57 protein-coding genes, 2 tRNA genes and 1 pseudogene (2 of these 60 only partly in view) are annotated in these 54,781 nt (G+C 68.0%); 26 read left to right on the top strand and 34 right to left on the bottom strand.

Annotated features, from left to right (window positions below):
* A protein-coding gene (locus tag C469_RS15165; RefSeq protein ID WP_008008170.1) for a PAS domain-containing sensor histidine kinase crosses the window boundary here: on the top strand, positions 1–673 show its 3' portion. 374 nt of this gene lie to the left of the window's left edge; 673 of the gene's 1,047 nt are visible here — the last part of the coding sequence; its start codon lies beyond the left edge, outside the window; its stop codon occupies positions 671–673.
* 30 nt (positions 674–703) lie between these two features.
* Positions 704–787: transfer RNA gene (locus C469_RS15160), tRNA-Leu, on the top strand.
* 962 nt (positions 788–1,749) lie between these two features.
* Here the strand turns inward: C469_RS15160 and C469_RS15155 are convergent.
* Positions 1,750–2,181, bottom strand: a complete 432-nt coding sequence (locus C469_RS15155) for a hypothetical protein (RefSeq protein ID WP_008008169.1) — start codon at positions 2,179–2,181, stop codon at positions 1,750–1,752.
* Between the two features lie 182 nt (positions 2,182–2,363).
* Here C469_RS15155 and C469_RS15150 point away from each other — a divergent pair, with 182 nt between their 5' ends.
* From C469_RS15150 to C469_RS15140, 3 genes are read left to right on the top strand one after another with little or no spacing between them, the layout of a single operon-like run.
* Entirely contained in the window at positions 2,364–4,019 is a 1,656-nt protein-coding gene (locus tag C469_RS15150) for a CTP synthase (RefSeq protein ID WP_008008168.1), read from the top strand.
* Entirely contained in the window at positions 4,020–4,937 is a 918-nt protein-coding gene (gene guaA / locus C469_RS15145; protein WP_008008167.1) for a glutamine-hydrolyzing GMP synthase, read from the top strand.
* A complete protein-coding gene (locus C469_RS15140) occupies positions 4,937–5,290 on the top strand; it encodes a DUF7126 family protein (RefSeq protein WP_008008166.1) in 354 nt (117 codons plus the stop codon). The genes guaA and C469_RS15140 overlap by 1 nt, the downstream gene beginning before the upstream one ends.
* Before the next feature lie 86 nt (positions 5,291–5,376).
* Here C469_RS15140 and htpX read toward each other — a convergent pair whose 3' ends face one another.
* Positions 5,377–6,246: a zinc metalloprotease HtpX gene (htpX, locus tag C469_RS15135; protein WP_008008165.1), complete on the bottom strand. Its 870-nt coding sequence runs from the start codon at positions 6,244–6,246 to the stop codon at positions 5,377–5,379.
* 95 nt (positions 6,247–6,341) lie between these two features.
* On the opposite strand from htpX, the gene C469_RS15130 reads away from it, so the two are divergent.
* Positions 6,342–7,280, top strand: a complete 939-nt coding sequence (locus tag C469_RS15130; protein WP_008008163.1) for an NAD-dependent epimerase/dehydratase family protein — start codon at positions 6,342–6,344, stop codon at positions 7,278–7,280.
* A gap of 254 nt (positions 7,281–7,534) precedes the next feature.
* On the top strand, positions 7,535–8,182 hold the full coding sequence (locus C469_RS17790) for an HU family DNA-binding protein (RefSeq protein WP_275039729.1): 648 nt from the start codon (positions 7,535–7,537) through the stop codon (positions 8,180–8,182).
* On the opposite strand, the gene flaJ is transcribed toward C469_RS17790, so the two are convergent.
* The 10 genes from flaJ to C469_RS15075 form a co-directional block, all read right to left on the bottom strand.
* Positions 8,179–9,915 (bottom strand): archaellar assembly protein FlaJ, encoded by a 1,737-nt coding sequence (gene flaJ / locus C469_RS15120; protein WP_008008160.1) that lies wholly within the window; start codon positions 9,913–9,915, stop codon positions 8,179–8,181. The two genes, C469_RS17790 and flaJ, sit on opposite strands and share 4 nt — an antisense overlap.
* A 2-nt stretch (positions 9,916–9,917) precedes the next feature.
* The gene (locus tag C469_RS15115) at positions 9,918–11,591 is read right to left on the bottom strand and encodes a type II/IV secretion system ATPase subunit (protein WP_008008158.1); all 1,674 of its coding nucleotides are present in this window, start codon (positions 11,589–11,591) and stop codon (positions 9,918–9,920) included.
* 76 nt (positions 11,592–11,667) lie between these two features.
* Positions 11,668–12,417 (bottom strand): ATPase domain-containing protein, encoded by a 750-nt coding sequence (locus C469_RS15110; RefSeq protein WP_008008156.1) that lies wholly within the window; start codon positions 12,415–12,417, stop codon positions 11,668–11,670.
* Between the two features lies 1 nt (position 12,418).
* The gene (locus tag C469_RS15105; protein WP_008008154.1) at positions 12,419–12,919 is read right to left on the bottom strand and encodes a flagellin; all 501 of its coding nucleotides are present in this window, start codon (positions 12,917–12,919) and stop codon (positions 12,419–12,421) included.
* Complete coding sequence (locus C469_RS15100; RefSeq protein WP_008008152.1) at positions 12,920–13,393, bottom strand: flagellin; 474 nt, start codon at positions 13,391–13,393, stop codon at positions 12,920–12,922.
* Positions 13,383–15,116, bottom strand: coding sequence for a FlaD/FlaE family flagellar protein (locus tag C469_RS15095; RefSeq protein WP_008008150.1), 1,734 nt, complete (start codon positions 15,114–15,116; stop codon positions 13,383–13,385). Before C469_RS15095 ends, C469_RS15100 begins: the two co-directional genes overlap by 11 nt.
* Before the next feature lie 116 nt (positions 15,117–15,232).
* On the bottom strand, positions 15,233–15,751 hold the full coding sequence (locus tag C469_RS15090) for a chemotaxis protein CheD (RefSeq protein WP_008008148.1): 519 nt from the start codon (positions 15,749–15,751) through the stop codon (positions 15,233–15,235).
* Positions 15,748–16,947, bottom strand: a complete 1,200-nt coding sequence (locus C469_RS15085; RefSeq protein ID WP_008008146.1) for a chemotaxis protein CheC — start codon at positions 16,945–16,947, stop codon at positions 15,748–15,750. The genes C469_RS15090 and C469_RS15085 overlap by 4 nt, the downstream gene beginning before the upstream one ends.
* A complete protein-coding gene (gene cheY / locus C469_RS15080; protein ID WP_008008138.1) occupies positions 16,947–17,303 on the bottom strand; it encodes a chemotaxis protein CheY in 357 nt (118 codons plus the stop codon). The genes C469_RS15085 and cheY overlap by 1 nt, the downstream gene beginning before the upstream one ends.
* Positions 17,304–17,406: 103 nt before the next feature.
* Complete coding sequence (locus C469_RS15075) at positions 17,407–19,923, bottom strand: BGTF surface domain-containing protein (protein ID WP_147587328.1); 2,517 nt, start codon at positions 19,921–19,923, stop codon at positions 17,407–17,409.
* Between the two features lie 229 nt (positions 19,924–20,152).
* Here C469_RS15075 and C469_RS15070 point away from each other — a divergent pair, with 229 nt between their 5' ends.
* Positions 20,153–20,608 carry a zinc ribbon domain-containing protein gene (locus C469_RS15070; RefSeq protein WP_008008134.1) on the top strand — a complete coding sequence of 152 codons (456 nt, stop codon included), beginning with the start codon at positions 20,153–20,155 and terminating at the stop codon, positions 20,606–20,608.
* Between the two features lie 348 nt (positions 20,609–20,956).
* On the opposite strand, the gene C469_RS15065 is transcribed toward C469_RS15070, so the two are convergent.
* The 4 genes from C469_RS15065 to C469_RS15050 all read right to left on the bottom strand — a co-directional run bounded on the left by C469_RS15065 (position 20,957) and on the right by C469_RS15050 (position 23,667).
* A complete protein-coding gene (locus tag C469_RS15065; RefSeq protein WP_008008133.1) occupies positions 20,957–21,631 on the bottom strand; it encodes a DUF7500 family protein in 675 nt (224 codons plus the stop codon).
* Positions 21,632–21,717: 86 nt separating this feature from the next.
* Entirely contained in the window at positions 21,718–22,425 is a 708-nt protein-coding gene (locus tag C469_RS15060; protein WP_008008132.1) for an archaellin/type IV pilin N-terminal domain-containing protein, read from the bottom strand.
* Between the two features lie 2 nt (positions 22,426–22,427).
* Positions 22,428–23,003 carry an archaellin/type IV pilin N-terminal domain-containing protein gene (locus tag C469_RS15055; RefSeq protein WP_008008131.1) on the bottom strand — a complete coding sequence of 192 codons (576 nt, stop codon included), beginning with the start codon at positions 23,001–23,003 and terminating at the stop codon, positions 22,428–22,430.
* Positions 23,004–23,328: 325 nt separating this feature from the next.
* Positions 23,329–23,667, bottom strand: coding sequence for a hypothetical protein (locus C469_RS15050; RefSeq protein ID WP_008008130.1), 339 nt, complete (start codon positions 23,665–23,667; stop codon positions 23,329–23,331).
* Between the two features lie 183 nt (positions 23,668–23,850).
* Between C469_RS15050 and C469_RS15045 the strand changes: the two genes are divergently transcribed.
* Entirely contained in the window at positions 23,851–24,189 is a 339-nt protein-coding gene (locus C469_RS15045; protein ID WP_008008129.1) for a helix-turn-helix domain-containing protein, read from the top strand.
* 51 nt (positions 24,190–24,240) lie between these two features.
* Here C469_RS15045 and C469_RS15040 read toward each other — a convergent pair whose 3' ends face one another.
* On the bottom strand, positions 24,241–24,969 hold the full coding sequence (locus tag C469_RS15040) for an RAD55 family ATPase (RefSeq protein ID WP_008008127.1): 729 nt from the start codon (positions 24,967–24,969) through the stop codon (positions 24,241–24,243).
* A gap of 144 nt (positions 24,970–25,113) precedes the next feature.
* Between C469_RS15040 and C469_RS15035 the strand changes: the two genes are divergently transcribed.
* Positions 25,114–25,677 carry a response regulator transcription factor gene (locus C469_RS15035; RefSeq protein ID WP_008008125.1) on the top strand — a complete coding sequence of 188 codons (564 nt, stop codon included), beginning with the start codon at positions 25,114–25,116 and terminating at the stop codon, positions 25,675–25,677.
* A gap of 42 nt (positions 25,678–25,719) precedes the next feature.
* Here the strand turns inward: C469_RS15035 and C469_RS15030 are convergent, their stop codons facing one another.
* Entirely contained in the window at positions 25,720–27,141 is a 1,422-nt protein-coding gene (locus tag C469_RS15030) for a single-stranded-DNA-specific exonuclease RecJ (RefSeq protein ID WP_008008123.1), read from the bottom strand.
* 157 nt (positions 27,142–27,298) lie between these two features.
* Here C469_RS15030 and C469_RS15025 point away from each other — a divergent pair, with 157 nt between their 5' ends.
* The 3 genes from C469_RS15025 to C469_RS15015 all read left to right on the top strand — a co-directional run bounded on the left by C469_RS15025 (position 27,299) and on the right by C469_RS15015 (position 32,128).
* Positions 27,299–28,621: an O-acetylhomoserine aminocarboxypropyltransferase/cysteine synthase family protein gene (locus tag C469_RS15025; protein ID WP_008008121.1), complete on the top strand. Its 1,323-nt coding sequence runs from the start codon at positions 27,299–27,301 to the stop codon at positions 28,619–28,621.
* A 4-nt stretch (positions 28,622–28,625) separates the two neighbouring features.
* Positions 28,626–29,924, top strand: a complete 1,299-nt coding sequence (gene metX / locus C469_RS15020; RefSeq protein ID WP_008008120.1) for a homoserine O-acetyltransferase MetX — start codon at positions 28,626–28,628, stop codon at positions 29,922–29,924.
* A 551-nt stretch (positions 29,925–30,475) separates the two neighbouring features.
* A complete protein-coding gene (locus C469_RS15015; protein ID WP_008008114.1) occupies positions 30,476–32,128 on the top strand; it encodes a long-chain fatty acid--CoA ligase in 1,653 nt (550 codons plus the stop codon).
* Between the two features lie 22 nt (positions 32,129–32,150).
* On the opposite strand, the gene C469_RS15010 is transcribed toward C469_RS15015, so the two are convergent.
* Positions 32,151–32,606, bottom strand: coding sequence for a DUF5807 family protein (locus tag C469_RS15010; RefSeq protein ID WP_008008107.1), 456 nt, complete (start codon positions 32,604–32,606; stop codon positions 32,151–32,153).
* A 324-nt stretch (positions 32,607–32,930) separates the two neighbouring features.
* Between C469_RS15010 and C469_RS15005 the strand changes: the two genes are divergently transcribed.
* Together C469_RS15005 and C469_RS15000 are read left to right on the top strand one after the other, a co-directional pair.
* Positions 32,931–35,414 carry a DEAD/DEAH box helicase gene (locus C469_RS15005; protein ID WP_008008104.1) on the top strand — a complete coding sequence of 828 codons (2,484 nt, stop codon included), beginning with the start codon at positions 32,931–32,933 and terminating at the stop codon, positions 35,412–35,414.
* 46 nt (positions 35,415–35,460) lie between these two features.
* Complete coding sequence (locus C469_RS15000; protein ID WP_008008103.1) at positions 35,461–35,685, top strand: antitoxin VapB family protein; 225 nt, start codon at positions 35,461–35,463, stop codon at positions 35,683–35,685.
* 8 nt (positions 35,686–35,693) lie between these two features.
* Here C469_RS15000 and C469_RS14995 read toward each other — a convergent pair whose 3' ends face one another.
* Entirely contained in the window at positions 35,694–36,797 is a 1,104-nt protein-coding gene (locus C469_RS14995) for a molybdopterin-dependent oxidoreductase (RefSeq protein ID WP_008008102.1), read from the bottom strand.
* Between the two features lie 40 nt (positions 36,798–36,837).
* Positions 36,838–37,665: an MBL fold metallo-hydrolase gene (locus C469_RS14990; protein ID WP_008008101.1), complete on the bottom strand. Its 828-nt coding sequence runs from the start codon at positions 37,663–37,665 to the stop codon at positions 36,838–36,840.
* 183 nt (positions 37,666–37,848) lie between these two features.
* On the opposite strand from C469_RS14990, the gene C469_RS14985 reads away from it, so the two are divergent.
* The gene (locus tag C469_RS14985; RefSeq protein ID WP_008008100.1) at positions 37,849–38,874 is read left to right on the top strand and encodes a succinylglutamate desuccinylase/aspartoacylase family protein; all 1,026 of its coding nucleotides are present in this window, start codon (positions 37,849–37,851) and stop codon (positions 38,872–38,874) included.
* 32 nt (positions 38,875–38,906) lie between these two features.
* Here C469_RS14985 and C469_RS14980 read toward each other — a convergent pair whose 3' ends face one another.
* The 5 genes from C469_RS14980 to C469_RS14965 form a co-directional block, all read right to left on the bottom strand.
* Entirely contained in the window at positions 38,907–39,410 is a 504-nt protein-coding gene (locus C469_RS14980) for a Tfx family DNA-binding protein (protein WP_008008099.1), read from the bottom strand.
* 223 nt (positions 39,411–39,633) lie between these two features.
* Complete coding sequence (locus C469_RS16940; protein WP_147587327.1) at positions 39,634–40,587, bottom strand: hypothetical protein; 954 nt, start codon at positions 40,585–40,587, stop codon at positions 39,634–39,636.
* A 378-nt stretch (positions 40,588–40,965) separates the two neighbouring features.
* Entirely contained in the window at positions 40,966–41,340 is a 375-nt protein-coding gene (locus C469_RS14975; RefSeq protein ID WP_147587326.1) for a hypothetical protein, read from the bottom strand.
* A 42-nt stretch (positions 41,341–41,382) separates the two neighbouring features.
* Positions 41,383–41,859: a TRAM domain-containing protein gene (locus C469_RS14970; protein ID WP_008008097.1), complete on the bottom strand. Its 477-nt coding sequence runs from the start codon at positions 41,857–41,859 to the stop codon at positions 41,383–41,385.
* A 125-nt stretch (positions 41,860–41,984) separates the two neighbouring features.
* Entirely contained in the window at positions 41,985–42,332 is a 348-nt protein-coding gene (locus tag C469_RS14965; RefSeq protein WP_008008095.1) for a hypothetical protein, read from the bottom strand.
* 100 nt (positions 42,333–42,432) lie between these two features.
* Here C469_RS14965 and C469_RS14960 point away from each other — a divergent pair, with 100 nt between their 5' ends.
* A complete protein-coding gene (locus C469_RS14960) occupies positions 42,433–42,723 on the top strand; it encodes a hypothetical protein (protein ID WP_008008092.1) in 291 nt (96 codons plus the stop codon).
* Positions 42,720–42,863 (top strand): annotated as a pseudogene (locus tag C469_RS17785) (3-keto-5-aminohexanoate cleavage protein); the annotation flags it as partial. The gene C469_RS14960 and the pseudogene C469_RS17785, both read left to right, overlap by 4 nt.
* Positions 42,864–43,143: 280 nt before the next feature.
* On the opposite strand, the gene C469_RS14955 reads toward C469_RS17785, so the two are convergent.
* Positions 43,144–45,012 (bottom strand): acetyl-CoA carboxylase biotin carboxylase subunit, encoded by a 1,869-nt coding sequence (locus C469_RS14955; protein ID WP_008008091.1) that lies wholly within the window; start codon positions 45,010–45,012, stop codon positions 43,144–43,146.
* Between the two features lie 141 nt (positions 45,013–45,153).
* Between C469_RS14955 and C469_RS14950 the strand changes: the two genes are divergently transcribed.
* The gene (locus C469_RS14950) at positions 45,154–45,408 is read left to right on the top strand and encodes a hypothetical protein (protein WP_008008088.1); all 255 of its coding nucleotides are present in this window, start codon (positions 45,154–45,156) and stop codon (positions 45,406–45,408) included.
* A 169-nt stretch (positions 45,409–45,577) separates the two neighbouring features.
* Here C469_RS14950 and C469_RS14945 read toward each other — a convergent pair whose 3' ends face one another.
* Positions 45,578–45,916 carry a hypothetical protein gene (locus C469_RS14945; protein ID WP_008008086.1) on the bottom strand — a complete coding sequence of 113 codons (339 nt, stop codon included), beginning with the start codon at positions 45,914–45,916 and terminating at the stop codon, positions 45,578–45,580.
* On the bottom strand, positions 45,916–47,460 hold the full coding sequence (locus C469_RS14940; protein ID WP_008008085.1) for an acyl-CoA carboxylase subunit beta: 1,545 nt from the start codon (positions 47,458–47,460) through the stop codon (positions 45,916–45,918). The genes C469_RS14945 and C469_RS14940 overlap by 1 nt, the downstream gene beginning before the upstream one ends.
* Before the next feature lie 270 nt (positions 47,461–47,730).
* Between C469_RS14940 and C469_RS14935 the strand changes: the two genes are divergently transcribed.
* From C469_RS14935 to C469_RS14920, 4 genes are all read left to right on the top strand, one after another.
* On the top strand, positions 47,731–48,369 hold the full coding sequence (locus C469_RS14935; RefSeq protein ID WP_008008083.1) for a 50S ribosomal protein L1: 639 nt from the start codon (positions 47,731–47,733) through the stop codon (positions 48,367–48,369).
* Positions 48,366–49,406 carry a 50S ribosomal protein L10 gene (locus C469_RS14930; RefSeq protein WP_008008082.1) on the top strand — a complete coding sequence of 347 codons (1,041 nt, stop codon included), beginning with the start codon at positions 48,366–48,368 and terminating at the stop codon, positions 49,404–49,406. Before C469_RS14935 ends, C469_RS14930 begins: the two co-directional genes overlap by 4 nt.
* Positions 49,407–49,424: 18 nt before the next feature.
* The gene (gene rpl12p / locus C469_RS14925; protein WP_008008080.1) at positions 49,425–49,763 is read left to right on the top strand and encodes a 50S ribosomal protein P1; all 339 of its coding nucleotides are present in this window, start codon (positions 49,425–49,427) and stop codon (positions 49,761–49,763) included.
* 127 nt (positions 49,764–49,890) lie between these two features.
* Positions 49,891–50,082 (top strand): hypothetical protein, encoded by a 192-nt coding sequence (locus tag C469_RS14920; RefSeq protein WP_008008078.1) that lies wholly within the window; start codon positions 49,891–49,893, stop codon positions 50,080–50,082.
* Here C469_RS14920 and C469_RS14915 read toward each other — a convergent pair.
* Positions 50,063–50,731, bottom strand: coding sequence for an SWIM zinc finger family protein (locus C469_RS14915; protein ID WP_008008076.1), 669 nt, complete (start codon positions 50,729–50,731; stop codon positions 50,063–50,065). The two genes, C469_RS14920 and C469_RS14915, sit on opposite strands and share 20 nt — an antisense overlap.
* A 180-nt stretch (positions 50,732–50,911) precedes the next feature.
* Between C469_RS14915 and C469_RS14910 the strand changes: the two genes are divergently transcribed.
* Positions 50,912–51,127 carry a DUF7472 family protein gene (locus C469_RS14910; protein ID WP_008008075.1) on the top strand — a complete coding sequence of 72 codons (216 nt, stop codon included), beginning with the start codon at positions 50,912–50,914 and terminating at the stop codon, positions 51,125–51,127.
* Between the two features lie 10 nt (positions 51,128–51,137).
* On the opposite strand, the gene C469_RS14905 is transcribed toward C469_RS14910, so the two are convergent.
* The 4 genes from C469_RS14905 to C469_RS14890 all read right to left on the bottom strand — a co-directional run bounded on the left by C469_RS14905 (position 51,138) and on the right by C469_RS14890 (position 53,816).
* Positions 51,138–52,367 carry a DNA primase large subunit gene (locus C469_RS14905; protein WP_008008074.1) on the bottom strand — a complete coding sequence of 410 codons (1,230 nt, stop codon included), beginning with the start codon at positions 52,365–52,367 and terminating at the stop codon, positions 51,138–51,140.
* A 78-nt stretch (positions 52,368–52,445) separates the two neighbouring features.
* Positions 52,446–52,868, bottom strand: coding sequence for a DUF5518 domain-containing protein (locus C469_RS14900; protein ID WP_008008073.1), 423 nt, complete (start codon positions 52,866–52,868; stop codon positions 52,446–52,448).
* Positions 52,869–52,875: 7 nt separating this feature from the next.
* Entirely contained in the window at positions 52,876–53,544 is a 669-nt protein-coding gene (locus C469_RS14895) for an HVO_2922 family protein (protein ID WP_008008072.1), read from the bottom strand.
* Between the two features lie 198 nt (positions 53,545–53,742).
* A tRNA-Val gene (locus tag C469_RS14890) sits at positions 53,743–53,816 on the bottom strand.
* A 61-nt stretch (positions 53,817–53,877) separates the two neighbouring features.
* On the opposite strand from C469_RS14890, the gene C469_RS14885 reads away from it, so the two are divergent.
* The gene (locus tag C469_RS14885) at positions 53,878–54,369 is read left to right on the top strand and encodes a DUF192 domain-containing protein (RefSeq protein ID WP_008008071.1); all 492 of its coding nucleotides are present in this window, start codon (positions 53,878–53,880) and stop codon (positions 54,367–54,369) included.
* A gap of 51 nt (positions 54,370–54,420) precedes the next feature.
* Positions 54,421–54,781, top strand: the 5' portion of a protein-coding gene (locus tag C469_RS14880; protein ID WP_008008070.1) for an SHOCT domain-containing protein. The gene runs 59 nt beyond the window's last position; only the first 361 of its 420 coding nucleotides appear in the window; its start codon is at positions 54,421–54,423; the stop codon falls past the right edge of the window.

Below are 54,781 nucleotides of genomic sequence, written 5' to 3'. Positions count from 1 at the left end.
CGACATCACCGATCGGGTCGAGCGCGAGCGCGAACTGGAGCGCCTCAACGAGCGGCTCGAACGACTCGCGGGGTTCCTCTCGCACGACCTCAAGAACCCGCTCTCCGTCGCGCGCGGGTACCTGACGCTGGCCCGCGACACGGGGGACCTCGACCGGCTCGACCCCGCGGAGGACGCGCTCGACCGGATCGAGACGCTGATCGACGAGGCGCTCGTGATGGCCAGAGACCCCGAGACGATCGAGGTCGATCGCGGACCGGTCGACCTCGGGGCGCTCGCGACCGACTGCTGGGAGTCGGGCGACTTCGGCGACCCGCCGGCGGGCGCGACGCTCACTGTCGAGGAGGCCGGGTCGGTCGCGGCCGACCGCGACCTGCTCCGGCGGGCGCTCGGAAACCTGATCGGGAACGCGTTCGACCACGCCGGCGACGCGCCCGCGGTCCGGGTCGGCGTCGACGACCGCGGGGTCTACGTCGCCGACGACGGCTCGGGACTCGACGCCGACGAGCGCGACGCGGCGACCGAGTTCGGCGTCTCGAACGGCGGCGGCACGGGGATCGGACTCGCCATCGTCGAGCGTGTCGCGGCCGCGCACGGTTGGACGGTCGAAATCGGCGAGTCGGCCGACGGCGGGTTCGAGGCACGGCTCGTCGGCGCGGAACCGACGACGTAAAGGGGTGCGGTGTCGAACTCAGGGCCGCGTGCGAGGGTAGCCAAGCCCGGAAACGGCGGCGGACTCAAGATCCGCTCCTGTAGAGGTCCGTGGGTTCAAATCCCTCCCCTCGCATCGCCGGGGTCCACCCCCGTGATGCGGAAGACGCTCTCGGAGCGCTCTTCCCTCGCAANGGTTCAAATCCCTCCCCTCGCATCGCCGGGGTCCACCCCCGTGATGCGGAAGACGCTCTCGGAGCGCTCTTCCCTCGCAAAAATTCACAAACCAATTATCGGGAGTAGCAACACCGAGTACAGCTCCCCAAGCCCGGAAACGGCGGCGGACTCAAGATCCGCTCCTGTAGAGTTCTCGTGAGCGAGCACCGCGAGCGAACGAGAGCATGCGAGTCGCAGCCGGCGAGCAGAGCGAGCCGGAGCGTCTCGCGGTGGTCCGTGGGTTCAAATCCCTCCCCTCGCATGAGCGCGTCCACAACGCGCGAATGCACACCAGGGGGGAGAATTTGAATCAGGGAGCGCCTCTGGCGCGACCGTGGTTCAAATCCCTCCCCTCGCATCGCCGGGGTCCACCCCCGTGATGCGGAAGACGCTCTCGGAGCGCTCTTCCCTCGCAANGGTTCAAATCCCTCCCCTCGCATCGCCGGGGTCCACCCCCGTGATGCGGAAGACGCTCTCGGAGCGCTCTTCCCTCGCAACACTTCACTCGAACTCGCCCAGCGACGGTTATTTATAAATGCGATCGGGATCGGTTCCCTCGACCGCGAGGTCACGCCGCCGGATCCGGTGGCGCGCGCCTCCGAGTGGGCCACCGGCCCACGAGGAGCCCGTGCGAGGTCGCCGGCGCGGAGCGCCGGCTGCCAGAGGGACCTTCGGTCCCTCGCTGGACGCGGTGAGCGCTCGAAGAGCGCGAACCGCGAGGCTGGGGAGGCGTGAGGTGCGGTGCTGTGCGGTGCGGGGTGGGACTCAAAGAGGCAGTCGCGAGCCGTCGTGACTGGGGCTTTGGGGGTGCTCCCCATCGGTCCGTTGTTCGCCATTTATAAGCGACCAACGAGGCCGCTGAAGACGGTCACCACTCCGCAATCACCCATTTATACCCCATCGACCCAGCGCGAGTCCGGCGAACGCGACGACCGCCAGTTCGACGCCGACGCCGACCGCGGATCCGAGCGTGCCGGCGGCGACGACCCAATCCTGCTCGGGACCGGTCCACAGCAGCACCGCGGCGGACCCGACGAGGTACACGACCGCGCCGACGACGCCGGTGGCCAGCGTCGTCGCGCCCGCGTCGATCGTGTCGCCGCCGCGACGGCCCACCAGATATGCGGCGCCGAGGAGCAGTCCGTAGACGAGGGCGAACGAGACGGTACGCCCGCCGAGGGCGTACAGCGTGAGCGCGCCTGGCCCGGGGATGTCGATGGCCGACTCCAAGACGATTGGCGCGATGCGATGCGCGACGCTGATCGCGGCCGCGGCGACGGCCGCGACCGCGGGAGGGATCGGGGACCAGTTCATAGGACGGCCGGGACGTGCGTCCGGATCCCGTGAGTAGCTTTCGCTCCGGTGTCGTCCCCGCCGTCGCTCGCGCCTCCACCGAGCCCGCCGCCGATCCGCGCGTTCGCCCCCGGAACGTCACGAACGTCCACCCGAAACGCAGGGTCCGAAACGGTTTTGCCGGCCCCTGACGGACGGTCGATATGCCAACGGATCCCGACACCGGGTACGACCCCTCGCTGGGTCGGAAGTTCGTGTTCGTCACGGGCGGGGTGATGTCCGGGCTGGGCAAGGGCATCACCGCCGCCAGCACCGGGCGTCTCCTCGCGAACGCGGGCTTCGACGTCACCGCCGTAAAAGTCGATCCCTACCTCAACGTCGACGCCGGGACGATGAACCCCTACGAGCACGGCGAGGTGTACGTCCTCAAGGACGGCGGCGAGGTCGACCTCGACCTGGGCAACTACGAGCGCTTCCTCGGCACCGACATGACGTTCGACCACAACGTCACCACGGGGAAGACCTACCAGCACGTCATCGAGCGCGAACGCGCCGGCGACTACCTCGGCAAGACCGTCCAGATCATCCCGCACGTCACCGACGACATCAAGCGGCGCATCCGGGAGGCCGCCGAGGGCTCCGACGTCTGCCTGATCGAGATCGGCGGGACGGTCGGCGACATCGAGTCGATGCCCTTCCTGGAGGCGCTCCGCCAGTTCGCCCACGAGGAGGACGACGAGGACATCCTCTTCACCCACGTCACCCTGGTCCCCTACTCGAAGAACGGCGAGCAGAAGACGAAGCCGACCCAGCACTCGGTGAAGGAGCTGCGGTCGATCGGGCTCCAGCCCGACATCCTGGTCGGCCGCTCCGAGGACCGGCTGGACCCGGAGACGAAAGAGAAGATCGCCTTATTCTGCGACGTCCCCACGGACGCCGTCTTCTCGAACCCCGACGTGGAGGACATCTACCACGTCCCGCTGATGGTCGAAGACGAGGGGTTAGACGAGCACGTGATGGAGCGGCTCGGCCTCGCCGACGAGGCCCTCCCGAAGGCGGAGCGGTCGACGGAGTGGCGCGAGCTGGTCACCCGCGACCGAGAGGAGGAGATCGACGTGGCGCTCGTGGGCAAGTACGCCCTCGAAGACGCCTACATGTCGATCCACGAGGCGCTGAAACACGCCGGGATCCAGACCGAGACAGAGGTGAACGTGCTGTGGGTCGACGCCGACGAGACCACGGACCGCCACGAACAGCGGCTCGCCGAGGCGGACGCGGTGGTCGTCCCCGGCGGGTTCGGCTCCCGCGGCACGGACGGGAAGATCGAGGCGGTCCGCTACGCCCGAGAGAACGACGTGCCCTTCCTCGGGCTCTGTCTCGGCTTCCAGATGGCGGTCGTCGAGCACGCGCGCGACGTGCTCGGGCTCGAGGACGCCCACTCCGCCGAGATCGACCCCGACACCCCTCACCCCGTCATCGATCTGCTCCCCGACCAGTACGAGACCGAGGACATGGGCGGGACGATGCGGCTCGGCGCACACGAGACCGACATCGAGCCCGGCACGCTGGCGGCGCGGGTGTACGACGCCGACTCCTGTACGGAGCGCCACCGCCACCGCTACGAGGTGAACCCCGAGTACATCGACGAGCTGGAGGCCGACGGCCTCGTCTTCTCCGGGCGCGCCGACAACCGGATGGAGATCTTAGAGCGGCCGGACCACCCGTTCTTCTTCGGCACGCAGGCGCACCCCGAGTTCCGGTCGCGGCCGGACCGGGCGAGCCCGCCGTTCGTCGCCCTCGTCGAGGCGGCGCTGGGATCGACGGACACAACCGAGCGGAACGCGGACGTGAGGCTATAGATGGTCGAGACGGAGGCATTCATCGCGGAGGCGAAAGCGGAGATCCGGGAGGCGATCGGCGACGCGAACGCGGTGATCGCCTTGTCCGGCGGCGTCGACTCCTCGGTCGCGGCGACGCTCGCGTACGAGGCGGTCGGCGACCAGCTCACTCCCGTCTACGTCGACACGGGGCTGATGCGGAAGGGGGAGACCGCGGAGATCCGAGACACCTTCTCCTTCATGGAGTCGCTGCGGGTGATCGAGGCGCAGGAGCGCTTCTTCGACCGGCTCGCCGGCGTCACTGACCCCGAGGAGAAGCGCCACGTCATCGGCGAGGGGTTCATCGACGAGTTCGAGACGGTCGCGCGCGACGTGGGCGCCGACTACCTCGTGCAGGGGACGATCTACCCCGACCGCATCGAGTCGGAGGGGAACATCAAGTCGCACCACAACGTCGGCGGGCTCCCCGAGGTCGTCGACTTCGAGGGGATCGTCGAGCCCGTCCGCGACCTCTACAAGGACGAGGTGCGCGAGGTCGCCCGCGCGCTCGGGCTCGAGGAGGTCATCTCCGAGCGCATGCCGTTCCCCGGCCCCGGGCTCGCCGTCCGGATCGTCGGCGAGGTCACCCCCGACAAGGCCGCCGTCGCCCGCGAGGCGACGCACGTCGTCGAGGAGGAACTCGAGGAGTACGACCCGTGGCAGGCGTTCGCCGCCGTCCTCGGGAAGGCCACCGGGGTGAAAGGCGACAACCGCGTGCACGGCTGGGTCGTCGCCGTGCGCTCGGTCGAGAGTCGCGACGGGATGACCGCCCGGGCGCAGGAGCTCGACTGGAGCACGCTCCAGCGCATCCAGAGCCGGATCACGGGCGAGAACGAGGACGTGGCACGCGTCGTCTACGACGTGACTCACAAGCCGCCCGCGACGATCGAGTACGAGTGATGGCGGACCAGCCTATCGCCGTCGTCGCAGGCCCCGACGAGCACGGGCTCGGCGAGGAGCTCGAAGCGCTCGGCGTCGAGATCCGCCGGATCGAGGGGCTCGTCACCGCCGACGCGCTCTCCGAAGCCGGGATCGACGAGGCCGCCTACTTCGTCCTCACCGACGTGGAGGAGGCGACCGGCATCCCGATCGCCAAGGAGCTGAACCCGGACGTGCTCGCGGTGACGTACGCCGACCGGTCCCTCCCGCAGTTCGTCGCCGGCGTCGCTGACCTCGCGATCGACCCGGGCCTACTTGGTCCCGGGACTGTCGCCGAAGAGCTGGTCGACGACGCTGCCGAGAGGACGGCGTAGCGGTCGCGAAGTCGGCGGCAAAAAGCGGACTCAATCGCAGCGCCGCGGTGCGGTTCCGGGAGTCGGGTTCGTTTTCGTCTTCGTTCTCAGGCCGTCTCCATCTCGCGCTCCAGGTCGCGGAGCCGCTCGATCCGGTTCTCCGTCGACGGGTGCGTCGAGGCGATCCTGCCGACGAACCCCGCCTTGATCGGGATGATGAAGAACGCGTTCATCTCCGCCTCCTCGCGGAGGTCCTCCTTCGGCACGCGGTCCATCCGGCCGTCGATCGTCATCAGCGCGGACGCGAGCGCGCCGGGCTTCCCCGTGATCAGCGCGGCGCCGCGGTCGGCGGAGTACTCGCGGTACCGCGAGAGCGCGCGGATGAGCAGGAACGAGATCACCCACACGACGATGGAGACGAGGATCGCGACGATGACGGGCGCGCCCTGCCGGTTGTCGCCGCTGAACAGCCACCCCCACCGCACGATGAAGAAGGCGATAGTCGAGAGGAACGACGCGATGGTCATCACCATCACGTCGCGGTTCTTCACGTGTGCGAGCTCGTGAGCGAGCACGCCGTCGAGCTCGTCGTCGTCGAGCGCCCGGAGCAGTCCCGTGGTCACGGCGACGGTCGCGTTCTTCTTGTTCCGGCCGGTCGCGAACGCGTTCGGCACCTGCGTGTCGGCGACGGCGACCGTCGGCTTCGGGAGGTCGGCCTGCTGGCTCAGGCGCTCGACCCGGCGGTGGAGGTCGGGGTACTCCTCGGCGCTCACCTCGCGGGCGCCCATGCTCCGCAGGGCGAGCTTGTCGCTGAAGAAGTACTGGGCGATCGCGAACCCGCCGAGCATGATCAGCGGGAACAGGAAGTCGCCGAAATACACGGTCAGCGCGCCGACGAACACGACGTAGAGGGCGAAGAGGAGGAACATCGTGAACGCCATCCGTCCACGGAGTCCCCAGTCGGTCTTCCATTCCATACCCGTATTTTACCGCTCGCGCGATTAAAGGCTGCCGGGAGCGGGGGATCGCCCGACGACGGTGCGCTTTTGCCTCGTCGCGCCGACTCGCACGCATGGAGACCGTCCTCGTCACCGGCGGCCGCGGCGCCTCCGGGCGCTGGGTCGTCGACCGGCTCGCGGGCGACTACGAGGTCGTCGTCGCCGACTACGAACGCCCCGGTCCGGACGCCGACCCGGCGCCGCACGTCTCGTTCCGCGCGGCCGACCTCGCCGACCGCGGCGAGGCGCTCGACACGGTGGCCGCCGTCGACCCCGACGCCGTCGTCCACTGGGCCGCGATCCCCGTCGCCGGCACCCACCCCGACGGTCGGGTGTTCGAGACGAACGTTCACGCCGCGAAAAACGTCCTCGACGCCGCCGGCCGCGCCGACGCTCGGATCGTCCAGGCCTCCAGCGACGGCGCCTACGGCTTCTTTTTCGCCGATCCGACGCCGCTCCCCGACGAGCTCCCGATCACCGAGGACCACCCGCTCCGGCCGGAGGACCCGTACGGCCTCTCGAAGGTGACCGCGGAGGCGGCCGCGGGCGCGATCGCCCGCCGCGAGGGCGTATCGGCGGTCTCGATCCGCCCCTCGTGGATCCAGTACCCCGGCGCGTACGCCTGCCGGACCGACGGCTACGTCGACGATCTGGACGCGGGCGCCGGTAACTTCTGGTCGTACGTCGACGCCCGCGACGTCGCCGACCTCGTCGTCGACGCGCTCGCGGGAACGGCGGGGCCGGACCCGGCCGTAGCGCCCGGGACTCACGAGGCGGTCAACTGCGTCGCCGCCGACAACGCGCTCGGTCGCCCCCTGCTCGACCTCCTGCGCGAGTCGTACGGCGAGATCACCGACGACTGCGCTGTCGACGGGAGCGCGCTCGCCGAGGGCGACGACCGGACCGCCTACGCGATCGAGAAGGCCGAGCGGCTGTTCGGGTGGGGACCGAGCCGGTCGTGGCGCGACGCGGCCGACGAGGAGGTCCCCGAGCCGACGCTGTTCGAAGGGTAGGCACGGGGGATGCGCCGCAGCTCCGTTCCTATCCGCACCAAGAGACGCGTTCCAACCCCCTCGCGGTCGGGATCCGTTTTTAATCAAGACCATCTCACGAGAACATATATTGAAGGTGAAATTAACACTAAATTTATATATTAACCAATCGATATAGCACCGTGAGTAAAGATATCATGTCCCAACTCGAGCTCTCGCGGCGGACCGTACTGCGGAGGGGTGCTATCCTCTCGACGTCCCTCGGACTGGCCCTGTTGACGACGACCGGCCAGGCGGTGGCGATGAACAAAGCGGAACTGATCGAGTCGATGGCGAGCGAATCCGGACTGAGCAAGTCAGATGCGAAGCGGGCGCTCGAGGTGTTCACCGACGCGACGACGAACGCCTTGAAGAGGGGCGACAGCGCCGTACTGGTCGGATTCGGGTCGTTCAGTATCTCGAAGCGCTCCGCCCGGACGGGGCGAAATCCGAGGTCCCGAAACGGCCCTGTAGACGACTCACCGGTGACGTTCGGCGCCTGCCCGGAATTCGCGGCCGCCCTCGATCTCAACCCCGGAAAGGGTGACGAGGCCAGCGCCAAGTACCGGGACGCCGACGTGGTGATCGACGCGGAGTACATCGCGAGTGAAATGGGACGCGACTCGCACGAGGGGGTATCGGAGAACGACGTGAAGCGGGCGCTCGAGGCGTTCACCAACGCGACGACAAAGGCCCTGAAGAAGGGTGATCGGCTGTCGTTGGGTGGTACAGAGGACGAGAACGGGGGGTTCGGCACGTTCAGCATCTCGAAGCGGTCTGCCCGAACCGGACGAAACCCACAGACCGGAAAAGAGATCCAGATCGCGGCGAAGAACGTGGTCAAATTCAAAGCGGGCGCCGAACTCTCCAAGGCCGTCAACTAGATCGTCAGGATCGCGTTGACCAGCGTCCGCGTCGCGATCGCGGTCGCCGCACCGAGCCACGTCAACAGCACGAAGTGGATGTACCCGTTCGCGGGGTTGCCGCCGTCGATCCGGCGGATCATCTGCGAGGAGAGGGCCGCGTTAAAAAGGACGACCGTGAGCAGCAGGTACTCGATCAGCGGGATGTCGTACGCGCCGGGGTAGACGATCTGACCGATGTCCATCTGGTCGAGCTCGAAGTCGGCCGTCAGGTCCGCGAGGATCGCGACGATCTCTAACCCGATGAAAAAGGCGAACGTCGCCGCCGCCGTGATCCCGTACAGCAGGCCGATGAAGGTCATCGCCGCCTGCCGGCGCTGCTCGCGGAGCTGGTTCACGGCGTTCATGTTCTTCGAGATCAGCTCGCCGAGCATCTTCGGGTCGCCGCCCATCTGCCGGCCGACGAGGTACATCTCGGAGAACTTCTGGATGAGGTACGACCGGGTGTCGTAGGTGAACTGCTCCCACGCGCCCGTGGTGCTGATACGCATGTTGAGCCGGCGGTAGAGCCGCTCGATGGACGGCGAGAGGTCGCCGAAGTTCTTGTCGCGCAGCGTGGTCAACACGTCGGTGGTCGTCGACTGCTTCGCGCTCTCTGTCGCGCCGAGCGCCCGGATGAAGGAGGGAAACTCGCCGTCGCGGGCCGTGATCGCCTGCTCCTCGGTGCGGAGGACGACGCCGGTGATGAAGAGGGGCGATATCGGCACCGCGAGGTACAGCGGGAGCCGCACGTCGTCGAGGAACCAGAGGAGCCCCGGGAGTCCCGGGCCGTACCCGAACATTCCGGCGGCCGTGATCCCGATGATGAGAAAGGAGAGCCCGCCGCCGAGCCCGAGCGACGCCCACAGCTTCAGATCGCCGGGCGCGCGCTCGTCGGGGTGGAACCAGATCGGGTCGTACGGCGAGGTCGCGCGGATCATCGCGTAGAAGCCGAGCTGGACGAAGACGAAGAGGACGATGACCGCGGCCACCGTCGCGGTGGGGTCGTTCCCGGTCAAGATCGGGAGGACGATCGCGAAGACCAGCGCGAACGTCATCGAGAGGATCATCGACATGTACAGGTCCTTCATGACTTCCAGGTTCGACAGCGAGGACTCGTACAGCGTCTCGTACTTCGCGAGCATGACGTCCTGCTCGGAGACGAGGAACTCCTCTAACGACTGGCCCGCCCCCATCGTGTAGCCGAGCCGGTCGAAGAAGTCGGCCATCGCCTCCGAGGGGACCTCCTCGGCCCGCCGGCGACACGCGTCGTCGAGGCTCTGGTTCCACGTGTCGACGAGGTGGACGACGCGGCGGATCTCCTCGGCGGCGACGCCGTACTCCTCCTCGTTCGCTAGGGTTCGGAACACCTCCATGCGGTCGATGTTCGTCGTCGACAGCACGGTCATGTGCGTCATCACGAGGTGGAGCTGGTTGTCGATCTGGTTCTCCAGGCTGGAGAGGTAGATCTTCGGGTATATCACCGCCGCGACCAGCACGAGCCCGCCGAACATCGGGACCGGGACCCGCGCGGCGAACGGAAGCGGGAGGACGAACAGGCCGACGACGCTCGCGGCGAAGACGAGGAGCGCCGGGATCAACACGAGCCCGACGTACTTCCGCTTCGAGATGTCGAGCTTGTCGTACGACTCCATGACGGCCGAGGTCAGCTCCGCGGCGGTCGCGAGCCCGTCGCCGACCTCCTTCACCGCCATGGCTATCTGACGTTCCGGTGCATGTCGAAGGGGAGCCCCTCGACGCCGTCGCGCTGGAAGGAGTTGATCGCGTCGTTCACCTCGTGGTAGCCCAGAATTCCCTCCTGGATCATCCGCTCGATCAGCTCCGCGCGGAACTCCAGGTCGTCGTAGATGTCGCGGGTGTCGGCGTACCCCAGCAGCGTCGCGATCTGCTCTTCTAACACGTAGGAGTTGTTCATCCCCTGGAAGACGATCTCGTCTTCGACGGGGTCCCAGCTGAACACCTCGCGGGTGACGACCCCCTCCATCTCCTTGGAGTACCCCTCGATCTCCTGGACGCTCGTCACCCGGCGCAACACCTTATCGCCCTGTTTCACCCGGTTCTGGAACAACGCCACGTCCGCGTTGTCCATGAACGTCTCCGGGACGTTGATCGGCTCGGAGGTGAACCGCTGGATCATCGAGACGATGTCGGACGCGTGGAACGTCAGCATGACGGGGTGGCCCGTCTGGGCCGCCTGGAACGCCATGCGTCCCTCGGCGCCCCGCACCTCGCCCACGATGATGTAGTCGGGCCGCGACCGGAGCGCGGCGGCGACCAGGTCGAACATGTCCACGTCGGAGGAGCCCTCGCCGCCGCCCTCGCGGGTCAACAGCTGCTGCCAGGTGCTGTGCGGCGGGATGACCTCGGCGGTGTCCTCCGCGGTGTATATCTTCGAGTCGTCGGGGATGTACGAGAGGATGGCGTTCAGCGTCGTCGTCTTCCCGGACGCGGTCTCGCCGACGACGAACACCGTCTGCTCGTTCTCCAGACAGAGCCAGAGGTACGCCGCCAGCTGCGGCGAGAGCGTCCCCCAGTTGGTGATCTGGTTGATCGACAGCGGCACCTCCTCGCCCTGCCGGATCGTGAGCGAGGAGCCCTTCAGCGACACGTCGTCGGAGTAGATGATGTTGATACGCGAGCCGTCCGGGAGCGTGGAGTCGACGATGGGGTCGGAGTCGGAGAGGGGGTCGCCGATCCGCTCGCCCATGTTGCGCAGCCAGTTGTCGAACTCTTGCGGCGTCCCGAAGTCGACGGTCGTCTCCAACATGCCGAAGGTGCCGTGATCGACGTGACACTCCTTGGGACCGATGACGTGGATGTCCTCGTTGGCCGGGTCGCGCATCACTGGTTCGAGCGGTCCGAGCCCGACGATGTCGCGGTTGAGCCGGTAGCGGATGTTCTCGTAGGTCTCCTCGGTGACCGACAGCTTCCCCATGTTGAGCACCTTCGAGAGGCTGCCGCGGAACCCCTCGTTCCGCCCGTCGATGTGGGTGACCTCCTCTAACAGCTCCTCGATGAGGTCGTCGTACTCGGCCTCGCTGTCGGGGGCGCTGTGCTGGCCGCTCACCGTGAGGAGGCGGTTCTTTATCTCGTTGAGGACCTCGGCCTGCGGGCCGGAGACCTCCGGTTCGATGGCGTAGTACTTCGTGTCCTGCCCGAGGTCGCCGTAGATGTGGCTGTAGATCGGCCCGCCGACGGGGTAGATGACGTTGGGGCGGTTCGACTCGTACTCGTCTTTGGGCTCCTCGATGAACTGCGGGAACTCCCCGGTGATCTGCTTGAACTCCCGCAGGTGCTCGCGGAGGTGCGGCCGCCGCATGGCCGCCTTCCGGAGCTCGTCCGACGGTTTCGCTGTGCCGTGTTCGGTCATGGTCTACTCCGCGCCTCCTGCCGGATCGGTCGCGTCCCGGCGACCGGGACGGCTGTGCGTCGGTTCGCCCATCTGTTCAGGCGACGCTCCGGCTCTCGATGACGATCCCGGTGCCCGACCGGACCGAGAAGCCGATCGTGTCGCCGACCTGTTCGCCCATGCCCGCGAAGCGCTTCACGTTGATCTGTCGGCGGATGTCGTTGCCGACCTCGATCATCTCCAGCTGGAGGAACACGTCGGCGATCGACCGAAACGGCCCGATCGCGTCGTCGTCGACGGCCGAGGGGTCGACGGTGAGCACCACCACCTTCCCCTGCGAGATGATCTCGCGGAAGAAGGAGATGATCTCCAGGGCCGCCTGTCGCTCCTCGTTCTTCCGGACGAGCGCCTCGAACGTCGGGTCGTTCCGGAAGATGGCGTCGAAGGTGTCGAGGAAGACCACGTCGGAGTTCCACATCGCCTCCGCGTTCATCAGCCGCTTGAGCAGCTCCTTGCGCTCCCCGTCGTCGTCGGAGAACGCTCCGCCGGAGTCGAAGTCGGCGTGGAGGAAGAGCAGCTCCTCGTTCAACAGCGGCTTCACCATGTCGTACTCCAGCGAGTGCATCTGGTCGATGAACCCGCGCACGGTGAGCTCCGTCGACATCATCGTCACCGACGCGCCCTCCTCGACGAGCCCGTAGGCGAACCGCTGGGAGATGGCGCTCTTCCCGGCGCCGTAGTCGCCCTCCATGAGGACGATGCTGCCGCGGGGGATCCCCCCGCCGAGCTCCTTGTTCAGCCGGTCGCGCTCGCCGAGGCCCAGAGAGAGGAGGTTGTCGTGGGGCATCTCAGTTGCCTCCCTCCACGCGGAACTGGAACAGCTCCTCGTCGCCGTTGGCGGTGACGTACACCCGGTGATCGCCGTCGTCGAGGCCGTCGGTCCCGGTGTCGTCGAGCTGTTCCGCGTCGATCGTGAGCCGCAACACGTCGCCGCGACTCCACGCCGCGCCCGCGTCGGCGGAGACGAGTTCGCCGTCGATCGCGCTCGGCGGGACGTACTGACCGTCGAAGACGACGTCGAGCCCCGAGCCGTCGGGCGCGAGCCGATAGGTGCCGGTGTTCTTTATCAAAAGGGTCACGTTCTGGTCGCCGCTGGCGTTGTACACCCCCGCGTTCGCGTCGGAGATGATCGTCACGTCGGTCCGAAGCTGTTCGGTCGCGTCCAGCCCGGCGTCGTCGACCGCCGCGCTCACGCGGTCGACCCCCGTGGTGATCGTGCCGACCACGCCGGCCGCGATCACGAGGCTCGCGATGAACAGGATGAGGTGTGAGACGGGAACGCTCGCCATCTACGCGCTCACCTCCGTGACGGTCGCCGCGTCGCGAACGCCGGACTCGACGACGAGAACGACGCGGGTGCCGTCCCCGATGTCCGCGTCCGTGTCGGCCTGTGCGACCTCGACGGTCAGCGTCTCACCGCCGAGCCACAGCTCGGTGTCCCCGTCGCCGTCGACGCTCGTGTTCGCGTCGGCTCCGCCCACGTCGACGTACTCGTTGTCGACGAGCAGCGTCGCGTCGCCGGCGACGAGGCCGACGGAACCGTCGTTGGTGGCGGTGACTGTCAGCGTCTCGTCGGTCCCGTCGTAGGTCGCGTTCGAGACCGCAAACGCCGTGTTCTGGCGTTCGAGGGCGCGCTCGTTCATCCCGTGTTGCGCGTCGGTAACGCGGTCGAAGCCGTTGGCCGCGACGGGGTAGAACGTCGTGAACGCGAAGAACAGCCCCGCGACGATGATGGCCGTCGACGCGGAGACGCTAACGCCCATCTCCCCACCCTCCGTCGGCCGGGTCGGCGCGGTCGGAACGCGGGTTCGGGTCGTTCATGGGTCGCGGGGAGCCGCCGTTGCGCTCGCGTCCCTCGAGTCGCTCGTCGCGATCGGCGTGTCCGTTCGTTCGCCGACCGTCGTCGCCGCTCCGGTCGCCGCCGCGGTCCTCCCGCGGCGCGCGCCGACCGGTCTCGCGTCCCCTCCGCTCGCCACGCCCGCCCCGTCCGCCGGAACCGACCGGCGGCGGTCCGCCGCCGACCAGCGACCCCCCGGCGAGGTCGTCCCAGCGGTCGAGCAGCAGCAGGTGACCGCTCGTCCCGTTGAGCTGGGTCACGTATCGGAGGCTGCGGGTGTGGTGTTCCCGGACCAGCCCGTCGGTCCCCGGCCGGTCGACGAGGTTGCGGTCGATCGTGCCGAATCCGGAGAGGAAGTCGCGGAGCCGAGCGGCCGCCTCGGGGCCGACCCACTCGATGCGCTCGTAGTAGTTGATCGCCCGCACCGCGTCGGTCACGTCGCTCTCGGAGACGAGGAACTCCAGCCACTCCATCACGAGGAGGTCCCCGACGTAGTCGCCGGGGAGCTCCGTCAGGTACGGCTTGCCGCGGGTCCCCGAGAGGTCGTCCTTCTGGACGTACTCGAAGCCGCCGCCGTTCGCCTCGGCGGGGTCGCCGCCGGGCTGCTGCCCCCGCGGGCGGTCGGGTTCCGGCTCGGGCGCGTGGCCGTTCGTCGCCGGGCCGTCGTCGTCGAGGCCATCGTCGAACGAGTCCGCCCCCTCGTCGAAGGCGTCGACGCCCCCCTCGTCGAACGGGTCCGGCTCGTCGCCGAGGTCCTCCTCGAACGAGTCGTTCCCGTCGTCGAACGGGTCCTCGTCTCCGGGCCCGTCCGCCTCCGTTTCGGCGCCGTCCTCGTCGGCCCAGTCGGCCTCCCCGGCGTCGTACTCCTCTTTCAGCTCGCTGAAGCTCTTTCCATCGTCGTTCATGTCGTCACCGTCGTCCGCCGCCGCGGTCTCGGACGCGGCGTCGGCGGAGTCGCCGTCGTCCGTGTGCTCGTCGTCCGGTTCCTCGTCCAGCTCGGCGAACTCGTCGTCGTCCTCGAAGTCGTCGTCGAGCAGGTCGTCGTCGAAGAACCCGTCGGCGTCCGCGTTCGCGACGTCTTCGTCGAGGTTGTCGTCGTCGGCCGCGTCCTCCTCGTCGTCGTCGAAGAGGCCGAACGACCCCTCGCCGCCGCCGTCCACTCCATCGAAGCCGCTGGAGTCGTCGACGAACGGGTTGATTCCGCGGGTGACCATCTCGTAGATGTCGAGCAGGTTCCGCACGTCCTCCTCGATGTCGTCGACGGCGGCCGAGATCTCCTCGTTCTCCGAGCGGACGGTCGAGACCGTCGACGAGAGCGAGGCGACCTCGTTCTCCAGGTCGTCGAGCCGCTTCTCCAGCTCGTCGGTGTTGGCGCCGCCACCGCCGCCGCCGTCGTCGAAGTCGTCGTCCCACTCGTCCATCCCGTCGAAGTCGTCGAAGTCGTCACCGCCGCCCATCCCGCCGCCGCTGCCACCGCCCATCCCGCCACCGCCGAAGGGGTCGTCGCTACCGCCCATGCCTCCGGAATCGTCGTCGTCGGAGCCGTCATCGTCGAGGAACCTGTCGAGGACGCTCGCACCGACGAGCCCCAGCGTGGCGACTATCCATGCGGCCGTTGGAGCTCCCCACACCGGTAGTTCGAGGCCCATTACCGTGTACCACCCTCAGAACACACTTCAATTCACCCCTCAAAATATCAGCTGTGAGAACACACACGTTCGGCGGAACGTCGGCGACGCCGCGCCGTCGCCCGTGCGAATCGGTGTTAAAGGGTCCGCTCGAACCCGTCGGCCGCGCGAACGACCAGCCGACCGTCGGCCCTGAACCGGACGGTCCGTCCGACGCCGTCGCCGACCGCGCGTTCGATCACGGGGACCCCGGCCGCGTCGAGGCGCTGCTCGGCGCGCGCGACGTTCCGCGGCCCGACCGCGTCCGTGAGATCGAGCATCTCCGCGCCGCCGGCGACGCGCGCCTCGAGTCGGTCGGGAGCCGCGCCCGCGGCCTCTAGCTCCGCGATCAGCGTCTCGATCCCGGTGTCGACGTACTTTCCCGGACGCTCCATGCCGGTATCGGTCTCGGTGCCGTTCGGCAGCATCGCGTGTAACAGCCCGCGGACGCCGGTCGACCGGTCGACGAGCGCAACGGCGACGCACGAGCCGAGACCGCTCGTCGTCAGCGTCTCTCCGCCGGTCGCGACCGCCAGCTCGCTGACGCCGACCTTGATCCGGCCGGCGTCGGGAGCCCGGGAGAGGGCCCCCTCACGGGACGACGGCGGGTGGCTCACGACTCGGAGAGCCGGTCGAGCGCCCGCGTCAGTTCGCGCTCGTCTGGGAGCGCGTACACGTCACACCGCGCCTGCACGCCCTCCGTCCGTATCGCGGCGTCGATCACGAACCCGTAGTCCTGCCGCCGGCTCAGCTTGGCGATCAGCGGACTGATCGCCGCCGAGCCGATGTCGTGGACGTACTCCGGGGGCGAGTGGGAGATCGACGTGCCGAGCACGTTCGCCCACCCGTCGATGAACCCGCTCGTCATCACGTTGCCGAGCTCGCAGAGCGCGTTCTCGGCCATCCCGCCGAGCGGCTCGTCCGGCTCGCTCGGGAGCATCGAGGCGGCGATCTTCGCCGCGGACTCCTCCTCGAAGAGGATCGCGAGGTAGCCGCTCGGCTCTCCCTGCAGCTCGAAGACGGTCCCGGCGTGGGGCTCGACGCCGACCTCGGCGGGTACGTCGGCCAGCGGCACGAACCGCAGCCGGCTCACGTCGACGCTCGTCTCGAGGCCCGTCATCATCGCGATGTTGTCGGCGGCGTTCGCGGAGCCCCGCTTCGCCAGCGACGCGAACGTCGACAGCGACTCGTAGGGGACCGCGGTGCTGCCCGCGCCGTCGTTTCCCGCTCCGCCCTCCGCGCCCGGCGCCGCGGCCGGCGCGGTCTTGCCCACGACGAGGTCGCGGAACTGTCCGGAGTCCGGGAGCATGTAGATGGAGAAGTCGAGGTCCGTCGTCGTCGCGTCGAGCCGGCTCTCGAAGAGGAACACGCCGTCGCCGGCGAGCGCCCCGTCGGGGAGGACGGCGGCGCCGTCGGCCTCGAAGTACCGGGGCGGCGTCATGTCGATCGCGGTCCCGAGGTAGTTCGCCCACCCGTCGAGGAAGCCGCCGAGCGCGATGTTGCCGACCTCGCTCACGGCGCTACGTCCCATCGACGCCCCGCCCGGTAGGAGCGAGAGCAGGGCGTCGACGTTGGCCGCGTCGAACGCGAGCACCGCCTCGCCCTCCAGCCCGCCGCGGAGCCCGACGCTCACGCCGATCGACTCCCGACCGGCGAACGCCTCGGCGAGGTCCTCGCCGCTGGCGACGCTGGCGCCCGTGACTTCCACGGAGAGGTCCGTGCCCGTCAGGTCGGTGAGCGCGCCGGCGGCCTGCCCGGCGCCCCGCTCAGCCAACCGGTTGCAGGCGCCGAGCGCCCGGACGTCGACGCGCATTATACCGCCGATCCGATGGCGTCGAGCACGTTCGGCTTCTGGAACGGCTTCGTGATGTACCCCTCGGCGCCGGCCTTGATGGCCGCCTTCATCTTCTCTTCTTGCCCGACGCTGGTGCACATGATCACCGTCGCTTCCGGGTTCTCCTCCAGGATCTCCGTCGTCGCCTCGATGCCGTCCCGGATCGGCATCACGATGTCCATCATCACGAGGTCGGGCCCGTGTTCCTCGTACATGTTGACCGCCTCCACGCCGTTTTCGGCCTCGCCGACGATCTCGAACTCCCCTTCGAGGATCTCTCGGAGCAGGTTCCGCATGAACTCCGAGTCGTCCGCGATAAGCACGCGCGTTGCCATGGTTACCTGGAAGGGGGGACACCGTTCACTTAACCACTCCCCCGCGGTTCTCAGCGATGAGAACCGATCGCGGGGAGACCGGACCCGGCGAGGCGGACCGCGCTCAGACCCAGTGCCCGAGGAGGTACGCCGCCCCCACGAGGACCGTCCCCCCGAACGTCTCCCGCGTCCCAATGCCGAAGGGGAGGACCGTCGCCGGCGCGTCGTCGGGGGCGTCTTCCTCACCGCCCCCCGACGGCTCCTCGTTCGATTCTCCGTCGTTCGACTCTCCGTCGTTTGACTCTCCGTCGTCCGACTCTCCGTCGTTTGACTCTCCGTCGTCCGCGTCCCCGCCGTCCGACTCGTCGCCGCTCGCCTCGGCGTCGCCGTCCGGTCCATTTGCCCCCCCTTCTTCGTCTTCCCCGCCTTCTCCGTCTTCCCCGCCTTCTCCGTCTTCCCCGCTCGCTCCATTGGCCGCTTCCGAGGCGTTCTCACCGTCACCGGGCTCGTCGACGCGCGTCACTGACGGGTCCGCCTCCACGGTCAGCGTTCCGTTCACGCTGTGGCCGTCGATCGCCAGCTCGTACGGGTACTCGTCCGGCTCCAATCCGGCATTCGTCTCGGCGAACGTCTCGTTTTTCGAGGCCTCCGGCCCGACGGTCACATGGCGTTCCTCGACGATCCTCCCGTCGTCGATGTCGAGCGACAACCGCTCTCGGGTCTGTAGCTGCCCGACGTTTCGCACCGCGGCAGTGAGGTTCGACAGCGACTCGCCCCTCGTCACCGTGAGGTTCGTCGTCGTCCCGTTCGCCAGCCGCAACTGGGCGGGCTCTTCGGCGTCGTCGACGACGAGGATCGACCGGCTGTCCTGGAGCGACTGTCCCCGATAGAGCCGGTAGCTCGCCTTCGTCCCGGGCGCGGCGTCGGCGAGTCCGCTGTCGACGGAGAAGTTCCCGTCGTCGATCGCCAACTCGGACTCGGTCCGCGACGGTCCCTCGTCGTCGTCTCTAACGATCGTCGCCGACAACTCCGTCACGGGCAGGATCGAGGTCGTCCCGGTGACCGTCTCGTTGCCGGCCTCGACGAGGAGGTCGCCGTCGGCGGTGACGTGGTCGTACCGGAGGTAGCGCTCGCGGACGCTGAACGACGCCTCGGCGCTCACTCGACCGTCCGCGCTCCCGTGGTAGGGGTACTGCTCTGACACTCGGTCGTCCGTCTCTGAACGCGGTTCGAAGGCGGCTGGCGGCTCTTGGCCGTCGCGGAACGCGTACCGCTCGCCCTCGGTGCCCTCGAGGGCGAACTCGACTGCGAACTCGTCGCCCGGCTCGGGGTCGCCGATGAACGGACCCCCGTCGCTCGTGTCTATCGCGAGGTAGAACCGACTGGGCGCCCGATCGCTGTCCCCGCGTTCGAGCGACTCCCCCTCGGCGAGATAGAGCGCGACGTCCTCCGGATCGGCGTTCGCGAGGTCGAACTCCGCTCTCCGCTCGTTTCGCCCGGGATTCGTCTGTCTGATCCGCAGTGAGACGCCCTCCTCCGCGTCGAGGAGGTCGGCGAGGACGCGGTGATCGATCTGGCTCCCGGGCTCGATCGACTCGCCGGACCGCCGCTCGGCGAAGTACGAGAGCGCTCCCCAGATCCCGGTCGATTCGAAGCCGAGCACGACGCGGTCGCCCTTCGTCACCGCCGCGCGGTCGAGCCCGTTCTCCCTGAGCGCGCCGAGCGACTCGGTCCCGCCCTCGCCGTCGCCGATGACCTCGCTGTCCGCGGTCGTGAACACCTCGGCGTCGTCGTCGAACGTCGGCTCCCGTAACACGAGGTCGGACTCCGCGGCCACCTTGACCGGATCCACCGCGCCGGAGTCACGGACGATGAACGTCCCGTTCGTGACCGCGAGCCGGTACCGCTGCGGGACGAGGGGGCGCGCGAGGCCGCCGGCGCCGGTCGCCCCGGACAGCTCCGAGAGGTTCTCCGCGATCACGTCGCCGCCCTCGTTCTTGAACTCGAGGTCGCAGTCGACGCCGGAGGCGCTGCAGCTGTCGACGTCGCTCTCGTTCGTCCCGAGAAGTCGCGTGTTGATCGTCGTCGACCCGCCGGACGCCTTGACGACGTCGACGAACCCGACGGTTCCGCCGGAATCGGTGAGGCGATTCCCACCGATCAGGAGGTACGCGCTGTCGTTGCCGGACGCGCTGATCGCGTGCCTGATCTCCACCGGATCCCCCGCGGTCCCGGTGTACGTCGGTCGGCTGAACGCTCCGCTGATCTCTTGTCGGGCGGCGCCGTCCGATTCCGCCCCATCGTCGGTCGCGATCGCCGGGGCCACCTCGCCTCCTTCGGTCGCCGTCGTGTCTCCTCCTCCGGTCGCCGTCGCGTCTCCTCTCTCGAGGGCCGCCGCGGCGGGTCCCGCGGCCGCCGCACCGACGAACGAGAGGAGCACCGCGAGCGCGACGAACACGACGCGGAGCTGCGAGAGCCGAGTGCGGAGCGTCACCCCCGTCTCCTCTCCCGCGTCCCCCCCGTTCGGTTTGGTGTGTAAACCGGCGCGCTTGGCACGCGAATCTACACGTCCGCCGCGGACGTTGGCTACCGTCGGCCGGCCGGACCGATCCGCGTCGTCCGGTGAAGAGCTGGAGGTCATCGTGGTGTTCGTTTCGTCTCGACGAGCCGAGTCGCTTCGACGGCCCGCCGTCTGTTGGTACGCCCTCGGGATCTCAGCGACTAAAGCGTACCCTCCCGATTATCGAGTCGGAGAACCGGACCGGCTCTCCGGGAACGTGAAACGAACCGAATCGACAGACAGCAGCGGTATCTGGCCGTCAGCAAAGCTCCGAAGAGTTAAGTCCGCCCGTGGTGCCCTTTCGATGAGGATGAAGACCTGCCCCCGGTGTGACTCGTCGCTCGACGACGAGGCCCGCTACTGCGTCGATTGCGGCGCCCCTCAGACGGAAGACGCCGCCGAGGAGCTCGACGAGTACGTGCAGCGGCAGGCCCAGCAGATGACCGCCGGCTCCGGAGGTGCGGGCGGCGAGAACGACGGGACCGACGGCGGCGAGTCCGGGTTCGTCCCGACCGATCAGCTCACCGACCGCGAGCAACTCTGGCGCCGCGGTTGTTACGTCCTCGGCTACGGGACGATCGTCGTCGCGCTCACGCTCGTCCCGCAGATCGGCGCCTTCCCCCTGATACTCGGCGGGATCGCGATCCTCCCGCCGATCCGTCGCCTGACCGCGGAGCCGCTCGGGAGCCCGCTGAAACGCGAGGTGATGGCCGGGCTGTACGCGGTGTTCGCGCTGCTCGGCGTCGCGCTGCTCGTTCTTTTATAAGCAGGTACCCGGCTCTGGTGCAGCCGGGAGTGGAACTTGTCGATCGAAGACGACGACGCGATATGTGACTGCTCGTGAGAGCGCGACATTGTTTATAAACAAACGGCGGTGGCGCGCGCTGCCGAGCGCCCAGCGGGCGCGAAGAGAACGGCGAGTGAGTCGCTCGCCAGAGGCGAGCGAAGAGGCTGGGGAGGCGTGAGGTGCGGTAAGGTGCGGTAAGGTGCGGTAAGGTGCGGAACGGGGAGGGACTCAAAAGGGCAGCCGTTGAGGCTTTGGAAGTGCTCCTATCGATCCACCGTCGTTCAGTTATAAATCGTCGCCAACGACACGCGATCCGACGTGCTCCCGCTATTCGATCCGGAACCCGCCCGAATCCTCCGCCGCGCGCACGAGGTCGCCGATGCTGTCGCTCGCCGTGAGTCCCTGGCTCGCGGCGAAGCGCTTGATCGCCACCGGCGGGATGTCGACGGTCGTCTCGCTCGCGACGAGCAGGAGCCCGAGCGCCTCGGGCGTCGGCGAGTTCGGTCCCGCGTTGGACGCGAACCACGACACGAGCGAGTCGAACGTCGCCGTCACGTCGTTCGAGACCATCCGCTGGCGGGTGGTGTCGCCGTCGACGTGGAGCGTCGCGTCGATCCCGTAGGTGAACCCGTCGTCGTCGAAGGAGCTCGCCAGCCACCGGCTCACCGACTGCCGGTCGACTTCGGAGGCGCCGCGGGCGCCTCGTTGGTGGCTCGCGGGGTCGGCCTGCGGCCGACCGCTCGCACCGCCCTGCGGGTGGCCGCCGCCGGGATCCGGGGGCCGTCGCTCCGCCGGGTTCGCTGGGTCCGCCGCCGTGAAGCCCGTCTCGTCGGCGGGGGACGGGTCCGGCTGCGACCGGCGGACGTTGGGCCGGCCGTTCGTCCCGACGACGTACCGGCTCTCCCCGATCTCGACGACGCTCTCGTCGTCGGTGAAGTCGAGCTCGTCGGGGTCGGCCGGCGTCGCCTCCGGGTCGGCCGTCGGTGCGTCGTGGTCACTCATGGCGTAGCCGTGGTGATGCGAGAAAATAGGTGTTCCGGGCGAACCGATTCCGCCGGGACAGTGGTTAGGGGGCTGTTCGAGGCTCGTTAGAGCCGGACCGCTTCGCCGTCCTCGGTGAAGAGGTCGGGGGCGTTCAGTTCGACCGAAGTCGTCGCCGACGACGGCGAGACGATCTCGAGCGACGAGGTCTGACCCTCACCGAACGCCTCCTCGGCGCTGTCGTTGTGTGCGTAGGTGTAGCCGTCACCGTCAGCGTAGACGTTACCCTCCGTGATACTCCCGAACGGCTGCGTACCGGGGTTCACGACGATCGTGTAGTCCGTGTCGTCGTCGAGTACGGCATCGCCGCCGTCGACGAACTCACCGTTCGAGTCCTGAACGCCGAACTCGCTCGCGTTGAGCTGGCTCGCGTTCGCGATGGTGTCCCCACCACTAGCGTTCGTGTCTGTGAAGACGAGGTTCGCCTGTCCGTTCGGTCCGACCGCTTGAAGAGTCGATTCCGACAGGTCAATCTGGTCGGCCCCGGCAGCGCCGGAGACGCTGATCTTGATCGACTCCAACTCACCCGTGCTGTTGTTGCCGACGATGCCGACCTCGCTCGTCACGTCGATCCGTTCCGACACGAGGTCGGTGCTCTCTTGACCGGTCGCCTCCGCTTGGGACTGAAGGAAGCCGGCCGTGTTGATCAGGACGCCGGCGGCGATCGCCGCAACCAGGACCATCGCGATGAACACGATGAGCGTCCCGATACCAACCTGACCGCGGTCCTCACTGTTGTTGATGAATTCGAACATTGTTACAGCCTCACAGACGTCTGTTCATCGGTCAGCGTCGTCGGGACGCGAAGTTCGGCCGACGTGGTCGCTCCTGAAGCCGTCGTGAAGGTGACCGACAAGCGGTCGCCGCCCTCAAGCGGCTCGTAAATGTCGCTGGTCAGGTCGATCCCGATATCGGCACGGTCGCTGGCGTCGGTCAGCACGACATCACCCTCTTCTCCGGTGTAAATGTCGATACTGGCGTTCTCATCGCTGAGCTGGAACGTCTCCTGTCCGCTCGTTCCGATGAGTTCGACGCTCGTCTCGTTGAGATCGATGTTGCCAGCACCGGGTGACTGCGCCACGGTGATGTTCAGATGATCAACCTCTCGAGGCTCACCGGTCACGTTCCCGGACTGGCTCACGACCTGCAGCCGGTCGCTCACCTGACTCGTACTCTCCTCGCCCGTCGCCTCCGCCTGCGTCTGAAGGAAGCCGGCCGTGTTGATCAGGACGCCGGCGGCGATCGCCGCCACCAGCACCATCGCGATGAACACGATGAGGGTCCCGATCCCCACTTGACCGCGCTCTTCCTCGTCCAGTAGTGTTTCGAACATTGTGTGTTGCGTTGGCCCCCGGCCTGCCCGGCGGGCGTTATCGCTAGGGAGTGGAATTTCCCTATTAAAGACTCCGTGCCGATTATTCGAACTGATAAAACACTGCAGTGTTGCGGTTTTCAGGTTCTATTTAGGATCATAATTTCTGAAAATATCAACGATATCGCGATCCGATTATCGGCTCTGGATCTCTGATCGCTCGGTATCACCGGTCGGATCGACGGCGATCGGCAGACGAATATGCGGCGCTAGCGGGCGTGCTCGCCGAGATGATCCGCTTCAAACTCCCCAACCAACTCGGTCGCTCCGGCGGTTTCGCTCCGCCTCAGCGGTCCTGGATCCGTGCCAGCTCCGAGTCGGGGATCACGAACTCCTGCGTGCCGGGCTCGTACACCGCGAGGCTCCCGGCGACCAGCGCCATCGACGCCGCCAGCAGGCCGGTGTTGACGAGCAGCAGCGCTTGCGGATTCGCGAACGCGGTCCGGAAGGCGGCGACGGGCGTCGCCACGGCGGCGACGACGACGAGCCCGAACCCCACCGCGAGGTACGCCATCGCCGTCCGCCCCGACGACCGGTACGCGGAGACCGCGAACGCGAGCAGCGTCGCGCTCGCGCCCGCCAACACGGTGGTCGTCACGAGATACAGCCCCTCGATGAGCTCCATACGCACCGTGGCCGGAGTCGGGTTATAAATCTGCGGTGGCGGCTATCACCGTCGATAACACGCGTGAATCGGTAGATGCGAGCGAACCCCGTTAGGGCGGCCGACGTGCCACCGGACCGGATTCTCGCGCCGGAGCGATCACCGGTATCCTTTTAAGACAAAAAATCAACAGCGATAACGTGAATGGTGGGGGACGATCTGATCACGGTGCTCGGCAACAAGTACAACACGGACATCCTGACCGCGACCGGTGACGCGAAGTCCGCGCAGGACCTCAGCGACGAGCTCGACGTCCCGATCGCGACGTGTTACCGTCGGATCAACGAGCTCGAGGAGGCCGACCTGCTCGAGCTCCACGACCGCCCGCTCTCGGACGAGCACCGCCGCGTGAAGGTGTACCGCCGGAAGGTCGACGGCGTCGAGGTCGACTTCCGCGACGGACTCACCGTGGAGGTCGAGGAGCGCTCTGCGGTGAAAAACCGCCTCGACGACGTGTGGCGCGACCTCTCGTCGAGTCAGTAACCGTCGCTCGTCCCCGCGACACCGCGTTTTCCCCGCTCGGGCCGTCCGGAGTCAGAACGAGGGGTTCTCGGACCGCCCCATCATCGAGAACCCGCCAGCTCGTTCGTGGACGGTGATCCCGCCCTCACCGATTTCCATCGGGAAGATGTCGGTGTCGATGTCCTGTTTCCGCATCTTCGCCACCCACACGTACCGGTTGACACCGGAGTCGGTCGGCGTCTGGATGAAGTAGATGTTCCCGTCGGTGAGGAAGTTCTCCAACCCGACCTCGGTGTCGGGGAACACCGCGCCCTGCTCGTTGATGAGTAGTGAGGTTAGCCCGTTCGCCTTGAGGATGTCTGAGAACTTCAGGAGGTACGTCCGCTTCTCCTGTTCGGCGTCGAAGAAGAGCTGGAACATCGACAGCGAGTCGAGTACCAGCCGGTCGAACTCCCCGTCTTCGATCGTGTCTAGCAGCTTGTCGACCGCCGTCGAGAAGTCGGTCTCGCGCAGCATCTCGCGTTTGTCGAGGATGACGATGTCGCCGCTGTCGACGAGGTCGCCGAACCCCTCCAACCCGATCGACTCGGCGGCGCCGCGGATGTCCGCCTCGTCTTCCTCGAAGGAGACGTACACCCCTCGCTCGTCGTGTTCGGTGACGCCGTGGTGGAGGTACTGGATCCCGAAGATACTCTTGCCGGTCCCGGGGTTCCCGGAGACGAGGACCGTCGATCGCTCCGTGATTCCGCCGGAGAGGATCGAGTCGAGCCCCTCGACCCCAGTGGAGACGAGTTCTGACATTCGTCCCGTCATTGGCGACCGGAGTATATAAAAGACGATCCGACGGGCCGCTCACACGGACGGCGACAGGTTTATTCCTCGACACGCCGCCCCTTCCTGTATGCCCGGTGAAGCGTCCCCCGTCGCCCCCGGCGGTGATCGGCGGTGAGCGAGCCATCGGTCCTCGTCGTCGAGGACGAACCCGACATCGCCGCGCTGTACGCCGGCTTTCTCGAGGAGCGCTACGAGGTCGACCTCGCCGAGACCGCCGCCGAAGCTATCGATCGGGTCGACGGCGCGATCGACGTGGTGTTGCTCGACCGTCGGCTCCCCGACGGAAGCGGCGACGACGTGCTCGAACACATCCGCGAGGCCGGCTACGACTGCCGCGTCGCGATGGTCACCGCGGTCGAACCCGACTTCGACATCATCGATATGGGGTTCGACCTGTACCTCACCAAACCCGTCAGCCGCTCAAAACTGCTCGCGGCGATCGACACGCTGTTGACTCGCAGCGAGTACGACGGCCTGATTCAGGAGGCGGCGGCGCTGGCGAGCAAGCGCGCCGTGCTCAACGCCCAGAAACCGGCCGCCCAGCGCGACGGGAACGAGTCGTACGCCGAACTGGTCGAGCGGCTCGAAGACCTCGACGCCGACATCGACGACCTCGGCGAGTCCCTGTCGTCCGACGACTACCGCGCGATGTTTCGCGACCTCGGCGAGGCCTGACGCGACCGGACCGCGCGGTCTCTCTTCCGCTGTCCCGTTTCGCTACGAGAGCTGTTCGCCGACCAGCCGGTCCGCCTCCGCGAGGAACGCGTCGCGCTCGCCGATCGGGATCGTCGCGCCCGCGGCCACGTTGTGGCCTCCCCCGTCGCCGCCGACGGCCTGGCTCGCCTCGCGCATCACCGCCGAGAGGTCGAGCCCCCGCCGGACCAGCGCGTGCGATCCCCGCGAAGAGACCTTCAGCTCCTCGGCGCTCTCCTCGGCGAACGCGATCACGGGCTTCGAGCGGTCGACCGCCGGCGAGCCGATCGCCATCCCGGCGACGATGCCGACGATCGTCTCGCGGATCCGCGAGCCGGCGTCGAACCACTGGAGGTGCTCCTCCTCGGTGACGCCCTCTGTCTTCACCCACTGAAGCCCTTCGGAGAGGTTTCTCCGGTGATTCCGAAGGAGCCGGCGCGCCTCCGCGAGCGCGTCGCCCCGGTCGCCGAGACACACCGCGAGCCCCACGTCGGCCCGCTCGTACCGGGCGGTGGCGTTGAGCAGCGTGGAGAACTCGCTCACGTCCCGTAGCTCCGTGCCGGGCTCCTCGTCGACGAGGGTGTAGGAGGTCCCGACGAGCGCCTCGATCCGGTCGGCGGGGACGCCGGAGGCGACGGCGCGGCGCATCAGCCCGGACGCGAGCACCTGCCGCTCCTCGCCGTCGAGGTCGACCCAGCGCCGCCACTCCCCGTCGCGTTTCACGTCGATGTCGAGGTCGGTGAGAAAAGCGATCGCGCCCGCCTCGTCGTTCGAGACGCCCGGGATCTTCACGTCCGAGGCGTACTCGAGGAGCTTCGGCAGGGGTCGGGTCTGCCTGCCGTACAGGTCCAGGTCGGTGCGCGTCTCGATGACGCCGGCCTCGACGCCGTCGGCGACGATCGCTTCGTTGGCGCCGACGAGTCCGCCGTCGGAGTCCTGCATGTCTCCGACCGCGCCGACCACCGCCAGCGCGGCGAGGTCGCGGTTGTCCCCGTCCGGCCCCTCGAGCGCGCGGGCGAGCACGTAGCTCGCTCCCGCGCCAGACAGCTCGCTCGCGCCGTTTATTCCCTCCAACAGGGGGTTGAGATGGAACGTCGTTTCGCGGTCGGCCGGCTGGTGGTGATCGGCGATCACGGGGACGAAGTCGCCGCGGTCCTCGTGGTCGGCGATCACGTCGAGCTGGCCGGAGCCGAAGTCGGTGAACAGCACCACGCCGAACTCGCGCGCGGCGATCCCCGCGATCGACTCGGCGTCGAGCTGTTTCTCGAAGACGACCTCGTGGTCGATCCCGGCCCGCGCGAGCGCGGTCGACGCGATCGCGCCGCTCGTGAGCCCGTCGGCGTCGATGTGGGACGCGAGTAGCACGCGGTCCGCGGCGCGGAGCCGGTCGGCGCAGGCGCTCGCGCGCCCGGTGAGCTCCGGGACGGGTGGATCGGCGACTGCCATTACCGACCGTTGGCTCGCGACCGGGGATAAACTCACGCTTCGGGCGGCCGGCGAGAGACGACCGCAACTGCGCCGATCGCGCCGCTTCGACGCAGGCGGAGGCATCACTTGCCGTAACTGGCGGTTATAGATGCATTGAGATATATGCACTACACACATGACACGTGGGTTCAACACCCGGAGTCTCCACGCCGGCGCCGAGGCCGACCCGGCGACCGGGTCGCGCGCGACCCCGATCCACCAGACGACCTCGTTCGTCTTCGACGACGCGGACACGGCGGCGGAGATGTACGCGCTCCGGGCGGAGGGCCACATCTACTCTCGGCTCTCCAACCCGACCGTGGGCGTCCTCGAAGACCGGCTCGCCGACCTGTCGGGCGGCTCCGACGCGGTCGCGACCGGCTCGGGGATGGCCGCGTTCGACGCCATCGTGACCGTGCTCGCGAGCGCGGGCGACAACGTCGTCGCCAGCTCCGAGATGTACGGCGGCACGGCCGCGTACCTCACGAGCATCGCGAACCGCCGCGGGATCGAGGCGCGGCTCGTCGACACGCTCGACGACGAGGCGTACGCGGACGTGATCGACGAGGACACCGCGTTCGTCCACGTCGAGACGATCGCGAACCCCTCGCTCGTCACGCCCGACTTCGAGCGGCTCGCCGAGATCGCCCACGACAACGCGGTCCCGCTCGTCGTCGACAACACGTTCGCGACTCCCTACCTCTGCCGGCCGTTCGAGCACGGCGCCGACGTCGTCTGGGAGTCGACGACGAAGTGGATCACCGGCAACGGGACGACCGTCGGCGGCGTCGTCGTCGACGGCGGCCAGTTCCCGTGGGACCACCCCGATGCCGACTACGGCGAGCTCGACGGGCAGTCGCCGGCCTACCCGATCGACTTCGTCGAGCAGTTCGGCGACGCCGCCTTCGCCAACGTCGCCCGCCAGCGCGGGGTGCGCCCGACCGGCGGCCAGCAGTCGCCCTTCGACGCGTGGCAGACGATCCAGGGGCTCAACACGCTCCCGCTCCGGATGGAGCGCCACTGCGAGAACGCCCGGGCCGTCGCCGAGTTCCTCCGGGACGACGACCGGGTCGACTGGGTGGCGTACCCCGGCTTCGAGGACCACCGGAGCCACGACAACGCCGCCGAGTACCTCGACGGCTTCGGCGGGATGGTCACCTTCGGCGTCGACGGCGGCTACGAGGCCGCCAAGACGTTCTGCGAGGCGGTCGACCTGACGAGTTTCCTCGCGAACATCGGCGACGCGAAGACGCTCGTCATCCACCCCGCCTCGACCACCCACGCGCAGATGGACGAGACCCAGCAGCGACTCGCCGGCGTCTACCCGGAGATGCTCCGGCTCTCCGTCGGGATCGAGGACGCGGACGACGTGATTTCCGACCTCGACCGGGGGTTGGCGGCGGGCGAGCGCGCCGCGGACAGCACGGATATCGACGACGCGGACGACCGGGAGGTGTGACGCCGTGAGCACCGTTCCGACCGATCACGGCGTCGCCTCCCTCGGCGAGTTCGCCTTCGAGTGCGGTCAGTCGGTCCCCGACCTGGAGGTCGCCTACGAGACCCACGGCGAGTTCGACGGCGACAACGTGGTGTTGGTGTGTCACGCGCTCACCGGTAGCCAGAACGTCGCCCGGTCGCCCGCACCCGAGCGCGACGAGGGGACCCGCGGGGCCGGACAGGCCGGACAGGCCCGCGCGTGGTGGGACGACATCGTCGGTCCGGGGAAGGCGATCGACACCACGGAGTACTACGTCGTCTGCGCGAACGTCCCCGGCTCCTGTTACGGCACGACCGGACCGACGAGCGAGCGCCCCGCCGACCTCGACCTCCCCGAGGAGCCCGACCACGACCGGTGGGGCACCGCCTTCCCGCCGGTGCAGGTCGAGGATTGGGCGCGCGCGCAGCGCCGCCTGCTCGACCACCTCGGCGTGGGGCGGCTCCGCGCCGTCGTCGGCGGGAGCGTCGGCGGGATGAACGCCCTGGAGTGGGCGAAGCGCTACCCGGACGACGTCGACCGCGTGGTCGCCATCGCGACCGCCGGGCGGCTCGACGCGCAGTGCCTCGCGCTCGACGCGGTCGCTCGACGGGCGATCCGCGCGGACCCCGACTGGAACGGGGGCGACTACTACGGCGAGGGGCGGCCCTCGCCCGACGAGGGGCTCGCTCTGGCCCGTCAGATCGGCCACATCATGTACCTCTCGAAGGCGTCGATGGAGCGGAAGTTCGGCCGCCGATCGGCGGGCCGCGACTCGCTCACCCGCGAGGAGGGCGACCTCGGGCTCCCGCCGGAGCCGACGGCGGCGTTCTTCCCGTACCGGGAGGTGGAGTCGTACCTCGACTACCAGGCGGAGGGGTTCAGCGAGCGCTTCGACGCCAACAGCTACCTCAACCTCACGCGCGCGATGGACGAGTACGACCTCGCCGCCGGCCACGGCACCGACGCCGACGCACTCGGCGCCTTCGAGGGCGAGTCGCTCCTGTTGAGCTTCACCGCCGACTGGCACTTCACGGTCGAGCAGTCGTCGTCGCTCGCCGACGCCTTCCGCGCGGGCGACGCCCCGGTGGCGCACCACGTGATCGACTCCGACCACGGCCACGACGCGTTCCTCGTCGAGCCCGAACACGTCGGCCCGCCGCTCCGAGACTTCCTCGCGGAGGGCGTCGGGGGCCGCGCCGTCTCCGACGACGGCGGCCAGGACGACGAGTCCGCGCGCCCCGAGCCGGACCACGCGCCGGTTCACGCGAGCCTTTTCAGAGGGTAGTGTACTCCTTTTAAATAATGTCTCAGGTGCGGTCGGCGCGCGCCTCTGAGCGCCCGAAGGGCGCGAAGAGCGCGTGCGAGGTCGCCGGCGCTACGCGCCGGCTGCCAGAGAATCTTCGATTCTCGCTGGACGCGGTGAGCGCTCGAAGAGCGCGAACCGCGAGGCTGGGGAGGTGTGAGGCTGTGCGGTCGGGTGGGACTCAAAGGGGCAGCCGCGAGGACGACTTAGGCGACGAAAGCACCGCAAGGAGCGAGTGAAACGAGCGACTGAGGAGCGCAGCGAGCGTAAGTCGTCCTCGCGGCTGGGGCTTTGGAGGTGTTCACCGTCGATCCGCTGTCAACGTCTTATAAGCGAGCGGCTGGGGCTTTAGAGATGTTCACCGCGTTGCTCACGACCATTGATAACTGCTTGATCAAGCCCTCGGACCGGTCCACCGTTGATCCGTCGTCGACAACGATCTACCAGAGCGTTCGACGCGGTCACCTCGTCGTCCGACGCTCACGATCAATCATGCCAATGTTCATAGTTCTCGACTTCGTGGTGTGTGAGGTATGCCCGGTGGACACTCCCAGACGCTTCGACCGTTCCTGTGGCGCGCCGAACGACTCTACCCCGACACCGAGATCGTCTCTCGGACGCACGAGGGTCGCACGCGGCACACCTACGCCGAGTACGCCGATCGGACGGCTCAACTCGCGAACGCGCTCGACGAGCACGGGATCGAACGCGGCGACAGGGTAGCGACCTTCTGTTGGAACCACACCCGCCACTTCGAGACGTACTTCGGCGTTCCGAGCACGGGCGCGCAGCTCCACACGATCAACCCCCTGCTGCCCGACGAGCACATCCGGTACATCGTCGACGACGCCGAAGACGAGATCGTCTTCGTCGACGCGTCGCTGGCCCCCAAACTCGCCGGCGCGGCCGAGGGCGCCGCCGAGTTCGACGACGTGGACTTCGTCTCCATGGGGTCGTCCGAGATCGACGCGCTCGACGCCACGCCCTACGAGGAGTTCATCGCGGACCAGCCGACTGAGTACAACTGGCCCGAGCTCGACAGCGACCAGCCCGCCGGGCTCTGTTACACCTCCGGCACGACGGGGAAGCCGAAGGGTGTCGAGTACACCCAGTCGATGCTGTGGAGTCACACGATGGCCTCCCAGACGCCGCAGGGGATCCCGATGGAGGACTCCGACGTGGTCATGCCGGTCGTTCCCATGTTCCACGTCAACGCGTGGGGGATGCCGTTCACGGCGACCGCGGCGGGCGCGAAACACGTCTACCCCGGACCGTCGCCGGACCCGGCCGACCTCGCCGCGCTGATCGAGGAGGAGGGCGTGACGGTCTCGGCGGGCGTTCCGACGGTGTGGCTCGGCCTCCGGGAGTACATCGGCGAGGGGAACGACGTCGACCTCTCGACGCTCGACACCGTGATCGTCGGCGGCGCGGCCGCGCCGCAGTCGCTGATCGAGTGGTACGACGACCGGGGCGTCGAGGTGCTCCACGCGTGGGGGATGACGGAGCTGTCGCCGATCGGCACCGTCTCCCACCTCACGAGCGACCTCCGCGACGCCGACTACGAGACGCAGGTCGACAAGCGGTCGAAGCAGGGGCTCGTCGTCCCCGGGTTGGAGTTCGAGGTGATCGACGAGGACGGCGAGGAGATCCCGTGGGACGGCGAGGCGTTCGGCGAGCTCCGGATCCGCGGGCCGTGGGTCACGAAGGAGTACTTCGCTCGACCCGAGGCCAGCGAGGAGGAGTTCGTCGACGGCTGGCTGAAGACCGGCGACGTGGTCACCGTCGACGAGGACGGCTACATCCAGCTCGTCGACCGGACGAAAGACGTGATCAAGTCGGGCGGCGAGTGGATATCCAGCGTCGAGTTGGAGAACGCGATCATGGCCTACGACGGCGTGAGCGAGGCGACCGTGGTCGGCGTCCCCCACGAGCGCTGGCAGGAGCGCCCGGTCGCGTTCGTCGTCGCGGCCGACGGGGTCGACCGCGAGGCCCTGGTCGAGGAGATCGAGTCCGGCCTCCGCGAGGAGTACCCGAAGTGGTGGGTGCCGGACGCGGTGGAGTTCATCGACGAGGTGCCCAAGACCGCGACCGGGAAGTTCTCGAAGAAGGACCTCCGGGAGCAGTACGCCGACCAGTCGCTCGTCGACGGGTCGGTGCCGGAGGAAGACGCGCCCGAGCAGGAGTAGGGGGTCTCTCCGGTTCCGTCTCTCAGTCGTCTCGCTCGCCGACGACCCACTTGTGCGAGTAGCTCTCGCCGCAGGTGCAGTGGGCGTAGGCGTGGACCACGTCGCCCTCGGCGTAGAGACCGCCGACCTCCTCGTTTTGCGCCTCCGCGAACGCGAAGACGAACCGGACCTCGTGCTCGTCGTCGGGGCCGTCCTCGTCTCCATCGCCGTCCGCGAACGGGCACGCGCCGTCGTCGAGCGAGCGAGCGATCTCGCCCTCGGCGCCCATCGCCGTCTTCGCGAACTCCATCGCGCCCATCCCGGTGCCGGCCTCGAACGCGGAGCGGCCGGTCTCGCCGTCGAGGATCAGCCGGACCCCGTCGTCCGTCTCGGTGCCGACGCTGCGGAGCCGGGAGTCGTCGTCGAGGTACGCGTCGCTCAGGTAGAAGACGACGTCGTCGAGCCGCTCGCCCGCGAGGAACTCGTCGAGGTTGCTCATGCCGGCCCGAGGCGCGTGAGCGGTAAAAGGCGTGCGAGTCGCGGTCGGCCGAGCGGCGGTGGGCGTCGCGGTCCGACGAGCGACGGCGTGTATCGCGGGCGACCTCGATGACTGTTCGTGTGGAATCGGAGTAACTGTTAATACGTCCCACTGAGATCCGTCGCGTGATGAGTGCCCAAACGCCATCCGGAGACCGACTCGTCGAGTGGGCGAAGCTGGTCGACGAGGACGTACCGGAGGAGCTCCGCGAGGAGCGCTCCGCCGACCGATAACTTTCACCCCGCTTCGCGAAGGCTTTAGGCCGACGGCGGCGAAGCACCGCTGATGGCGACCGAGGCCGCCGGTATCGATAGACCCCTGCTCGTCGACGACTTCCTCCAGCGGCGCCGCTACCAGCTCCAACTGGCCGACGCCGCCGCCGACGAACACACGCTCGTCTGCCTCCCGACCGGTCTCGGCAAGACGACGGTCAGCCTGCTCGTCACCGCCGAACGCCTCCACGAGGCGGGCGGCAAGGCGCTCTTTTTAGCCCCTACCAAACCCCTCGTCCAGCAGCACGCCGACTTCTACCGCGAGGCGCTCTCGGTCCCGGACGACGAGATCGTCGTCTTCACCGGCGACGTGAAACCCGACGATCGGGCCGCCCTCTGGGAGGACGCCCGGATCGTGATCGCGACCCCGCAGGTCGTCGAGAACGACCTCGTCGGCAACCGGATCTCGCTGCGCGACGTGACCCACTGCACCTTCGACGAGTGCCACCGCGCGACCGGCGACTACGCGTACGTCTACATCGCGGAGCGCTACCACGCCGACGCGGCCGACCCGCTCGTCACCGGGATGTCGGCCTCGCCCGGCGGCGACACCGAGGAGATCGAGACGGTCTGTGAGAACCTCGGGCTCTCGAACGTCGAGGTGATGACCGAGGCGGACGCCGACGTCGACGAGTACACCCACGACACCGACGTGCAGTGGGAGCAGGTGACGCTCCCGGACGAGGTCCTCGCGATCCGCGACGCGCTCAACGAGGTGATCACCGACCGACTGGAGAAGCTGAAGTCGCTCGGCGTGACGAACAAGACGAGTCCCGACCTCTCCCAGCGCGACCTCAACGAGATGCGCGGGAAGCTCAAGAAGATGATGGACAACGACCAGTCGGACGGGTACAAGGGGATGAGCACCCACGCCGAGGTGATGAAGCTCCGGCGCGCGACCGAACTGGTCGAGACCCAGTCCGTCGAGTCCGTCCGACGCTACTTCGAGCGCCAGCGCGAGGCCGCCCGCTCGTCGGGCGCCTCGAAGGCGAGCCAGCGGATGGTCGCGGACCCCAAGGTGCGCGAGGCGATGCGGAAGGCCGAGTCGTTCGACGGGCTCCACCCGAAGTTCTCGAAGGCCCGGATCCTCTTGGCCGAGACCCTCGGGATCAACGAGGGCGAGCGCGCCATCCTCTTCACCGAATCTCGCGACACCGCCGAGGCGCTCGTGGAGTTCCTCTCCGCGAGCTTCGACGTGCGGAAGTTCGTCGGCCAGGGCGACAAGGAGGGATCCGACGGGATGAGCCAGAAACAGCAGCAGGAGACGCTCGACGAGTTCAAGGCCGGCGAGTTCGAGGTGCTCGTCTCCACGTCGGTCGCCGAGGAGGGGCTCGACGTCCCCGAGGTCGATCTGGTCTGCTTCTACGAGCCGGTCCCGACCGCGATCCGCTCGATCCAGCGCAAGGGCCGGACCGGCCGGCAGGCCGAGGGGAAGGTGGTCGTCCTGATGGCCGAGGACACCCGCGACGAGGCGTTCTTCTGGATCTCTCGCCGGCGCGAGAAGAAGATGGCCAGCCAGCTCTCGGAGCTGAAGGAGGCCACCGACGACATCGAGGAGACCGTCGGCGACGACGGGCAGGCCGGCCTCGACGCGTTTTCCGGGGGATCGACCGAGGCGGACGCCGAAGCGGAAGCCGACGATAGCGCGGCTGGCAGTGACGATGGCGACGACGGCGGCGACACTGCCGTCGACGGCGACGCCGGCCTCACCGACTTCGCCGCGGAAGCGCGGGAGAGCGATGAGGACGGGGACGACCGTGAGACGACGCCGAAAGGTGAGGCGGACGACAGCGACGATGGCGCCGACAGCGACGACGACGGCGTCGTTGCCACCGCCGGCGTCGACGAGGGCGTCGAGGTCGTCGTCGACCAGCGCGAGCTCGACTCCGCCATCGCGAAGGACCTCTCGACGCGCGACGGGCTCGTCACCCGGCTGGAGACGCTCGCGGTCGGCGACTACGTGCTCTCCGACCGCGTCGCCGTCGAGCGCAAGTCGGCGGCCGACTTCGTCGACTCGATGCTCGACTCCGACCGGTCGATGTTCGAGCAGGTGGGCGAGCTCTCGCGGGCGTACGCCCGCCCCGTGATGGTCGTCGAGGGGACGAACCTCTACGGCCAGCGCGACATCGAACCCAACGCGATCCGGGGCGCGCTCGCGTCGCTCGCGGTCGACTTCGACGTGAGCGTGCTCCGGACCGAGGACGAGGGAGACACCACGGAACTCCTCGCGACGATCGCCAAGCGCGAGCAGGAGACCCGCGACCGCGAGGTGAGCGTCCACGGCGAGAAGACGACGAAGACCCGCGCGGAACAGCAGGAATACGTCGTCTCCTCTATCGCCGACATCGGCCCCGTCACGGCGCGGACCCTCCTCGAACACTTCGGCACCGTCGAGGCCGTGATGACCGCGCCCGAGGACGACCTTTTGGAGGTCGAGGGCGTCGGCCCGGTGACCGCCGAGCGCATCCGCGAGGTCGTCGGGAGCGAGTACGAGTGAGTTTGGTCGGTGAAACGGTATTGCAATCGAGTGGCAACTGGTTCACATGGCGAAGCGCATTCGTGTCGACGAGGAGACGCACGCCGCCCTCGCGTCGCTGAAGGGCGACGACGAGACCTTCGACAACCTGCTCACGCGGCTGCTCCGCGAGCACCACGAGGACCGTCGGTCCGGGGCCGGTCTCTGGGAAGGAAGCGACGCACCCGAACACGCACGGGAGACGCGCCGGGAACTGAAATCCGGAGTCGATACACGAAGACCGGAGTCCTGACTCCGGGTTCACTCAAACCCGCTCACCAGTGTCACGACCCACTGACCGAGGTCGTACTCCGCCCGGACCTCCACGCGGGTCACCCACTTCACCCACTGGAACCCCCGCCGGTTTGGCGCGACGAGGCGGGCCGGCGCGCCGTGCCCGTGCGAGAGCCGGTCGCCGCCGACGCGGGTCGCCAGCAGGGCGTCTTCCGCCTCCGCTAGCGGGAGGCTCCACCGGTACCCCGTGACCGACGTGAACCGGACGTAGGCCGGCTCGCGGTCTGCGTCCTCGACCGCCGTCCCGCCGGCCGCGTCGAGCAGGTCGCCGACGCGGATCCCGCCCCACTCCTGTACCGTGTACCAGCCGCTCGTGCAGTCGAGCAGCGCCTCGGTCCGGTGGCCGGCGTCGAGTTCGTCGGCGCCGAGCTCGAACGGGTCGCTCACGAGTCCATCGACCGTCAACCGATACGCGTCCCGGTCGATCGGGTCGGGGTCGTCGGCGACCCACGAGGTGATCGGGAAGGCGGCGTTGCCCTCGCCCTCCCGCGGCTGTGACCCGGTGAATCGCCGGTCCGCGCCGGCCGTGTCGAGCAGGTCGTTGACGCCCTGCTGGAGGCGGTACGTCGCCGCCCCCGCGGCGAGCAGGACGGTGTAGCGCACTGCAGTCCGACGGCGCTCGAAGTCGACCCGCCGGGGGAGCCGGAACCGGGTCGTCGCGTGCGCGGCCACGAGCGGGACCAGGGCGAGCCCGAACCCGACGTGGACGGAGAGGAGCGTCCAGTACGAGATCCGCACGTCGAGGCCGAACACCCACGCGGTCCCGGTCGCGAGCGCGCCGAGCGCGGCGACGAGCGTCAGGACCGACAGCGCGGTCGACCGCCGCCACAGGCCGGGATCGGTGAGCCGGCGGCGGACCCGCGCGAGCTTCCACCCGAGGAGGGCGACGATCCCGACGCCGAGCGCGCGGTGGAGCCAGAAGAGCGGCCACCCCTCGGGGACGCCCACGGTGAACGAGACGAGTCCCGTCACTGCCTCGGCGACGACGAACGCGAACAGCGACCAGTCGACCGCGCGCGGCGGCGGCTCCAGCCGGTCGAGCGCGTCGACGACCCGGGATCGAACGCTCATCTCTACCGTGGTACGTGCTAGCGAGACAAAAGGATACAGCTCACAGCTCGTACACTTCCCCGTCCGCCGCGAGCGGCTCCTCGAACGCCTCGTCGGGCGGGTAGTAGTGCGCGAGGTGGACGAGCCGGGTGCGGTCGGCGTCCAGCTCGTCGGCGAGCGCGAGCGCGCCCTCCCGAGTCATGTGCTTCGTGCCGAACGTGCGCGGGACGCCGTCGGGTCCCTCGTGGCGCCCGCCGATCGGGTGGTGTTCGCAGAGCGACGCGGGGACGATGGCGTCGGCGAGGAGGAGGTCGGCGTCGGAAAGCGCCTCGCGGGAGCGCTCGGGGACGTCGTAGCTCGTGTCGCCCGTCAGCGAGAGCTTCGCGCCCGTCTCGGGGTCCTCGACCACGACGCCGTAACACAGCAGCGGCGGGTGGTCGACGGGGACGAACCGGACCTCGAACCCGCACGTCTCGAAGGGCTCGAACGGCGCGCGCGAGTGGACGCCGATCCGGTCTTCGAGGTAGTCGTACTTCGCGCGGATAGTCTCCGCAACGCTCTCGTCGGTGGCGGGGTCGGTCTCGTTCGGCGCGTGGACCGGGAGTCCGTCGACCAGCCGGTAGACGTTGCCGAGGCCGTCGAGGTGGTCGAAGTGGATGTGCGTCACGATGCCGGCGTCGGGCAGCGGCACGTCGTTGTCGAGGAACTGGCTCCGGAAGTCGGGGCTGAAGTCGACGAGCAGCGACTCGCCCGTGCGCTCGTTCGCGACGTGGACCGAGAACCGCGAGCGCGACACCCCGCGTTCGCGCGCCGCGGCGCAGGTGTCGCAGTCGCAGCCGACCGTCGGCGTTCCGGTCGTGTCGCCGGTGCCGAGGAGGGTGACCCGCATCTCGGATCGGGGTCGACGGCCCACGGACTTAGCGTCCGCGGTCGCCCGGCCGGAGCCGTTCCCGTGGTCGGTCGGTCGGAGCCGTACCCGCGGTCGGCCGGTCGAGTCGGCACCCAAGCGCGTGCCGTCGACGCTTCGCCTCTTCGCCCCGATTTATAAGCCCGTTAGGGACGACGCTCCGGTATGCACGACGCTCGCGAACTCGTCCTCGCGCGGCTCCCCTCGGGGAGCCCGATCCGCACGACCGTCCACGCCTACGGCGAGGGGCGCCTCGTCGACGGCGCGGACGGTCCCGAACTCGACGCGCCGACGGACGGCGGCCCCGTCGTCTACGCGCAGGCGGCCCAGCACGGCAGAGAGGTGAACGGGACGGCGGCCCTCCGTCGGCTCCACGAGCGGCTGACGGGAACGGCCGACGACGCGGTCGACGCGGCGGTCTCGGGGACCCTCGTCACCGTCCCGGTCGCCGACCCGCTCACCTTCGACCGGGTCTCGTACACCACGCCGGAGTCGCTCGACGCGGTCCACTCGAACATGAACCGCTGCTGGCCCGGCGACGCCGACGGGACGCTCCACGAGCGGATGGCGGCCCGGCTGTGGCGGTTCGCGAGCGCGGCGGACGCGGTCGTCGACCTCCACACCGGGTCGCCCGCGATGCTCACGCACGCGGTGTACATGGAGGACGACCCGGCCTGCCGAGCGCTCGCGGAGGCGTTCGGCACCGACCTCCTGCTCGCGGAGGCGGCGGGAGACGAGGCGGACGCGGAGTGGGCCGAACGCGGCTTCGCCGGCAAGCTCCGCGTCGCCGCCACCCGCCGAGGGATCCCGACGGTCACCCCGGAGCTCGCGCACAGCCGCGAGGTCGTCCCCGAGGCGGTCGACGCCGGCGTCGACGGACTGCTCGGCGTGCTCCGACACGAGGGCCTGTTGCCCGGCGAGCCGGCGCCGTGGGACGGCACGGTCGCGCGGAACCACCTCGGGCGCGTCGAGGCCGCGGACTCCGGGCTGTTCACCCCCGAGCGAGACCTCTCGGTCGGCGACGAGGTCGAAGAAGGCGACCGCCTCGGCGTCGTTCACGACCCCGCGACGTTCGAGCCGCTCCAGACCGCCGCGGCCGACCGCGACGGGATCGTCTACTCGATCGCTCGCGAGGCGACCGTCACCGCGGGGTCGACGCTCGTCGGCGTGGCCGAGCGGCTGGCGGAGTGAGGTGACGCGACCGGGCGGATTTCGCCGCCGGCTCAGGGCCGCCGCACCCGGATCGTCCCGTCGGAGTCGACGGTGACGAACAGCCGGTCGCGCACCTCGCGTCCGTGGACCGCGTCGCCCGCGCGGTCGCCGATCGTCTTCATCAGGTCGGGCGCGGTCTGGTTCACCTTCACGCCCGCCTCGTCGCAGGCGTCGTACACCCGCTTCGGCGCGTCGTAGAGGTCGGTCCCCGATTCGATCTCGACGCGGACCGGGGCGGCGAGCGCCTCGGCGAACGCGACCGTCTCGCGGGCGCTCGCCACGTTGTCGCGGGCGCTGGCCTCGACGCTGGAGACGTTGGCGCGCGACGTGCCCAGCCGGTCCGCGATGTCGGACTGGCGGAGTCCCCGCTCGCGGAGGGCCAGCACCTCGGCCTGTCGGCGGGTGAGAACGCTCTCGTCCGCGTCGAAGCCCGCGCGCGCTAACAGCGCCGCGGCGTCGACGTCGTCGGGGTCGGGGTCCGAATCGGGACCGGCGGCCCCCTCGTCTGCGACCATACGCGTCTTCAGGGGACGCGCGCTCAAAAAACGGCGGTTTCGGCGAGGACGGAGCGCGGAGAGCGGAACGAGGAGAGCGGAACGAGGAGAGCGGAACGACGACGCCAGAGCGAAGAGAGCGAAACGGGGCGGAGTCGGCGGCGGATCGGCAGCGTCCGGACTGTCCGTGGGGTGGGGCCGTCCCCGGGACGCGACCTACTTCCCATAGAAAGAACAGTTCGTTTTATTCGTCTATCGAAGTGAAGAATGTTACAAGATATCCATTCTCCGTCTTAACCTCTACAATAACCTGTATCTCAGACACGGTTGTTGTTGGCTCGGTAATCGGAACATCAATCTGTTCAGATAAGTCTGCATCAGGGTTATCTGTTCCAACAGCGATATTATTTGAACTTACCTGAATTTCATCATAGTGTGACATTTTAAATTCAGTGATATGTCGGTCATTGTAAGACCGAGTTGATTCAAACTCTGGTTCGGGGAACCCAGCGTCAACCAGATCTAACATTTTCTCTTCACCCCCAACGTGTGCAACAACTCTGAACATAATACTGCCAGATAATCGATCTCCCTCTTGAATCGTGTACACCTCTTCAATCGGAATTGTTACCGAACCACCCGGCTCTTCAATTCGACCAATTTCTTCATCAGATTCAACTGTAATGTACTCGGCATCAAACTGGTGTGCGGTAATAACTGTTTCTCCAGTTTGTAAGTCCTGATCTACAATAATTTCTTCTCTAATCGGTATGCTATTACCCTCGACAGATTGGTCACTAATCACTTCTGTAGATCCATCTTCATAGGTCACAGTGACAGACGTATTTGGGAGATTCTCTCGTTCTTCAACTCCGAAATCGCTAAACTCTAATTTCGTATCTTCAGAGGATTGAGGATCGTCTACCTCATACACAACTTCCCCGTCTTCAGGATTTTCACCAGTATGTAGGACTACGTTTGTCGGAGTGTTAGCTTCCGATTCAGCATTATCTTTGAGATATGCGTAAGCTAAACCTACATCCTGAGCATTATAGTAAATAGTAGCTCTGACAGAATCATCCGTTCCGAGCGGTGTAGAGTCATCATCTCCATCAGAATCATCAGAACTGTCGCCAAGATTTACTGTACACCCAGCAAGACTGACGAGTGAAATAGACAGTATCGCTCTACGATTCATATGGCAACTATAATAACTCGACACTTATTAGTTCGCCTACTTTTCAAACTCTATCTCAGTACTTACCCGATCTCGATTCAAAACCATCCAGAGAATGGGAGAAAACTGGCTCAAGTCTGTTAAAATCCCACTCTCCAGACACATTTTCTTCGAAACAGATATTCTTGAACATCGTTTTATATTTGGGTACTATGATACACTACAACACATGTGTCTCACACATTGATCCTATCAATTCTTAAGGAATTCAACAGAACCATCAGATTCCTCCAACGAAGATTTCTCCAAGAAACTATCAAAGTAGTTGAGAGCAGTTTTGTAGTTTCCAATAGTATGATCAGAACCAGTTCTTGATTTGAGTCTTTCAGGTAGATGTCTCTATTCGTCACTGCTATCACCTTCTTCGTCCGAATCTTCGAATTCCATGCGCTTGTAGGATTCCAGCGAAGATTGATAGGTCAATTCATGAATCGTGTCTGGGTCTGTCTTCGAGTCGATGTTAGCGGTGATCTCTCTGGTTTGTTCTATTCCATCAAGCACTTGCGAGATCTCGTTGATGATTTCGTTGTTCACGTCTCGCAATTCTTTTTCAAACTCGTGCTCGTCGCTGTCACGCTGTATATACTCTGAGACGGCTGTTCTGACTAACTGCGAAGTAGATGAGAAGTCAGAGTCCTCAACGAAGTTTGCCCACTCGTCCCGCTGTTCTTCCTCAAGACGGACTGTGTAGGTGATTTCGCCCGCACTTGGCACTGTCACTCCCTCGACTTAATTACTTCTGAAGTACATCCCTTTCTACTTCCCCCAGAAGTTCTCGCGGCTGCCGAGCCGCTCGCGGTCGGGGCGGTCGCGGCGCCGGTCACCCGCGTCGTCTTCGTCGTCGGCCGCCTCGACATCGTCGCCGGCGAGCCCGTCGCCGTCCTCCTCCTCGGGGTCGTCGGGGAGGCGCTCGACCACGTCCCGCGCGGTCGCGTGGCTCGATTTCACGCGGTGGATCCGGACCTCGGCGCGCGCCGGCGGGAGGAGCCCGTCGACGAGGACGATGAAGCCGTCGTCGGTGCGGCCGACGCCGGCGCCGCTCTCGTGGATGTCGTCGACCTCGACGACGACCTCCTCGCCGGGCTGGACCGGCTGCTGTTTCAGCTCGTAGATGGGCATGTCGTAGTGGTTACACCACTCCGCGCCGCCCTTGTTGCCGTAGTGTTGACACCCCATCCCCTCGATTCGTTCGTCGAAACTGGGGCAGTCGTCGGCGAGTGGACAGTCCGCCATACCGTAGGGGAGACCGGCCGTTGTTGAAACGTTTTCGACTGGCCGTCCGCCTAATCCGGCGTATCGGCGTCTCATCCGGGTGAACGGTTGCTGAATCGGTCGACCGCTCTCGTTTCACCCCCGACTCACAGAAACTCCCGAACCTCCGAGTACCACATGTCGTGGTGGTCGACCGCGCCCACCGCGTCCGCCACGTCGACCGCGATCGCGTGCCAGCACCGCTCGGAGGGGTCGTCGGCGTCGAGGTTGTACGTCGCGTCGGCGCAGGTGCACTCCCCGTCCTCGACGACGTACTCGTCGTCGTGACCGACGACGACGGTGAAATCGCGGTAGCGTTTCACCCGCCCCTCGCCGACCGCCTCGATGGCGCGTTTCCCGCGATCGCCGTGCTCGTCGACGACGGCCGCGGCGATCGGGCCGGTCAGCTCCCCGGCCTCCGCGATCGCCGCGCGCCAGTCGTCGACCGGTTCCATGCCGCCCCCTTTTCGGGCGTTCGGTTAAACACCGTCGGTCAGGACGACGGTCTCCCGCTCCGACGCGCGGTTTCAAGCCCCTCGCTCGCCATCGTTCGCCATGGTTGAGACGTGTCCGCATTTGACGTATCACGGGGCGGGCGACAGGGCCACCTTCGACGGGGCCACCTTCGACGAACCCCGCGCGTTCTGTACCGTGACGGGGTCGTTCGTCCAACCCATGCGCGCCGACATCTGTAACGCGCGGTACGGTCTCGACCCGGCGACGGACTGCGGGTTCTACGTCGAGCCGGAGTCGGGGTCAGAGCCGGAGTTGGACTCGGAGTCGGAGGAAGAAACGCCGTCGGACTCGGAGTCGGGGGCAAGCGGACGCCCCGACGCCGAGCGATGACCTACGACGACTACCTCGACGGGAAGTCGGTGATCGTCACCGCGGCGCTGACCGGCGGCGTCCACGGGAAGGAGGCCCACCCCGACCTCCCGGAGATGCCCGCGGAGATCGCGGCGGCCGCGGCCGCCTGCGAGGCCGCTTCGCGGCCGAGCAGCACGCGCGAGGGAGTCGGCCGACCGAAGGGAGGCCGACGAGGCTGGGGAGGTGTGAGGTGCTGTGCGGAGCGGTACGGGCTGGGGCTTTGGAGGTGTCCGCCGCAGATTTGTTCTCGGCTACTTATAAGCGAGCGGCTGGGGCTTTGGCGGTGTTCGCTGTCGATCCGTTAGTGTCGATTTATAACCAAACGGCTGAAACTTCGGATCCGCTCACCGCGGAGCCGTCGATCAGTTATAAACGACCGCAGCCGGAGAACGCTCGATCCTACTCCAGAACGATCAGCACGTCGCCCATGTCGACGCTGTCGCCCTCGCCGACGTGGACGCTCGCGACGGTGCCGCCGCGCTCGGCGACCACGTCGTTCTCCATCTTCATCGCTTCGAGCACGCAGACCACGTCGCCGGCGGACACCTCGTCGCCCTCGTCGACGTTGACCGAGAGGATCGTCCCCTGCATCTCGGCCGCGATCGCCTCGCCGCCCTCGGCGACGTCGACGCCGCCGTCGTCCTCGTCGTCGGCCTTCGCCTGCGGGGGACGCTGCTGGCCGCCGCTCCCGCCGGCGCCGCCCTCAGGGACCGGGATCGCGGGCGCGCCGCGCTCCTCCAGTTCGACCTCGAAGCGCTTCCCGTTCACCTCGACGGTGAACTCGCGTTCGGACACCTCCTCGTCCCCGTCGTCGCTCGCCGACGCCGATTCGCTTCCCCACTTCTCCTGCGCCTCCGCGACCAGCGCGTCGTCGAGCTCCTCGTCGAGGTACTTCGTGGTGTGGGTGCCGTCGACGAACCGCTCGTCGTCGAGCATGAGCCGGTGGAACGGGACGATGGTGACGACGCCGTCGAGCTCGTACTCCGCGAGCGCGCGCTTCGACCGCGCGAGGCACTCCTCGCGGTCCGACCCCCACACGATCAGCTTCGCGATCATCGAGTCGTAGTCGGTCACCAGCTCGTCGCCCTGCCGGAGCGCGTCGTCGACGCGGACGCCGATCCCGCCCGGCGGGTCGTACGTGTCGAGCCGCCCCTCGTTGGCGGGCTGGAAGTCCTTCGCGGCGTTCTCGGCGTTGATCCGGAACTCGATCGCGTGACCGTCCAGCTCCACGTCGTCCTGCGACACCGAGAGCCCCTCGCCGCTGGCGACCCGGAGCTGCTCTTTCACGATGTCGATCCCCGTCAGCTCCTCCGTGACCGTGTGTTCGACCTGGATCCGCGTGTTGACTTCGAGGAAGTAGAAGGGGGTGTCCGGCCCGAGCGGCTCCGCCGGGTCGCGGTCCACGTCCTCCTCGACGAGGAACTCGACAGTGCCGGCGTTGGTGTAGTCGGCGGCGGCGACGCCCCGGCGAGCGGCCTCGCCGATCCGCTCGCGCAGCTCGTCCGAGAGCGCCGGGGACGGCCCCTCCTCGATCACCTTCTGGTGGCGGCGCTGGAGCGAGCAGTCGCGCTCGCCGAGGTGGACGACCTCGGTCTCCCCGTCGTCGCCGTCGCCGGCGTCCGCGACGATCTGCACCTCGACGTGGCGAGGGGTCTGGAGGTAGCGCTCGAGGTAGACGGAGTCGTTCGAGAAGTACGCCTCGCCCTCGCGCTTGGCCGACTCGAGCGCCTCCTCGGCCTCGGCGGCGCTCTCGACGACCTTCATCCCGCGGCCGCCGCCGCCGCCCTCGGCCTTGATCGCGACGGGGTAGCCGTGCTCGTCGCCGAACTCGGTCACCGCCTCGACCTCGGTGACGGGCTCCGTCGTCCCGGGGACGATGGGCACGTCGGCGTCGTCCATCACGCGGCGCGCGTGCGTCTTCTCGCCCAGCCGCTCCATCGCGTCGCTGGCGGGACCGACCCAGGTGATCCCGTCGGTCGCCTCGACGCGGGCCGCGAAGTCAGCGTTCTCGGCGAGGAAGCCGTAGCCCGGGTGGATCGCGTCGGCGTCGGCCGCCTTCGCGGCCTCGACGACCGCCTCCCCGTCGAGGTACGAGTCGGCGGCGCGGGCGGGCCCCACGTTGTACGCCTCGTCGGCGTACCGGACGTGGCCCGCGTGCTTGTCCGCGTCGCTGTACACGGCGACGGTGTCGACACCCAGCTCCGCACAGGCGCGCATCACCCGTACCGCGATCTCCCCGCGGTTCGCGACCAGAACCTTGTCGAACATTCTTACACCATCATTCCACCATAACCCACCTCATTCTATCGGTCCGCGACGACGATCGGTGACGACGATCGTCGTACCGCCTCGGCAGTCACCGGAATCTTCCCGAGACGATTAAGAGCCTGCCGGCCGCCATCTCCGGACATGCTCTCGCCCGGAAACCCCTACGTGCTGCCGTCGGTGCTGGTCGCGGCGGGCGCGTATCTCGCCGCGACGCTGTTGACGGACGCCTCGCTGCTCGTTCGGCTCGGTCTCCTCGCCCTCCTCGCGGGGGTCGTGCCGATCGTTCTCAACCGACTCCTCGGCGGCGGCTCGGCCGACGACTGGCGCGACGAGCCGATCGAGGGGGCGGAGCAGGGCGACGACGACGGCGCGACCGACGAGTCGCGCGAAGCGTGACCCGTCGACCGTAGACGCGTAACCCGTCGGTTACACACACTGTCCATAGCTATATAGGCAATCAGACGTATTCTCGGCCGCGCCCTGCGAAGGGTTCGTGTGGCGGTCGGACCACCGGGTCCACCGGGGCTCACCGGGTCCACCGCCGGGGGAATGCGCGCGACCCGACTCAGAACCGGTCGGCGCGGCCGGCCGCGGTCCACGGGTCCGTCGGCGCGCCGACGGGGACGCGGACCGACCGATTCTGCAGCCGATCGACTCGACCGGCGAACGCCCAGCGCTCGCCCTCCCAGTCCGGCTCGTCGTCCGCGGCGGCGGCCGCCGCGGCCGCGGCGCGCTCGCCGTCTCGGACGTGGGCCGCGACCGCGGCGGCGATGGCGGCGGCCTCCGCGTCGTCGGCGTCGTCCGGGATCGACAGCCCGTCGAGGGCGACGGCGTCGTCATCGGCGGGCGCGGTGCCGCCCGATTCGGACGCCGCCTCGTCCGATTCGGATGCGTCGGCCGCCATCAGATCGGGATGTTGCCGTGCTTCTTCTCGGGCGCGTCCGAGCGCTTCCCCTTCAGCATGGTCAGGTCGTCGATCAGCCGCGCGCGGGTCTCGGCGGGCTCGATCACGTCGTCGACGAAGCCGCGGTCGGCGGCGGTGTAGGGGTTCGCGAACTCCTCGCGGTACTCGTCGATGAGCTCCTGTCGGCGCGCGTCGGGGTCGTCGGCCTCGGCCAGCTCCTCGCGGTAGAGGACGTTGACGGCGCCCTTCGGCCCCATCACCGCGATCTCGGCGGTCGGCCACGCGTAGTTGACGTCGCCGCCGATGTGCTTCGAGGACATCACGCAGTAGGCGCCGCCGTACGCCTTTCGAGTGATCACGGTGAGGAGGGGGACGGTCGCCTCCGAGAAGGCGTACAGCAGCTTCGCGCCGTGGCGGATGATCCCGTTGTGCTCCTGATCCGTGCCGGGCATGAACCCGGGCACGTCCTCGAAGGTGAGGATGGGGATGTTGAACGCGTCACAGAAGCGGACGAACCGGGCGCCCTTCTGGCTCGACTCGATGTCGAGGGTGCCGGCGTTCACGCGGGGGTTGTTGGCGACGATCCCGATCGAGTGGCCGTCGAGACGGCCGAACCCGACGACGATGTTCTTCGCGAAGTTCTCCTGCACCTCGAAGAAGGACCCCTCGTCGACGACGCTGCCGATGACCTCCTTCATGTCGTACGGCTTCCGCGGGGCGTCGGGGACGATGTCGCCAAGCTCCTCGTCGGCGCGGTCGGGGTCGTCCCACGGCTCGACGCGCGGCGGGTCCTCCACGTTGTTGGCGGGGAGGTACGAGAGCAGCCGCGCGATGTCGTCCAAGGCGTCCTCCTCGCTCTCCTCGGCGAAGTGCGCGACGCCGGAGGTCGACGAGTGGGTGACCGCGCCGCCGAGCTCCTCGAAGCTCACCTCCTCGCCCGTGACGGTCTCGATGACGTCCGGGCCGGTGATGAACATGTGCGAGGTGTCCTTGACCATGAACGTGAAGTCCGTGATGGCGGGTGAGTACACCGCCCCGCCGGCGCAGGGCCCCATGATCGACGAAATCTGCGGGATCACGCCGGACGCCTCCGTGTTGCGCCGGAAGATCTCCGCGAAGCCGCCGAGCGACGCGACGCCCTCCTGAATGCGGGCGCCGGCGGAGTCGTTGAGCCCGACGACGGGCGCGCCCACGTCCATCGCTTTGTCCATCACCTTGCAGATCTTCTCGGCGAACACCTCGCCGAGCGACCCGCCGAAGACGGTGAAGTCGTGCGCGAAGACGAACGTCTTCCGGCCGTTCACCTCGCCGTACCCCGTGACGACGCCGTCGCCCGGGATCTGCTGTTCCTCGGTGCCGAACTTGTGGTTCCGGTGGGTGCGAAACCGGTCGAACTCGTGGAACGTCCCGTCGTCGAGGAAGTAGTCGATGCGCTCGCGCGCGGTCATTTTCCCCCTGTCGTGTTGGGACTCGATCCGGTCTTCGCCGCCGCCGAGCGCCGCCCGCTCGCGGCGCTCGCGGAGATCCTCGATACGGTCGTCCATCGTCACGCCGGACCACCCTGAGTCATTACCTCGTGGGTCGGCGAGCGGCATCAAAAGGGTTCCCCTATGCGACGTTTTCGCCTTCGACGGTCGTCGAAACCGGCGTCGAAGGCAGCGAGGCCGGGAACCGCGCGCACGGACCCTGTCTCCGGTTCTCACCCGGACCGGCGGTTCGACGCTTTTAAACCTCCGATGGACCACTCTCCGGTGAGACAGGCTTCGCCTGTTTCACTGACCCGTAGGAGCGACCTGCGTACTACGGAGGTGAAAATGGCAGACACAATACAAGAGGCCGTAACCCTCGCACTCGACGATGCGCCCGAGCGGAACTTCCGCGAGACCGTGGACATCGCGATCAACCTGCGAGACCTCGACCTCAACGATCCGTCGAACCGCATCGACGAGTCCGTCGTGCTGCCGGCTGGAACGGGGCAGGAGACACAGATCGTCGTCTTCGCGGAGGGCGAAACCGCCGTCCGCGCTCAGGAAGTTGCTGATCAAGTGCTTGACAGCGACGACCTCGAGGAGTTAGGAGACGACGACGACCGCGCAAAGGACCTGGCCGGCGAAACCGACTTCTTCGTCGCGGAGGCCAACCTGATGCAGGACATCGGTCGGTACCTCGGTACCGTCCTCGGTCCGCGCGGGAAGATGCCTACCCCACTGCAGCCGGACGACGACGTCGTCGACACAGTCAATCGGATGAAAAACACGGTGCAGCTCCGGTCGCGCGACCGGCGCACGTTCCACACCCGCGTCGGTGCCGAGGACATGGGCCCCGACGCGATCTCGGACAACATCGACGTCATCATCCGGCGACTCGAAGCGAGCCTCGAGAAGGGGCCGCTCAACATCGACGGGATCTACGTGAAGACCACGATGGGTCCCGCCAAGGAGGTGCCCGTATGAGCTCGGTCCGTAAGACCGAGACGATCCCGCAGTGGAAGCGCGAGGAGGTCGACGAGCTCGTCGACTTCATCGACTCGTTCAACTCCGTCGGGATCGTCGGCGTCGCCGGCATCCCGAGCCGTCAGCTCCAGGCCATGCGCCGCGAGCTGCACGGCTCCGCGGACGTCCGGATGAGTCGCAACACGCTCACCGTCCGCGCGCTCGAGGAGGTCGACGACGGCGTCGAAGAGCTGACCCAGTACGTCTCGGGTCAGGTCGCGCTCATCGGCACGAACGACAACCCGTTCGGCCTCTTCAAGCAGCTGGAAGCCTCGAAGACCCCCGCCCCGATCAACGCGGGCGAGGTCGCCCCCAACGACGTCGTCATCCCCGAGGGTGACACGGGCGTCGACCCGGGGCCGTTCGTCGGCGAGCTCCAGACGGTCGGCGCGGCCGCGCGCATCCAGGACGGCTCGATCATGGTCACCGAGGACTCGAAGGTCCTCGAGGAGGGCGAGGTCGTCGACGACGACCTCGCGAACGTCCTGACCGAGCTCGGCATCGAGCCGAAGGAAGTCGGACTCGACCTCAAGGGCGTCTACTCCGAGGGCGTCCTGTTCGAGCCGGACGAGCTCGAAATCGACGTCGACGAGTACGAGGCGGACATCCGCTCGGCGGCCGCCGCCGCGCGGAACCTCTCGGTCAACGCCGCGTACCCGACGGCCGCCACCGCCGGCACCCTTCTCGCGAAGGCGTCCGGCGAGGCGAAGTCCGTCGGGCTGTTCGCGGAGATCGAGAGCCCGGACGTCGTGCCCGACCTCATCGGGAAGGCCGACGCCCAGCTCCGCTCGCTCGCGGCCCAGATCGACGACGAGGAGGCGCTCCCCGAGGAGCTGCAGGGCGTCGAAGCCGCCCCGGCTCCCGAGACGGGCGACGCCGACGAGGAGGAACAGGCGGAGGAAGAAGACGACACGGACGACGCTGAGGCGGCCGCCGACGACGCCGACGATGACGACGGCGACGACGGCGGCGAGGGCCTCGGCGCGATGTTCGGATAACACCACGAGGACACACCAATGGAATACGTTTACGCTGCGCTCATCCTGAACGAGACTGGCGAAGAGATCAACGAAGACAACGTCACCGGCGTGCTCGAAGCCGCCGGCGTCGACGTCGAGGAATCCCGCGTCAAGGCGCTCGTCGCCGCGCTGGAGGACGTCGACATCGAGGAGGCCATCGAGACGGCCGCCGCGGCCCCCGCCGCAGGCGCCGCCGCGGGCGGCTCCGCGGACGCCGCTGAGGCCGACGAGGCCGACGACGAGGCCGACGAGGAGGACGCCGCCGAGGAAGCGGCGGACGACGACGACGAGGACGAGGGCGACGGCGGCGAGGGCCTCGGCGAGCTCTTCGGCTGACGCCGGACGACCGCCGCGACCTCGACCGCGTCGACCGACTCTTAAACATCCAATTTTATCGAACCCGCTATCCCGAGTGATAACGCCGTCCGCGAGTTTATATACCGATCTCGGAAACGGAGAGCTGATGAAGATCGTCGACGGCGACAAGGTCGAGTGCGATCGGTGCGAGTCGGTGTTCCCGATCGCGGACGTCTCGCTGCTCGAGAAGGAGACGAACCGCGACTACGAGCGGGTGCTGTGCGCGGAGTGTTTAGGGGCCGTCGGGGTGCCCAAGGGTTACTCGCTCCGCCGGGACATCACTCACCTCGCCGGGTGAGCCGCGAGGCCGGGAACCCGTACCGGTCGCAGTCCTCGACGCTCCGCCCTGGACGGACCGACGCCGCGTACACCGCCTCGACGACGGGCTCGTGGGCGCCGTAGTCGGCGTTCGTGGCGTACTCGGCGACCGTGCGACCTTCGCCGGTCCGGTAGGCGTCGGCGCGCTCGGCCGTCACGTCGACGACGACGAGCCGCTCCCCTGTCTCGCGGTCGCGGGCGACGGCACCCGGTTCGAACGCGTGCCGGTCACAGAGCCGCGCGCCGCCGGCGTCGAACGGGACGAACGTCTCCGCGCCGCAGACCGCGCAGGCGCCGACGCGCTCGTCGGGCGCGGGGACGGCCCCCGCGGTCACCTCCATCGCGACGCGGCGGATATGCTTGCAGCGCGAGCCGCGGATCGCGTGGTCCGGGCAGGTGCAGGTACCCGCGTCGAGCGCGACCACGTAGGTGCCGCCGTCGGTCTCGACGACGTAGCGACGGTCGCGGAGCGGGCGGACCGTCATCGCCTCGGCGGCGGCGCGCGTGGACCGGTCGTCGCTCTCGCCGGGCGACGCCTCTTCGGACGCCGAGGGCGGCGTCGTGGACGACTCTCGCGACGGGAACGGTTCGGGCGCTGCTGACGCGGGTGTGTTTCGGGTGTGCGTCATACGTGACTGCGAGGGGGACCCTCGCTTCGCGTCGAGATAGGAGACCGAAACGGATAAGATCGCCGCTGAGGCGGGGCGAGCGGGAGATATCCGAGTTCGGAGCGCGCCGAGCCATCGGGGCGGTTCGACCCTGCCGCCCTCATCGAAGTCCTTTTTTAGCGGCGACGGGAACCCGCGGGCATGGAAATCGACGCGGAGCTCCGTCGGCAGATCGCGGTCTCGCTGTCGGCGGCCGCGGTCTTCGTCGCCGGACTGGTCGGGATCGGGGTCGCGTTCGGCGGTCCCGACGGACTGCCGGAGACCGGTGCGATCGCCCTCGTCGCGCTGCTCGCCGCGTTCGTGCTGTTGATGGCGCTCGTCGGCGCGTACCTCATCCGCGCGGGCGACGACACCTAGAACGGAACGACTACTCGCTCCCGGCTTCGGCTTCGCTCTCGCCCGCTTCTTCCGGCCCGTTTTCGGCTTCTCCCGCGGTCGCGTTCCGCTCGCGCCAATCGGTGATCTCGTCGGCCTCGGCCACGCGCGTCTCGTAGTACGCGAGCGGGTCGGCGGCGACCTGCATGTGGTCTTCCTCGTTGTGGCAGATCCCGTAGTTCGCCAGCGTCTCGCAGGTCGGGGGCGGGTACTGGGTCCCCCGGTCGTCGCTCAGGTACTCGGTCTGGTACCGGATCCCCTCGGCGTCGAGGCTCGTGTCGGCGCAGAACGCGACCACCTCGTCGGGACTCATGCCGATTCCGACGAGAAACGCCATCAACGCGAACGACTCCGGCGGGGACAGGTCCGTGCCGCGCTCGGCCTTGTCGATCAGGTTCCGCATGCAGGGCGGGAACAGGTCGGGCGCGACCACGTCGACCGGGCCGGCGTAGGTGCGCTCGGAGAGCAGCCGCTTGAGGTCCGCGACGCCCGACTCGAGTTCCGCGGCGATCCCCTCGCCGGCGGCGAGCTCGAACGGGAGCCCCTCCCGGACCCGGTCCGCGACGGCGGCTTCGAGCGCGTCGAGCAGCTCCTCGCGGGAGACGCGCACCTCCCCGTCGGCGAGCGCGCGGTTGACGAGTCGCCACGACTCGCCCCACGAGGGCGACGTGAGCCGGAGGTACGGTCCGACGGCGATCCAGTAGTGCTCCGGGTCGCGGCCGGGCGCGCCGCCCGCTCCCGTCGCAGTCGCACCGCTGCCCCCGGTCGCCCCGCCGGCCCTCGCGTCCGATCGAGGCGACTCCGGTCGCACCGCGTCCGCGAGGTCGAACTCGGCGAGCACGTCGTCCAACGCGACGGTCGGAGTCGACATCGACCGCAGCTCGTCGTCGGTCGCGAGGTCCTCGCGGATCCGGTCAATCGCGGTCGCGGCCTCGGCCGCGGCGTACTTCTCGATGGCGGGCTCGGAGTCCAACAGCGAGACGAGGATCCGCGCGACGGGGTACGAGAGCAGCTCGGCCTGCGCGTCGTAGGCCGACTCGGCGGGGAAGGCGCCGCTCTCGGACGCGACGGTCCCGTCCATCAGGGCGCGCTCAACGCGCTCGCGAGCGCGCTCGACCGCCGGCGCGTCGGCCGCGACGAGCTCCGGCAGCGACACCGCGGCGTCGGCGACCGCCTCCCGGGCGGTCGCGAAGAACGGGTACTTGGCGTCGAGCGCGTCCATGTCCGGGCCGAGGTAGCAACGGGCGGCGAATAAGCGGTGCGGTCCGTGTTCGAGGTAGGGGTTGCGCCGGAGGCGGCCTCAGAGCCGCCCTCGGAGGTAGTACCCGAGGTACCCGCCGACGATCCCGGACCCGAGGGTGTAGGCGGCGGCGAGGCCGACCACGAGCAGCGCGATGACGCCGAACTCCGCGGGCGCTCCCGCGACGCCGAGGAAGAACAGCAGGAAGAACACGAGTGCCGCGAACGGCAGCGTCATGACGACGCCGGCGACCGCGCCGGTCTTGAGCGCGTCGCTCGACCGGCCGCCACAGAGGTAGCCGGCGACCGCGCCGCCGAGGACGGTAGCGAGGGGGACGAACGACAGCACCGAGCCGGCGATCCCGCCGACGAGCCCGTACACGAGCACGTCGCTCAGGTCCGCGGGCGCGTCGTCTCCGGGCGCGAGGAAGTCGTTCGAAGAGCCGACTTCCGCGTCCGGGGAGGTGGTGTCGTCGGGGACCATCGGTCGGCTACTCCTCCGTTTCCTCCTCGTCGCCCGGCTCCTCGACGGCGGCGCCGGGAGCGTTCGCCTTCACGCTGTTGAGGCCCTGTTTCGCCTTCTGCTTGGAGGCGTACCCCTGCCCGCTGTCGGCGATGACGTTGTCGTTGTCGTGGCGGAGCCGCCAGCGGTGCTCGTCGGCCTTGTCGCGGAACAGCTCGAAGACCGCCTTGCTCCCTCCCTCGTCGGGCGCCTCCTCCTCGCGGGAGGCGTCGATCACGTGGGCGCCGGGCGCGTTCCGCTGGACGCTCTCGATCCCGGACTCGGCGTCGCGCTTATCGGAGTACCCGCCGCCGCCGTCGGCGATGATGTTCCCGTTGTCGTGGACGAGCCGCCAGCGCCACTCGTCGGCGCTGTCCGCGTACAGCTCGAAGGTCCCCTTGCTCGCCGCGGCGTCCTCGTCGATCTCGCCCTCCGCCTCCGGCCACTCCATCTCGACCTCGAAGTGGACCGTTCCGTCCTGCCGTTCGAGTTCGATCTCGACCTCCTGTTCCGCCGCCGGATCGATCGTCACCGTGCCGGCGTCGTCGACGGGGACCGGCTCCCCGCGACCGAGCGCTCGCGCGATGCGTCGGAAATAGGTGGCGAGCGCCTGTCGGCTCCGTGACTGTCGCGACTCGTGGACGGTTTCTTCGGACATGCAGGAATTACGTCACGGCGAGCGCACAAAACGCTATGGCTGTTTCTGGTTACCTCTATGTCACTTATAAACCACCAGTCACAGGTGCGGCTCTGGCGGGTTCGAACCTCACTCATCCGCTCGCTTCGGTCGCTCCGTTCCCTGCTTCGAACCCGCCCTCGCAGACATTTCTGTGACGCACTTCGTTCGTCCCAGAAATGGGCTCGGGCGGGTTCGAACCGCCGATCTCAGCCTTGTAAAGGCCGCGTCATAACCAGCTAGACCACGAGCCCTCAGGGTTTCAAACCCGCCGGGAGCGGAAAACGGTTTCTTTCTGCGGCGCGAGGATCGGCCGTGAACCGCCGCCTGCTCGCGGTCGTCGGCGTCATCGTCGCCCTCGCCCTCCTGTCTGCCGTCGCGATCGCGGCGAACCCGACCCTCCTGATCGCGGGCTACGACACCGCGACCGTCGAGGCGGTCGACGGCGAGACGGGGGAGCCGCTCGCGACCGTCGAGGCGCGCGTCGCCGACGGCCTCGCGAAGCAGTACGTCGGCCTCTCCGCGACCGACGGGCTCGCCGCCGACGAGGGGATGCTGTTCGTCCACGACGAGCCGGGCGAGTACGCCTACGTGATGCGTGACATGGCGTTCGCGCTCGACATCGTCTTCGTCGCGCCGAACGGGACCGTCACCGAGGTCCACGAGGCGGCGCCCGAGTCGCGTCCGTACACCCGGTACCGCGGCACGGGACAGTTCGTCCTCGAGGTGCCGCGCGGGTGGAGCGATCGCAACGGCGTCGAGCCCGGCGACCGGCTCGTCTTCGAACTGGACCGATACTCGAGTTAACGCTCTCCCAGCGACGAAACCGATTTGCCCCTCGCGGGCGTCGACCGAGCTATGACCGACCTCTCCCGCCGGATCGCGTGGAACGTCCGCCACCGCTGGCGGCGGATCTTCGCGGTCCTCGTCGTCGGCGCCGGCGTCGCCGCTCCGCTCGTCACCGGGCTCTGGTGGTCGCTGCCGCTGGTCTGGTTCTTCGGCCTGTTCGTCGCGCTGCCCGTCCTCCACACGCTGACGAAGCCGGTACCCGACGAGGACGGCGACGGCGACGACGCCGACGGCCCCGACGATCCCGCCCTCCGCGCGCTCCGGGAGCGCTACGCCCGCGGCGAGATCGACGAGCGCGAGTTCGAGCGCAAACTCGACCGGCTGTTGGCGACCGAGGACGCCGAGACCGCCGACCGCGGCGACGCCGAGG

This window comes from Halorubrum lipolyticum DSM 21995 (assembly GCF_000337375.1).
Lineage (GTDB): Archaea > Halobacteriota > Halobacteria > Halobacteriales > Haloferacaceae > Halorubrum > Halorubrum lipolyticum.
The sequence above is the reverse complement of the archived record's forward strand: the minus strand, read 5'-3'. Positions and strand labels throughout refer to the sequence as shown.

Bases quoted from the DNA above. Each gene is read 5' to 3' on its own strand.
- C469_RS15155 (WP_008008169.1), bottom strand. From the start codon at position 2,181: ATGAACTGGTCCCCGATCCCTCCCGCGGTCGCGGCCGTCGCCGCGGCC.
- C469_RS15150 (WP_008008168.1), top strand. From the start codon at position 2,364: ATGCCAACGGATCCCGACACCGGGTACGACCCCTCGCTGGGTCGGAAG.
- guaA (WP_008008167.1), top strand. From the start codon at position 4,020: ATGGTCGAGACGGAGGCATTCATCGCGGAGGCGAAAGCGGAGATCCGG.
- C469_RS15140 (WP_008008166.1), top strand. From the start codon at position 4,937: ATGGCGGACCAGCCTATCGCCGTCGTCGCAGGCCCCGACGAGCACGGG.
- htpX (WP_008008165.1), bottom strand. From the start codon at position 6,246: ATGGAATGGAAGACCGACTGGGGACTCCGTGGACGGATGGCGTTCACG.
- C469_RS15130 (WP_008008163.1), top strand. From the start codon at position 6,342: ATGGAGACCGTCCTCGTCACCGGCGGCCGCGGCGCCTCCGGGCGCTGG.
- flaJ (WP_008008160.1), bottom strand. From the start codon at position 9,915: ATGGCGGTGAAGGAGGTCGGCGACGGGCTCGCGACCGCCGCGGAGCTG.
- C469_RS15115 (WP_008008158.1), bottom strand. From the start codon at position 11,591: ATGACCGAACACGGCACAGCGAAACCGTCGGACGAGCTCCGGAAGGCG.
- C469_RS15110 (WP_008008156.1), bottom strand. From the start codon at position 12,417: ATGCCCCACGACAACCTCCTCTCTCTGGGCCTCGGCGAGCGCGACCGG.
- C469_RS15105 (WP_008008154.1), bottom strand. From the start codon at position 12,919: ATGGCGAGCGTTCCCGTCTCACACCTCATCCTGTTCATCGCGAGCCTC.
- C469_RS15100 (WP_008008152.1), bottom strand. From the start codon at position 13,393: ATGGGCGTTAGCGTCTCCGCGTCGACGGCCATCATCGTCGCGGGGCTG.
- C469_RS15095 (WP_008008150.1), bottom strand. From the start codon at position 15,116: ATGGGCCTCGAACTACCGGTGTGGGGAGCTCCAACGGCCGCATGGATA.
- C469_RS15085 (WP_008008146.1), bottom strand. From the start codon at position 16,947: ATGCGCGTCGACGTCCGGGCGCTCGGCGCCTGCAACCGGTTGGCTGAG.
- cheY (WP_008008138.1), bottom strand. From the start codon at position 17,303: ATGGCAACGCGCGTGCTTATCGCGGACGACTCGGAGTTCATGCGGAAC.
- C469_RS15075 (WP_147587328.1), bottom strand. From the start codon at position 19,923: ATGACCTCCAGCTCTTCACCGGACGACGCGGATCGGTCCGGCCGGCCG.
- C469_RS15070 (WP_008008134.1), top strand. From the start codon at position 20,153: ATGAAGACCTGCCCCCGGTGTGACTCGTCGCTCGACGACGAGGCCCGC.
- C469_RS15065 (WP_008008133.1), bottom strand. From the start codon at position 21,631: ATGAGTGACCACGACGCACCGACGGCCGACCCGGAGGCGACGCCGGCC.
- C469_RS15060 (WP_008008132.1), bottom strand. From the start codon at position 22,425: ATGTTCGAATTCATCAACAACAGTGAGGACCGCGGTCAGGTTGGTATC.
- C469_RS15055 (WP_008008131.1), bottom strand. From the start codon at position 23,003: ATGTTCGAAACACTACTGGACGAGGAAGAGCGCGGTCAAGTGGGGATC.
- C469_RS15050 (WP_008008130.1), bottom strand. From the start codon at position 23,667: ATGGAGCTCATCGAGGGGCTGTATCTCGTGACGACCACCGTGTTGGCG.
- C469_RS15045 (WP_008008129.1), top strand. From the start codon at position 23,851: ATGGTGGGGGACGATCTGATCACGGTGCTCGGCAACAAGTACAACACG.
- C469_RS15040 (WP_008008127.1), bottom strand. From the start codon at position 24,969: ATGTCAGAACTCGTCTCCACTGGGGTCGAGGGGCTCGACTCGATCCTC.
- C469_RS15030 (WP_008008123.1), bottom strand. From the start codon at position 27,141: ATGGCAGTCGCCGATCCACCCGTCCCGGAGCTCACCGGGCGCGCGAGC.
- C469_RS15025 (WP_008008121.1), top strand. From the start codon at position 27,299: ATGACACGTGGGTTCAACACCCGGAGTCTCCACGCCGGCGCCGAGGCC.
- C469_RS15015 (WP_008008114.1), top strand. From the start codon at position 30,476: ATGCCCGGTGGACACTCCCAGACGCTTCGACCGTTCCTGTGGCGCGCC.
- C469_RS15010 (WP_008008107.1), bottom strand. From the start codon at position 32,606: ATGAGCAACCTCGACGAGTTCCTCGCGGGCGAGCGGCTCGACGACGTC.
- C469_RS15005 (WP_008008104.1), top strand. From the start codon at position 32,931: ATGGCGACCGAGGCCGCCGGTATCGATAGACCCCTGCTCGTCGACGAC.
- C469_RS15000 (WP_008008103.1), top strand. From the start codon at position 35,461: ATGGCGAAGCGCATTCGTGTCGACGAGGAGACGCACGCCGCCCTCGCG.
- C469_RS14995 (WP_008008102.1), bottom strand. From the start codon at position 36,797: ATGAGCGTTCGATCCCGGGTCGTCGACGCGCTCGACCGGCTGGAGCCG.
- C469_RS14990 (WP_008008101.1), bottom strand. From the start codon at position 37,665: ATGCGGGTCACCCTCCTCGGCACCGGCGACACGACCGGAACGCCGACG.
- C469_RS14985 (WP_008008100.1), top strand. From the start codon at position 37,849: ATGCACGACGCTCGCGAACTCGTCCTCGCGCGGCTCCCCTCGGGGAGC.
- C469_RS14980 (WP_008008099.1), bottom strand. From the start codon at position 39,410: ATGGTCGCAGACGAGGGGGCCGCCGGTCCCGATTCGGACCCCGACCCC.
- C469_RS16940 (WP_147587327.1), bottom strand. From the start codon at position 40,587: ATGAATCGTAGAGCGATACTGTCTATTTCACTCGTCAGTCTTGCTGGG.
- C469_RS14970 (WP_008008097.1), bottom strand. From the start codon at position 41,859: ATGGCGGACTGTCCACTCGCCGACGACTGCCCCAGTTTCGACGAACGA.
- C469_RS14965 (WP_008008095.1), bottom strand. From the start codon at position 42,332: ATGGAACCGGTCGACGACTGGCGCGCGGCGATCGCGGAGGCCGGGGAG.
- C469_RS14960 (WP_008008092.1), top strand. From the start codon at position 42,433: ATGGTTGAGACGTGTCCGCATTTGACGTATCACGGGGCGGGCGACAGG.
- C469_RS14955 (WP_008008091.1), bottom strand. From the start codon at position 45,012: ATGTTCGACAAGGTTCTGGTCGCGAACCGCGGGGAGATCGCGGTACGG.
- C469_RS14950 (WP_008008088.1), top strand. From the start codon at position 45,154: ATGCTCTCGCCCGGAAACCCCTACGTGCTGCCGTCGGTGCTGGTCGCG.
- C469_RS14945 (WP_008008086.1), bottom strand. From the start codon at position 45,916: ATGGCGGCCGACGCATCCGAATCGGACGAGGCGGCGTCCGAATCGGGC.
- C469_RS14940 (WP_008008085.1), bottom strand. From the start codon at position 47,460: ATGGACGACCGTATCGAGGATCTCCGCGAGCGCCGCGAGCGGGCGGCG.
- C469_RS14935 (WP_008008083.1), top strand. From the start codon at position 47,731: ATGGCAGACACAATACAAGAGGCCGTAACCCTCGCACTCGACGATGCG.
- C469_RS14930 (WP_008008082.1), top strand. From the start codon at position 48,366: ATGAGCTCGGTCCGTAAGACCGAGACGATCCCGCAGTGGAAGCGCGAG.
- rpl12p (WP_008008080.1), top strand. From the start codon at position 49,425: ATGGAATACGTTTACGCTGCGCTCATCCTGAACGAGACTGGCGAAGAG.
- C469_RS14920 (WP_008008078.1), top strand. From the start codon at position 49,891: ATGAAGATCGTCGACGGCGACAAGGTCGAGTGCGATCGGTGCGAGTCG.
- C469_RS14915 (WP_008008076.1), bottom strand. From the start codon at position 50,731: ATGACGCACACCCGAAACACACCCGCGTCAGCAGCGCCCGAACCGTTC.
- C469_RS14910 (WP_008008075.1), top strand. From the start codon at position 50,912: ATGGAAATCGACGCGGAGCTCCGTCGGCAGATCGCGGTCTCGCTGTCG.
- C469_RS14905 (WP_008008074.1), bottom strand. From the start codon at position 52,367: ATGGACGCGCTCGACGCCAAGTACCCGTTCTTCGCGACCGCCCGGGAG.
- C469_RS14900 (WP_008008073.1), bottom strand. From the start codon at position 52,868: ATGGTCCCCGACGACACCACCTCCCCGGACGCGGAAGTCGGCTCTTCG.
- C469_RS14895 (WP_008008072.1), bottom strand. From the start codon at position 53,544: ATGTCCGAAGAAACCGTCCACGAGTCGCGACAGTCACGGAGCCGACAG.